At 33.8% G+C, this 57,671-nt stretch carries 52 protein-coding genes (2 of these 52 cut by a window edge); 46 read left to right on the top strand and 6 right to left on the bottom strand.

Translation table 11 applies throughout. The features are described 5' to 3' along the window. The 4 genes from ATE49_RS08500 to ATE49_RS08515 form a co-directional block, all read left to right on the top strand. Positions 1-78: the end of a RagB/SusD family nutrient uptake outer membrane protein gene (locus ATE49_RS08500; RefSeq protein WP_065081823.1), read on the top strand. The gene continues 1,344 nt to the left of window position 1, outside the view; the window shows 78 of its 1,422 coding nt (coding positions 1,345-1,422); its start codon lies beyond the left edge, outside the window; its stop codon occupies positions 76-78. Further along, the gene (locus ATE49_RS08505; protein WP_065081824.1) at positions 78-1,469 is read left to right on the top strand and encodes a glucoamylase family protein; all 1,392 of its coding nucleotides are present in this window, start codon (positions 78-80) and stop codon (positions 1,467-1,469) included. The genes ATE49_RS08500 and ATE49_RS08505 overlap by 1 nt, the downstream gene beginning before the upstream one ends. Before the next feature lie 66 nt (positions 1,470-1,535). Continuing rightward, the gene (gene bglX, locus ATE49_RS08510; protein ID WP_065082006.1) at positions 1,536-3,857 is read left to right on the top strand and encodes a beta-glucosidase BglX; all 2,322 of its coding nucleotides are present in this window, start codon (positions 1,536-1,538) and stop codon (positions 3,855-3,857) included. Positions 3,858-3,900: 43 nt separating this feature from the next. Then, complete coding sequence (locus ATE49_RS08515; RefSeq protein WP_065081825.1) at positions 3,901-4,698, top strand: carboxylesterase family protein; 798 nt, start codon at positions 3,901-3,903, stop codon at positions 4,696-4,698. A 74-nt stretch (positions 4,699-4,772) separates the two neighbouring features. On the opposite strand, the gene ATE49_RS08520 is transcribed toward ATE49_RS08515, so the two are convergent. The 5 genes from ATE49_RS08520 to ATE49_RS08540 all read right to left on the bottom strand — a co-directional run bounded on the left by ATE49_RS08520 (position 4,773) and on the right by ATE49_RS08540 (position 9,782). Beyond that, positions 4,773-5,969, bottom strand: a complete 1,197-nt coding sequence (locus ATE49_RS08520; protein WP_034866546.1) for an efflux RND transporter periplasmic adaptor subunit — start codon at positions 5,967-5,969, stop codon at positions 4,773-4,775. A gap of 91 nt (positions 5,970-6,060) precedes the next feature. Next, positions 6,061-6,414: a four helix bundle protein gene (locus tag ATE49_RS08525; RefSeq protein WP_024565989.1), complete on the bottom strand. Its 354-nt coding sequence runs from the start codon at positions 6,412-6,414 to the stop codon at positions 6,061-6,063. Between the two features lie 57 nt (positions 6,415-6,471). Further along, positions 6,472-7,662 carry an ABC transporter permease gene (locus ATE49_RS08530; RefSeq protein WP_078781557.1) on the bottom strand — a complete coding sequence of 397 codons (1,191 nt, stop codon included), beginning with the start codon at positions 7,660-7,662 and terminating at the stop codon, positions 6,472-6,474. Between the two features lie 93 nt (positions 7,663-7,755). Then, complete coding sequence (locus tag ATE49_RS08535; protein WP_034866540.1) at positions 7,756-8,985, bottom strand: ABC transporter permease; 1,230 nt, start codon at positions 8,983-8,985, stop codon at positions 7,756-7,758. A 104-nt stretch (positions 8,986-9,089) separates the two neighbouring features. Then, positions 9,090-9,782 (bottom strand): ABC transporter ATP-binding protein, encoded by a 693-nt coding sequence (locus ATE49_RS08540; RefSeq protein WP_065081827.1) that lies wholly within the window; start codon positions 9,780-9,782, stop codon positions 9,090-9,092. A gap of 353 nt (positions 9,783-10,135) precedes the next feature. Between ATE49_RS08540 and ATE49_RS08545 the strand changes: the two genes are divergently transcribed. The 3 genes from ATE49_RS08545 to ATE49_RS08555 are packed head-to-tail and all read left to right on the top strand — an operon-like array spanning position 10,136 to position 13,124. Next, positions 10,136-11,110: a ribonucleotide-diphosphate reductase subunit beta gene (locus ATE49_RS08545; RefSeq protein WP_034866536.1), complete on the top strand. Its 975-nt coding sequence runs from the start codon at positions 10,136-10,138 to the stop codon at positions 11,108-11,110. Between the two features lie 15 nt (positions 11,111-11,125). Beyond that, positions 11,126-11,413 carry a hypothetical protein gene (locus tag ATE49_RS08550; RefSeq protein WP_065081828.1) on the top strand — a complete coding sequence of 96 codons (288 nt, stop codon included), beginning with the start codon at positions 11,126-11,128 and terminating at the stop codon, positions 11,411-11,413. A gap of 55 nt (positions 11,414-11,468) precedes the next feature. Beyond that, on the top strand, positions 11,469-13,124 hold the full coding sequence (locus ATE49_RS08555; protein WP_024567722.1) for a ribonucleoside-diphosphate reductase subunit alpha: 1,656 nt from the start codon (positions 11,469-11,471) through the stop codon (positions 13,122-13,124). Between the two features lie 566 nt (positions 13,125-13,690). On the opposite strand, the gene ATE49_RS08560 is transcribed toward ATE49_RS08555, so the two are convergent. Further along, positions 13,691-16,879, bottom strand: coding sequence for a TonB-dependent receptor (locus tag ATE49_RS08560; RefSeq protein WP_065081829.1), 3,189 nt, complete (start codon positions 16,877-16,879; stop codon positions 13,691-13,693). Between the two features lie 988 nt (positions 16,880-17,867). On the opposite strand from ATE49_RS08560, the gene ATE49_RS08565 reads away from it, so the two are divergent. From ATE49_RS08565 to ATE49_RS08755, 39 genes are all read left to right on the top strand, one after another. Beyond that, positions 17,868-18,062 (top strand): hypothetical protein, encoded by a 195-nt coding sequence (locus ATE49_RS08565; RefSeq protein WP_065081830.1) that lies wholly within the window; start codon positions 17,868-17,870, stop codon positions 18,060-18,062. 41 nt (positions 18,063-18,103) lie between these two features. Next, positions 18,104-19,861 (top strand): fibrobacter succinogenes major paralogous domain-containing protein, encoded by a 1,758-nt coding sequence (locus ATE49_RS08570; RefSeq protein WP_065081831.1) that lies wholly within the window; start codon positions 18,104-18,106, stop codon positions 19,859-19,861. A gap of 219 nt (positions 19,862-20,080) precedes the next feature. After that, positions 20,081-20,974: a DUF5106 domain-containing protein gene (locus ATE49_RS08575; protein WP_065081832.1), complete on the top strand. Its 894-nt coding sequence runs from the start codon at positions 20,081-20,083 to the stop codon at positions 20,972-20,974. A 174-nt stretch (positions 20,975-21,148) separates the two neighbouring features. Then, positions 21,149-22,288 (top strand): MraY family glycosyltransferase, encoded by a 1,140-nt coding sequence (locus ATE49_RS08580; RefSeq protein ID WP_065081833.1) that lies wholly within the window; start codon positions 21,149-21,151, stop codon positions 22,286-22,288. Positions 22,289-22,292: 4 nt separating this feature from the next. Then, positions 22,293-23,252 carry an NAD-dependent epimerase/dehydratase family protein gene (locus ATE49_RS08585; RefSeq protein ID WP_065081834.1) on the top strand — a complete coding sequence of 320 codons (960 nt, stop codon included), beginning with the start codon at positions 22,293-22,295 and terminating at the stop codon, positions 23,250-23,252. A gap of 12 nt (positions 23,253-23,264) precedes the next feature. Then, positions 23,265-24,125, top strand: a complete 861-nt coding sequence (locus tag ATE49_RS08590; RefSeq protein ID WP_065081835.1) for an ABC transporter permease — start codon at positions 23,265-23,267, stop codon at positions 24,123-24,125. Between the two features lie 20 nt (positions 24,126-24,145). Then, positions 24,146-25,411: an ABC transporter ATP-binding protein gene (locus ATE49_RS08595; RefSeq protein WP_065081836.1), complete on the top strand. Its 1,266-nt coding sequence runs from the start codon at positions 24,146-24,148 to the stop codon at positions 25,409-25,411. A gap of 2 nt (positions 25,412-25,413) precedes the next feature. Beyond that, positions 25,414-25,833, top strand: a complete 420-nt coding sequence (locus ATE49_RS08600; protein WP_034845602.1) for a sugar 3,4-ketoisomerase — start codon at positions 25,414-25,416, stop codon at positions 25,831-25,833. Then, a complete protein-coding gene (locus ATE49_RS08605; protein ID WP_065081837.1) occupies positions 25,826-26,893 on the top strand; it encodes an ATP-grasp domain-containing protein in 1,068 nt (355 codons plus the stop codon). Before ATE49_RS08600 ends, ATE49_RS08605 begins: the two co-directional genes overlap by 8 nt. Positions 26,894-26,899: 6 nt before the next feature. Then, positions 26,900-27,784, top strand: a complete 885-nt coding sequence (locus ATE49_RS08610; RefSeq protein ID WP_065081838.1) for an NAD-dependent epimerase/dehydratase family protein — start codon at positions 26,900-26,902, stop codon at positions 27,782-27,784. Then, the gene (locus tag ATE49_RS08615; protein ID WP_065081839.1) at positions 27,757-28,401 is read left to right on the top strand and encodes an HAD family hydrolase; all 645 of its coding nucleotides are present in this window, start codon (positions 27,757-27,759) and stop codon (positions 28,399-28,401) included. Before ATE49_RS08610 ends, ATE49_RS08615 begins: the two co-directional genes overlap by 28 nt. Further along, positions 28,394-29,494, top strand: coding sequence for a DegT/DnrJ/EryC1/StrS family aminotransferase (locus tag ATE49_RS08620; RefSeq protein ID WP_065081840.1), 1,101 nt, complete (start codon positions 28,394-28,396; stop codon positions 29,492-29,494). Before ATE49_RS08615 ends, ATE49_RS08620 begins: the two co-directional genes overlap by 8 nt. A gap of 1 nt (position 29,495) precedes the next feature. Further along, entirely contained in the window at positions 29,496-30,407 is a 912-nt protein-coding gene (locus ATE49_RS08625; protein WP_065081841.1) for a glycosyltransferase family 2 protein, read from the top strand. 2 nt (positions 30,408-30,409) lie between these two features. After that, positions 30,410-31,360 (top strand): glycosyltransferase family 2 protein, encoded by a 951-nt coding sequence (locus ATE49_RS08630; RefSeq protein ID WP_065081842.1) that lies wholly within the window; start codon positions 30,410-30,412, stop codon positions 31,358-31,360. A gap of 80 nt (positions 31,361-31,440) precedes the next feature. Next, positions 31,441-31,947: a serine O-acetyltransferase gene (locus ATE49_RS08635; protein WP_260256072.1), complete on the top strand. Its 507-nt coding sequence runs from the start codon at positions 31,441-31,443 to the stop codon at positions 31,945-31,947. A 7-nt stretch (positions 31,948-31,954) separates the two neighbouring features. Further along, positions 31,955-32,875, top strand: coding sequence for a glycosyltransferase family 2 protein (locus ATE49_RS08640; RefSeq protein ID WP_081278443.1), 921 nt, complete (start codon positions 31,955-31,957; stop codon positions 32,873-32,875). A gap of 40 nt (positions 32,876-32,915) precedes the next feature. Further along, entirely contained in the window at positions 32,916-33,854 is a 939-nt protein-coding gene (locus ATE49_RS08645) for a glycosyltransferase family 8 protein (RefSeq protein WP_065081845.1), read from the top strand. Positions 33,855-33,873: 19 nt separating this feature from the next. Then, positions 33,874-34,806 carry a capsular polysaccharide synthesis protein gene (locus tag ATE49_RS08650; protein WP_065081846.1) on the top strand — a complete coding sequence of 311 codons (933 nt, stop codon included), beginning with the start codon at positions 33,874-33,876 and terminating at the stop codon, positions 34,804-34,806. Positions 34,807-34,808: 2 nt separating this feature from the next. Then, positions 34,809-35,669 (top strand): beta-1,6-N-acetylglucosaminyltransferase, encoded by an 861-nt coding sequence (locus ATE49_RS08655; RefSeq protein ID WP_065082007.1) that lies wholly within the window; start codon positions 34,809-34,811, stop codon positions 35,667-35,669. Beyond that, positions 35,666-36,547: a beta-1,6-N-acetylglucosaminyltransferase gene (locus ATE49_RS08660; RefSeq protein WP_065081847.1), complete on the top strand. Its 882-nt coding sequence runs from the start codon at positions 35,666-35,668 to the stop codon at positions 36,545-36,547. The genes ATE49_RS08655 and ATE49_RS08660 overlap by 4 nt, the downstream gene beginning before the upstream one ends. Beyond that, entirely contained in the window at positions 36,531-37,640 is a 1,110-nt protein-coding gene (locus ATE49_RS08665; RefSeq protein ID WP_034845582.1) for an acyltransferase family protein, read from the top strand. The genes ATE49_RS08660 and ATE49_RS08665 overlap by 17 nt, the downstream gene beginning before the upstream one ends. Next, a complete protein-coding gene (locus tag ATE49_RS08670) occupies positions 37,637-38,635 on the top strand; it encodes a glycosyltransferase family 2 protein (RefSeq protein WP_065081848.1) in 999 nt (332 codons plus the stop codon). The genes ATE49_RS08665 and ATE49_RS08670 overlap by 4 nt, the downstream gene beginning before the upstream one ends. Before the next feature lie 24 nt (positions 38,636-38,659). Next, positions 38,660-39,925: a hypothetical protein gene (locus ATE49_RS08675; RefSeq protein WP_065081849.1), complete on the top strand. Its 1,266-nt coding sequence runs from the start codon at positions 38,660-38,662 to the stop codon at positions 39,923-39,925. Continuing rightward, positions 39,909-41,042 carry a glycosyltransferase family 4 protein gene (locus tag ATE49_RS08680; protein WP_065081850.1) on the top strand — a complete coding sequence of 378 codons (1,134 nt, stop codon included), beginning with the start codon at positions 39,909-39,911 and terminating at the stop codon, positions 41,040-41,042. Before ATE49_RS08675 ends, ATE49_RS08680 begins: the two co-directional genes overlap by 17 nt. After that, a complete protein-coding gene (locus ATE49_RS08685) occupies positions 41,042-42,157 on the top strand; it encodes a glycosyltransferase family 4 protein (protein WP_233174423.1) in 1,116 nt (371 codons plus the stop codon). The genes ATE49_RS08680 and ATE49_RS08685 overlap by 1 nt, the downstream gene beginning before the upstream one ends. A gap of 19 nt (positions 42,158-42,176) precedes the next feature. Further along, complete coding sequence (locus ATE49_RS08690; RefSeq protein ID WP_065082008.1) at positions 42,177-43,292, top strand: glycosyltransferase; 1,116 nt, start codon at positions 42,177-42,179, stop codon at positions 43,290-43,292. Positions 43,293-43,487: 195 nt separating this feature from the next. Then, complete coding sequence (locus tag ATE49_RS08695; RefSeq protein WP_065081852.1) at positions 43,488-43,928, top strand: S24/S26 family peptidase; 441 nt, start codon at positions 43,488-43,490, stop codon at positions 43,926-43,928. Positions 43,929-43,932: 4 nt separating this feature from the next. Beyond that, the gene (locus ATE49_RS08700) at positions 43,933-44,202 is read left to right on the top strand and encodes a PqqD family protein (RefSeq protein ID WP_065081853.1); all 270 of its coding nucleotides are present in this window, start codon (positions 43,933-43,935) and stop codon (positions 44,200-44,202) included. 2 nt (positions 44,203-44,204) lie between these two features. Further along, positions 44,205-45,299: a nucleotidyltransferase domain-containing protein gene (locus ATE49_RS08705; protein WP_065081854.1), complete on the top strand. Its 1,095-nt coding sequence runs from the start codon at positions 44,205-44,207 to the stop codon at positions 45,297-45,299. Positions 45,300-45,305: 6 nt separating this feature from the next. Further along, positions 45,306-46,928, top strand: coding sequence for an ABC transporter ATP-binding protein (locus tag ATE49_RS08710; protein WP_065081855.1), 1,623 nt, complete (start codon positions 45,306-45,308; stop codon positions 46,926-46,928). 23 nt (positions 46,929-46,951) lie between these two features. Then, positions 46,952-47,866: a hypothetical protein gene (locus ATE49_RS08715; RefSeq protein ID WP_260256076.1), complete on the top strand. Its 915-nt coding sequence runs from the start codon at positions 46,952-46,954 to the stop codon at positions 47,864-47,866. A gap of 4 nt (positions 47,867-47,870) precedes the next feature. Further along, on the top strand, positions 47,871-48,668 hold the full coding sequence (locus tag ATE49_RS08720; RefSeq protein ID WP_034845568.1) for a polysaccharide biosynthesis/export family protein: 798 nt from the start codon (positions 47,871-47,873) through the stop codon (positions 48,666-48,668). A gap of 10 nt (positions 48,669-48,678) precedes the next feature. Then, positions 48,679-51,048: a GumC family protein gene (locus tag ATE49_RS08725; protein ID WP_065081856.1), complete on the top strand. Its 2,370-nt coding sequence runs from the start codon at positions 48,679-48,681 to the stop codon at positions 51,046-51,048. Positions 51,049-51,181: 133 nt separating this feature from the next. Next, entirely contained in the window at positions 51,182-52,069 is an 888-nt protein-coding gene (locus tag ATE49_RS08730) for a DUF72 domain-containing protein (protein ID WP_065081857.1), read from the top strand. Between the two features lie 55 nt (positions 52,070-52,124). Then, positions 52,125-53,393, top strand: a complete 1,269-nt coding sequence (glyA, locus tag ATE49_RS08735) for a serine hydroxymethyltransferase (RefSeq protein WP_065081858.1) — start codon at positions 52,125-52,127, stop codon at positions 53,391-53,393. A gap of 78 nt (positions 53,394-53,471) precedes the next feature. Then, positions 53,472-53,939: a regulatory protein RecX gene (locus ATE49_RS08740; protein WP_065081859.1), complete on the top strand. Its 468-nt coding sequence runs from the start codon at positions 53,472-53,474 to the stop codon at positions 53,937-53,939. A gap of 186 nt (positions 53,940-54,125) precedes the next feature. After that, entirely contained in the window at positions 54,126-56,060 is a 1,935-nt protein-coding gene (locus ATE49_RS08745; protein ID WP_065081860.1) for a polysaccharide biosynthesis protein, read from the top strand. A gap of 44 nt (positions 56,061-56,104) precedes the next feature. Next, positions 56,105-56,902 (top strand): polysaccharide biosynthesis/export family protein, encoded by a 798-nt coding sequence (locus ATE49_RS08750; protein ID WP_065081861.1) that lies wholly within the window; start codon positions 56,105-56,107, stop codon positions 56,900-56,902. A gap of 12 nt (positions 56,903-56,914) precedes the next feature. After that, positions 56,915-57,671, top strand: the 5' end (the start) of a protein-coding gene (locus tag ATE49_RS08755; RefSeq protein WP_065081862.1) for a GumC family protein. The gene runs 1,625 nt beyond the window's last position; 757 of the gene's 2,382 nt are visible here — the first part of the coding sequence; it begins with the start codon at positions 56,915-56,917; its stop codon lies beyond the right edge, outside the window.

A 57,671-nucleotide genomic window follows, 5' to 3' on the forward strand; every position in this document is an offset into this window, starting at 1 on the left:
AAAAATGAATTGTTCCCAATACCATTTAATGCGATTACACAAAGTCAGAATGTTCTGACTCAAAACCCAGGTTACTAATGAGGTTTAAAAACATATTAATATTCACTTTGGCTATTGCAGGGATTACCTGCAGTAGCCAAAGTCCTGTTAAGGGGAATAAGAAACCAGATGTTAAAAAGCTAACGGATGATCAGCTACTGGATAAAGTTCAGAGACAGACTTTCCGGTATTTCTGGGATTTTGCCGAGCCACATTCAGGCATGGCAAGGGAACGCTATCATCCTGACGGTAATTATCCGGATCGTGATGCGAATATTGTTACTACTGGAGGCTCAGGATTTGGGCTAATGTCTATTATTTCTGCTGCAAACAGAGGCTATATTAAGAGAAAAGAAGCTGTAGAACGTCTAAATAAAATAGCAGATTTTCTGACAAAAGCAGATCGCTTTCATGGAGCCTGGTCTCATTGGATAGATGGTGAAACAGGAAAAGTAAAACCATTCGGAACCAAAGATAATGGTGGAGATCTTGTAGAAACATCATTCCTGGCACAAGGCTTCCTTGTTGTACGGGAGTATTTTAAAAATGGTACAGCTGAAGAAAAAGCTTTGGCAGGGAAGTATGATAAATTATGGAAAGGTATAGAATGGAATTGGTACACAAAGGGTGGTGAAAATGCCCTGTACTGGCACTGGTCTCCAAATTATGCATGGGATATGAACTTCAAATTGGAAGGTTATAATGAATGTTTAATTACATATGTAATGGGCGCTTCATCTCCAACTCATACGATAAGCAGAGAAGCCTATGATAAAGGTTGGGCACGCAGTGGTAAGATTATTTCAGATAAAGTAGCTTATGGTTTTCCGTTAATATTAAAACATAACGGAGCGGAAAATTATGGAGGACCTTTATTTTGGGCACATTACTCCTATCTTGGTTTGGATCCTAACGGGTTGAAAGATCAGTATGCAGATTATCAGAAACTGAATTATGATCACTCTATGATCAATTATTCCTATGCTGTTGAAAATCCCAAAGCTTATAAGGCTTATGGAAAAGATTTCTGGGGATTGACAGCATCTTATTCCAGAAATGAGGATGGAAGTACAGGTTATAATGCGCATATGCCGGGAAATGATGTAGGTGTTGTTTCTCCTACTGCAGCTATTAGCTCCATTGTATATACACCCAAAGAGTCTATAGCTTTCATACGTAATCTGTATGAAAATTATCCTGATTCATGGGGGCTAGCGGGGTTCTATGATGCATTGAGCCCTCAGTACAATTGGACTGCTAAATGGTATCTGGCGATAGATCAGGGACCAGAAGTTGTAATGTTGGAGAACTATCGTTCCGGATTAATCTGGCAATTGTTTATGAATGCTCCGGAGGTTCAGCAAGGTTTGAAAAAACTTGGATTTACTACTTCAAAATACCCTTCGAAAGGGAGAAAAGTAGTAAAATAAAATTTTGTATATTAGTCTTAATTTTTAATGTCTTTATTTGAGACAATAAATAAACTAAAAAATAATATGAAGAAACTATCAATTATAGCCGGGCTTATTCTTGCGCCTCTGTTTTCAGCACAGTTGGTACATCAGCCGGTACAAAGCTTTCAAACAGAAGCTTATACTTCTAAAAAGAAGGCATTTGTAGATCAGTTAATCGCAAAAATGACTTTGGATGAGAAAATCGGACAGCTTAATCTGCCGTCATCCGGAGATTTTACAACAGGACAGGCTCAAAGTTCTGATATAGGTAAAAAAATTGAACAGGGATTAGTAGGAGGATTATTCAACATAAAAGGTGTTGGTAAAATAAGGGATGTACAGAAAGTGGCTGTAGAAAAAAGCCGTCTTAAGATTCCAATGATTTTCGGAATGGACGTTATTCATGGTTATGAAACTACATTCCCGATTCCTTTAGGACTTTCTGCTTCATGGGATATGGATCTTATTCAGAGATCTGCACAGATTGCAGCACAGGAAGCTTCTGCAGATGGCATTAACTGGACGTTCTCACCGATGGTAGATGTCTCCAGAGAGCCAAGATGGGGAAGGGTTTCTGAAGGATCGGGAGAAGATCCATACCTTGGAAGTCAGATTGCAAAAGCCATGGTTTATGGTTATCAGGGAAAAGACTTATCTCTTAAAAATACCATACTGGCATGTGTAAAACATTTTGCACTGTATGGCGCACCGGAAGGAGGACGTGACTATAATACGGTTGACATGAGTCATATAAGAATGTTCAACGAGTATTTTCCACCATATAAAGCTGCTGTAGATGCCGGAGTAGGATCTGTAATGGCTTCCTTTAACGAGGTTGATGGTATTCCCGCAACAGGTAATAAATGGCTGATGGATGATGTGTTGCGTAAGCAATGGGGCTTTAATGGTTTTATTGTAACGGACTACACCGGAATCAATGAAATGATTCAGCATGGAATGGGAGATCTGCAGCAAGTATCAGCTTTAGCAATGAACGCAGGTATTGATATGGATATGGTTGGTGAAGGATTTTTAACAACACTGAAAAAATCCATAAGTGAAGGAAAAGTAACAGAACAGCAAATTACTACTGCAGCCAGAAGAATTCTGGAAGCTAAGTATGATCTGGGACTTTTTGATGATCCGTATCGATATACTGATGAAAAAAGATCTAAAGCTGAGGTTTTCAATAAAGCCAATCGCGAAGAAGCCAGAAATATTGCAGCGCAGTCAATGGTTCTGCTTAAGAATGATAAACAGATTCTGCCTCTGAAAGCATCAGGAACAGTTGCTGTTATTGGACCTTTAGCCAATAATAACGAGAATATGACCGGAACCTGGAGTGTAGCTTCCCGCACAAAAGACGCTGTTTCTATAATGACAGGTCTTAAAGAAACTGTAAAAGGGGTCAATTTCATTTATGCAAAAGGAAGCAACGTCTTCTATGATGCTAAAATGGAAGAAAAGGCGACAATGTTTGGTAAAGTATCCAACAGAGACAGCCGGTCTAAAGAAGCACTGCTGAAAGAAGCTGTGGAAACGGCTAAAAAAGCAGATGTTGTGGTATTGGCTATTGGTGAAACAGCCGAACTAAGTGGAGAATCGAGTTCCAGAGCGAATATAGAGATTCCTCAGGCTCAGAAAGATTTATTGGCAGAGCTTAAAAAGACAGGTAAACCAATTGTGATGGTGCTCTTTACAGGACGCCCGTTGGTCTTAAATGATGAAAATAAGCAGGCTGATGCTATCGTTAATGCTTGGTTTGCAGGAAGTGAAGCAGGTTATGCAATTGCAGATGTATTGTATGGTAAAGTCAATCCGTCCGGAAAGCTACCAATGACATTCCCAAGGAGTGTAGGACAGGTTCCAATCTATTATAATGCTAAAAATACAGGCCGCCCATTAAGTGATGACAAATCGGATAAATGTGAATTTGAGAAATTCAGATCTAACTATATAGATGAATGTAATACACCGCTTTTCCCTTTTGGCTATGGCTTAAGCTATACTTCATTTGGATATTCAGATGTACAGTTGAATAAAACGCAACTGAGTGGTAACGATCAGTTAACAGCAAGTATAACATTGACGAATAATGGTAAATACGACGGAAATGAAGTGGTACAATTATATATTCGTGATATTGTAGGATCCGTGACTCGTCCGGTAAAAGAGCTGAAAGGTTTCCAAAAAGTGTTTTTAAAGGCTGGTGAATCTAAAAAAGTAAGCTTTACAATTACGCCGGAAGATCTGAAGTTTTATAACTCGGAACTGAAGTATGATTGGGAGGCCGGAGAATTCGATATTATGATAGGCACAAATTCTCATGATGTAAAACATGCGAAAATAAACTGGAATAAATAATAACAAAAGCAGCTGAAAAGCTGCTTTTTTATATTTTTGAAATATGATAAAAAAGTTAGGTTTCGTTTTAGCATTAATGTGGGTAAGTTTTCTTTTTGCTCAGGATTTTTCATTGTTCAAGAAATTCAGATTTTCACAAGGAGAACAGACCTTACCTTACAGGGTATTATTACCTGAAAATTTCGATCCGGGGGAAAAATATCCGTTGGTTATTTTTCTGCATGGGAGAGGGGAAAGTGGGAATGATAATGAGAAGCAGCTGACTCATGGAGGAAAGTTATTTTTGAATGATAGTAATCGGAAAAATTTCCCGGCAATTGTAGTTTTTCCACAATGCCCTGAGGATTCTTATTGGAGCAACGTACAAATAGTGTCCGATGATGTAGGGCAAAGAAAATTTTATTTCACCAATAACGATGTTCCAACAAAAGCGATGTCACTATTATCCGGTCTTTTTGGAAATCTACAAAAACAGTATAATATAAAACAGGATCAGATTTATATTATGGGGCTTAGTATGGGAGGAATGGGAACTTTTGAACTGGTGAACCGCAAGCCGGGAGTATTTGCAGGAGCTATTGCAATCTGTGGCGGGGCGGAACCATCCACAGCTTCTAATCTGAAAGCTACAAACTGGTGGGTTTTTCATGGTGGAAAAGATGATGTAGTACCTTCAGGGTTTTCAGATGCTATGGTAAAAGCAATGAAACTGAACGGAGTAAAGGTAAAATATACTTTATACCCCGAAGCAAACCATAACAGCTGGGATTCGGCATTTGCAGAACCTGATTTATTGAAATGGCTGTTTAGCCAGAAGATTCAAAGAACTATAAGTAAGTAATTATCTGATTATATAATTCAGAAGCGCCGCAGACAAAGTCCACGGCGCTTCTTTTAACAATATCTAATTTAAACTTATTTAGCGTTTTTCTGCTTTAATTCCTCCTTATCCTTTTCAGAAGGATTCCATACTTTGATTTCAGAATCTTTAGTAATACCAGAAAGTACCTGTACGTTGATACCATCACTAGCACCAAGAGTTATATATACTTTTTTAAACTTACCGTCTTTTTGTTTTACCTCTACGAAAGCTTTGTCTTTGTTGTTCTGTTTTTCATACTGGATAAGAGATTCATCCAAAAGAAGAGCATTTTTCTGGCTGTTCATAATGATTTCGCCATTGGCAGAGAATCCTGCGCGGATATACTCGTTGTTAGGATTGAATACATCTGCTTCCAGAGGGAATTTAATACTTCCTGTTTCATCCTTTCCTTTAGGAGCAATTAACGTTAGCTTTCCAGGAAAAGTCTTATTTTGTAAAGCCCCGATAATGATATTCATATTCATTCCTTCTTTTAGTCTTCCGGCCTGCGCTTCATCGATAGTACCTTTAAAAATAAGTGAATTAAGGTCAGCAACAGTACAAATAGTTGTTCCGGCATTGAAGTTATTTGCTTCGATAACCTGGCTTCCTTCTTTTACAGGAATTTCCAGAATAGTACCATTAAGCTTGGAACGAACCTGGGTTGTTGCCAGACTTTGTAATTCTGGTGTAGATCCGGTTCTGGCAATCTGAAGGCGCTTTTCAGCTGTTCTTAACTGTTGCTCTGCAATTGATACAGATTGTGCAGCACCTTTATATTGTTGTTCAGCATTGTAATATTCTTGTTTGGAAATTACACCCTGTGCAAAAAGCCTTTTTTGCATATCGTACTGCTTTTGCTGATTGTTTAAAGTAATTTTAGCATTGCCAATCTGCAATTCAGCGTCCTTTATAGACTGTTGTGCAGCATTCATCTCAGAAATACTAGGTACAACATTAATTGTAGCGATTAATTGTCCTGCTGTTACTTTATCTCCTTGTTTTACGTGGATAGATTTTATAATCCCGGGAATATTTGGTTTTATCTCAACCTCCCTGCGTGGCACAATTGTCCCAGTTGCAAGCACCTTATCCTCCAGTGTTTGTATAGTAGGTTTACGTGTTAAGAAGGCCTCTTCCTTCGCAGAATTGGACGAGATCATATAACTGATACCTTTAAAAAGAACCAGCAATAGGATAATTCCTAAGATGATATAAATGATTTTTTTGAAGTTGAGCTTCTTTTTCATATAATTATTATTTTTTTATTAATAGAAATTAATGGGTAATGAATCAGTCGTTTGTGAATGTGTCAATGAGTGAATTGTGAATAATTAATTTTTATGATTTTAAAAGATTACTTAGTAAAATGAATGTTGATACGATATAATTTCCTAATTCTGTCAATTCTTCTGGTTTTATATAATTTCTTTCAATAATAACCTCGCAGCAGGTATCGATTTCTACTATTGAGCCTCTTGCGATTTCATAAAATCTGTTTCTTTCTGTTTTTGATTTTCTGGATGACCCTTCGGATATATTTAATAGTACTGATGTTGATGCTCGTTTCAGTTGGCTTTTTAAATTAAAATTTTCAGAATCAGGTAATTTTTCAAGAATATCATAAGATGCATTAAGTAGCTTCTTTGCTGATTTATAAACTTCCAGATTTTGATGATTCAATTTTAAAAACATAACATACTATTTTATTGATATATTCACCTCAATTCACTTATTCACCTATTCATTGTTTTATTCTGTTCTTAATGCTTCAATAGGTTTTATTCTTACTGCTCTTTGTGCCGGAATAAGTCCGATAATCAATCCCAGGAATACCATCACAAACATGGCAGAGAATACGTTGGAATAATTAACACTCGGATTATAAAACGGGAATGCATCATTGTTTTCTGTGAGGGCATTAATCCCCATAAGTAGGAATATACCCAGGAAGAAACCAATAAGGCCTGAACTAAGTGTGATAACGACACTCTCCAAAAGGATCTGGTTACGAACCTCCGAAGGTTTGGCTCCCAGTGCACGACGAATACCAATCTCTTTAGTACGTTCTTTTACTGTAATCAGAAGAATATTGGAAATGGCAATAACTCCCGCAATAATAGTAAGTGTTCCTACAATAATGGTAAGAAACTGCATTCCGGTAAGAAAACCTGTTAGCTTTTTGAATTCCTTCCCCAGGTTAAAACTTCCGTAGGCATTTTCATCTTCAGGAGATACATGGTATTTTTCTTTTAATACTCTTTTTGCATTATCTTCTATCTGAGCAAGATCTGCATTGTCTTTCCCTACAACAGCAAACATTTCGGCAACATCTCCGTTATTAAACATTTTGTTGTATGTTGTAAAAGGAATAAAAACCATATCATTGCTTTCCATTCTGGGACCATTGGTAGCCACTTTAAAAACTCCGATAACAGTAAAATATATTCCTTTTATTGTTACTGTTTTACCAACAGGGTTTTCTCTTTTTTTTGCATCGAAAAAAGATTCATATACCTCATTTCCGATTACTACAACATTCTTGTTGCCGGATATATCGGCATCGTTGATATATCGCCCGAATGTTAATTTCTTTTTACTGATAGCGTCTCCGATGGGATAATCTCCGGTGATTCCGTAATTGCCTTTTTTTCCGTTGCGTACCAATGGTTCGGGTTTTCCAAAACGCGCTCCACGACTGTTTTGTGGTGAAATGTACTTAATGCCCGGAACTTTATTTTTCAACATTTCTATGTCGTTGGTGTGCAACTTCATTAATTTTCCTTTTGGGAATCCTCCATAGGGGATAGAAGTGCTCTGCGCCCACATAAATATAGAGTTGGTAGCAAAGCCATTAAAGGCCTTATTAAATCCGTTTTCCACACCTTTGGCAGCTCCCAGAAGACTTACGTACAGGAACATACCCCAGCCTACACCAATCATGGTAAGGAAAGTCCTGAGTTTGTTATTGCGCAGTGAGTAATAAATCTCCTGCCATGTATCTAAACTAAATAATAATTTCACTTTGTCAGGTTTTTATTCTGTTCGTAATGCTTCAATTGGTTTTATCTTGGAGGCACGGTAAGCCGGAACAAATCCTGCAATAGCACCTGCAATTACAAGGCATAAAAAGGCGAAAATTACCATTCCTGTGCCTACTTTTGGTTCTTTTATAAAATATGGTTCCAAGCTATTTCCTAACAGATTAAGTGTTAGTAAACCGAATAGTACACCGACAAGTCCGGAGATTACTGTGATAACCACACTTTCCTGTAATATAAGAGCCACAATACTGTTTGGTCTGGCGCCAATAGCTTTCCTTACACCTATTTCCTTTGTTCGCTCTTTGATAATATACACCATAATATTACTGATCCCGATGATTCCGGCGATTAGTGTTCCGCCACCAATAACCCCTACAATAACAGTTAATACAAGCATGAACTGTAAGGTGTCTTTCATATTTTCAGCATTATTTCTTACAATAATACCATTGTCATCTGTCGGATCTATACGGTGCTTACTCTTCATATCCTTTTTTATGTCATTTCCCAGATCAATAGCTTGCTGAGTAGACATTTTTTTATCGTAGGTAACGAAAATAGTGTTCAGTGTATCCGAACTTTTTTTCATCATCTGCAAAGTACTTACCGGAACGGTAATCATACGCTCGTCCCAGTCGCCACCGTTATCGGAGAATACCCCGACTACAGTAAAGCTGGTTCCGTTAATATTGATTCTTTTACCAATTGGACTTCCATTTTTGATAAGGTCTTTCTGAACCAGTCGACCAATTACTGCAACATTTTGCTGGCGTGTTACATCCGATGCATTAATATATCTGCCATCTGTAACGAGTCTGTTTTCTATTTTTATTTCGTCGCTATTGGTACCGGAAATCTGATAATTACCACTTTCTTTGCCATACTTTACCATCATATTGGCACTATAACGTGGGGCAGCAGATTCAATCTGAGTTTTATTTTTATCAGTAATTTCTTTATAATCGCTGTTCCGCATGATAATTTTACGATTGGACTGCATCCCTGCATAAGGCTTGGAAGTCTGTGTACTGAATATCGTAATAAGGTTTGCAGCATCTCCATTAAATTCATTTTGAAATGAATTCTGTAATCCGTTACCAATACCAAAAAGGACAATAAAAATAAAAAGTCCTAAAGCGACAGTTACTCCCGACAAAATTGTCCGGAGTATATTACTTCGGATAGAACTGAATATTTCGTGCCAGCGGTCTATATCGAACATATTTTGTTATATTTTGTATGTTAATAGTGAATAAAGCTTATTAATTAAAAGTGGTCAGTAATCGTTTTTGTTATCAGAATCACTTATCCACATTTATATATTCATTATTCTAATACTAATTGTTTGATAAATTCGTCACTTTCAATAACGCCATCTTTCAGGACAACATTACGTTTGGTCTGTGCGGCAACATCAGGTTCATGGGTTACAACTACAATTGTTTTTCCTTCGCTATTAATCTCCTGCAGCAGCTTCATAATATCGTATGTTGTTTTGGAATCCAGTGCACCTGTAGGTTCATCCGCCAGAATTACTTTTGGATTGGTGATAAGGGCTCTGGCAATAGCTACCCTTTGTTTTTGTCCTCCGGAAAGTTCGCTGGGTAAGTGATCTGCCCACTGAGCAAGACCTACTTTCTCCAGATATTCCAGTGCTTTTTTATTTCTTTCTTTTCTGGAAACGTTTTGATAATAGAGTGGTAGTGCTACATTTTCCAATGCTGTTTTATAGGAGATCAGGTTGAATGACTGAAAAATAAAACCTAAGAACTTACTTCTGTAATCTGCTGCTTTTACCTCGTTAAGATTTTTAATCGGAACTCCTGCCAATTCATAAACTCCTGAATCAGCTTCATCTAATATTCCTATAATATTAAGTAAAGTAGATTTTCCTGAGCCGGATGATCCCATAATAGATACAAACTCGCCTTCTTTAATATTAAGGTTGATCCCTTTCAGAACATGAAGTTTGCTTTTTCCGGTGTCATAAGATTTTTCAAGATTCTCAATTGTAATCATTTCACGATTTTTACTAATTGGTAGTATAGAAAGTCAGTTTGTTACACGAAAAATGTTTTTGAGGATAATTTTAAATTGTTTAACCGATAAGTGCTTTAATTCAGGCAAAAAAAAATAAGTGTTTAATATATAGTACGTAATTAGGCATTTTATAATAATATCCACCTCTTAATTAGCGTAAACATAGGTACTTAGGTATAAATGTGGATAACTTTTTTACGAGAAATAAGGCTTTGACGGGGATGACGGCTTTTTCCACTTTTTATTGTAACGACCTTTTGATAAATTTGTAATCTAACTTCACAGTTAAAGAAAAGTTTTTGGTTGAACTCAGTTAAAATACACAAATCATTATGGGAATTTTCGATAAACGAATCAGTTACAAGCCTTTTGAGTACCCAGAGGTCTTACAATTTATAGAAGCAATTAACAAATCATTTTGGGTACATTCCGAGGTAGATTTTACAGCAGATGTGCAGGATTTCCACTCACAGTTGGAACCTCACGAGAAACATGCGGTAAAAAATGCATTGTTGGCAATTGCACAAATTGAAGTATCGGTAAAGACATTTTGGGGGAATTTATATAATCACCTGCCGAAGCCTGAGTTAAATGGTTTAGGAGCTACTTTTGCAGAGTGTGAATTCCGCCATTCAGAAGCTTACTCGCGTTTATTGGAGGTATTAGGCTACAATGATGAGTTTATGAATGTAGTGGAAATTCCTGCGGTAAAGAAAAGAATCGATTTCCTTTCTAATGTTCTAAAGCATGCGAATTCTGCAACACCTAAAGAGTATGTTTCTTCTCTATTGTTGTTTAGTATTTTAATTGAAAACGTTTCATTATTCTCTCAGTTTGCCATTATTCTTTCGTTTACAAGATTCAAAGGTTACATGAAAAATGTATCCAACATTATTGCATGGACATCTGTTGATGAGCAAATACATGCTAATGCCGGAATCTATTTAATTAACAAAATCAGAGAAGAACAGCCTGAGCTGCTTACAGATTCTGATATCGAAGATATTTATACATTAGTAGACCAGTCTGTAGAACTGGAAGCTGAGATCCTTGACTGGATATTCGAACTGGGTGAGCTAAGTAATTTCTCTAAAGAAGATTTGCTGAACTTTATGAAGTACCGTGTAGATGACAGTTTGAAAAAAATCAACATGGCAACACGCTACAATGTTTCTCCAGAGCAGTATCGTCCAATGATGTGGTTTGAAGAAGAAGTGTTTGCTAATTCTATGGATGACTTCTTTGCGAAGAGACCAGTAGACTATACTAAACACGATAAGAGTATTACCGCAAACGATTTGTTTTAATTAATCCTAGAAACTATGATTAATGTATTGGTTAGCTATACAGTAAGGCCTGAATATGTTGAAGAAAATAAAACCAATATTAAAAAGTTTCTGGAGGATTTTAAACAACTTGATCAGTCTAAGTTTGAATATAAAGTTTATTTAAAGGAAGACGGAATAACATTTTTGCATTATTCCAACTATGTAAGTGAAGAAATACAGTACGAAGTGCTGAATGTTCCTTCTTTTAAAGAGTTTCAAAGGCTGAGAGATGAGAGTGGATTAAATGGCTCGCATCAGGTTAATTTTTTACAATCAATATAACAAAAACAGAATTTCGGCGGGGTTGTGATTAACCGAAATTCGTAAAAATAAAAATATTATGGAAGAACAAAACATATGGTGGCTGAATGAAGAGTCCGAGCAAATGCTGAACAGAGGATATTTGCTGAAAGGGGAAACTGTAAAAGGTGCCATCGAAAGAATTACAACTGCTGCGGCAAAAAGACTGTATAAGCCAGAATTACAACCGGCTTTTGAAGAAATGATTACAAAAGGCTGGATAAGCTTTTCTTCTCCGGTATGGGCTAATATGGGAACGCAGAGAGGTTTGCCTATTTCTTGTTTTAATGTTCATATTCCTGACAGCATAGAAGGTATTACTCACAAGATGGGAGAGGTTATTATGCAGACTAAGATTGGTGGGGGTACATCTGGATATTTTGGAGAACTTCGTCACCGTGGTACTGCCGTAACTGATAATGGAAAATCTTCAGGGGCTGTTTCTTTTATGAAGCTTTTCGATACTGCTATGGACGTGGTTTCTCAGGGTGGAGTTCGCCGTGGGGCTTTCGCCGCATATCTGGATATTGACCATGGTGATATTGAAGAATTCCTTTCTATTAAGGATATCGGAAGCCCAATCCAGAATTTATTTACAGGTGTTTGCGTACCAGACTACTGGATGCAGGATATGATTGATGGTGATATTGAGAAGCGTAAAATCTGGGCAAGAGTATTAGAAAGCCGCCAACAGAAAGGATTACCATATATTTTCTTCAGTGATAACGTAAACAGAAACAAGCCTCAGGTATATAAAGATTTAGGATTGACGGTTAATGCAAGTAATCTTTGCTCTGAAATTATGCTGCCTTCTTCTATGGAAGAGTCATTTATCTGTTGTTTGTCTTCTATGAATCTTGAGTTATATGATGAATGGAAAGATACAGATGCTGTAAAGCTTGCAATTTACTTCCTGGATGCTGTTTTATCCGAGTTTATTGATAAAACGGAAGGCAACTACTATCTACAGGGTGCAAGAAACTTTGCAATGCGTCACAGAGCTTTAGGTTTAGGTGTATTAGGATACCATTCTTATCTGCAGAAGAATATGATTCCATTCGAAAGTTTCGAGGCTACTCAGTTCAATGCAAGAGCATTCAGGCATATTAAAGAACAAGCAGAACAAGCTTCGAGAGAATTGGCTAATATTTATGGCGAGCCTGAATTACTAAAAGGTTACGGTGTAAGAAATACGACCACTATGGCTATTGCTCCGACAACCTCCAGTTCTGCAATTTTAGGACAAACGTCTCCTGGAATTGAGCCATTTGCTTCTAACTATTATAAGGCTGGTCTTGCAAAAGGTAACTTTATGCGTAAGAACAAATATCTAGCAAAGTTACTGGAAGAAAAAGGTATTGATAATGAAGAAACATGGAGAACAATTATGTTAAACCATGGTTCTGTTCAGCATCTTGCAGAACTTACTGAGGACGAAAAAGCAGTATTTAAAACCTTTAAAGAAATTTCTCCAATGGAGATTATTTCTCAGGCTGCACAAAGACAACAATATATTGATCAGGCGCAATCACTTAACTTACAGATACCATCTACAATGCCTGTGAAGGATGTTAATTATCTTTATATAGAGGCATGGAAGAAAGGGGTGAAAACATTATACTACCAGAGAAGTTCTTCAGTTTCTAAAGAATTAATGGTAAACTTTGTTTCTTGTTCTTCATGTGAAGCGTAAATAAGCGTTTAGTTTAATTATACTATATAAAGCACGGAAATTATTTCCGTGCTTTTTTATTTGATGCAGAAATAGATTTGTGAATTTTCTGTTTTTTTATCCTTTTAGAATGACTTATAAAATCAGGATTTAGTATGATGAATTATATCATGTCCAATATTGAAAAACTGCATATTTGTGTTTAAAGTGCTTGCTGGTAAGGTGTTGCTTTATTTTCATTTTAAAAGATTATTTTTGTTAATTGTTCATGTATTTCAATTGTTTTATCGTGATATTGTTATGTTAATGGGTTGAAAAATATATTATTTCTATTGTATTGTACTGCGATAGCTAATTAAATTGATTTGCAATTTTTAGAAAATGATAATAATCACATTTTTATTTAGATAAGCTTTAAATAAATTTGCAGTGTTAATTAGTTTTTCATATCAAGTTAGAGCATCCTTTACAGGATTGCTGTACTAAAGGCTCCCATCGGGAGCCTTTAGTATTTTGACTAAAAATCCCTACAACAAATTGTTGTAGGGATTTTCTCTGTAAAATAAAATGAAAAATTATTTTGAAACCTAGAAGTTATATCTGATTCCTAACTGTCCCTGGAATCTGGACGCGAACTGATCTATTGTATATGGAGTTCCAGGAGTTTTAAAGTTGTAAGTTGGGTCTCCGGCTTCCGGAACATTACCTGTAACGTTACCTACTTTAGTTAAACCTACACTTGCTGTAGAGTTAAATGTGTTTGGTACAAAGTAAACTTTACCCCAATCTTTGTTAAGTAAATTGGTAATATTCATAATACTGAATGAGATCTGAATCGTGTTTTTATTCTTATTGCTCAGTTTTATCTCGTCCATTATTCTGAAGTCAGCCTGAACGTTCCAAGGTGTGAAATCACCATTACGCTCAGTAAATTTACCTCTTCTGCTGCTTAGGTATTTGTTGCTGTTGATGAAGTTTTCATAGTCAGATACCTGTTGTTGTACACTTACTGTATTACCTGCTCCGTCTTTGTAGGAAACAAGGTATTTGGCAGCTTCTGCAGCATCTTTGAAAATATAAGCTAAACCAGCTGCTTGTCCTGTGTTGGCAATGGTACTGTTAACAAATCCCCAAGAGAATGGATTACCAGACTGTGCATTGAAGTAAACGTTAGCAGAAAGTCTGTTTGTCTCAGATAAATTGATACCATAACCTAAGTTAGCAACGATTCTGTTTTTGATAGCAAAGTTAGATGTTGCCAATGCTGGGTTGTTAGGTGTCAGAGATTGGTTCATCTGCCAGTTACTCTCCATTGAGTTTCTGATACCGTTGGTAATATCCTTAGCGTCACCATAAGTATAGGCTGCAAAGAAATTGAAACCAAAATTATATGATTTAGCTAACTGTACTGTCAGGTTGTAACGGTATCCTTCTTTAGTATTGGACAGCATATATGCATTAGAGAAGTTACTGTTGATGTTAGTTGTGTAAATCGGCATCTCATGATTGGTATCATAACTGAAGTAAGTAACCTTGTCTGTTTTGTTTACCTGCTGGAACATTAGATCATATATTACTTTTGTATAGATACCTTCTAATGTTAGCTTATATCCTGCAAGTGTGTAATCTAAAGCTAGTGAACTTCTCCATACACGCGGCATTTTGAAGTTATTGTCAATTAAGTCTACCTGAACTTTAGATGAGTTTTGCCATTTTGCAAAGTTTCCGCTTACTAAAGGATCTCCGTTTGTCGTTAATTGAGCAGGTGCAGGTGGATTGTAATCGTAACTTCCAAATCCTACGCCATCATTGTAATATGCATATCCAAGCCATGCAAATGGAATTCTTCCTACAAAAATACCAGAGCCACCTCTTAGTACAACAGATTTATTTTCTGTAATATCTAAATTGAAGCCAAGTCTTGGAGATAAAGTTGGTTTGCTAAGGTATTTGTTGGTAAGTTGGCTAAGTGGTGTATAGGTATAAGTATTGCCATAGTTTGGATCGTTCGGAGAAGCGTTTACCAATGAACTTAGCTGTGGCTTGTTTGGAAGATCTGTATAGTCAACTCTGATACCAGGTGATAATCTCAGTCTTCCTAAATTGATTTCATCCTGAAGGTATAGGGAGAACATATTAACCTTGTAATGTGCATAAGGATTGTTGAATAATGTTTCTCTGTTATCACCATTAAAGGGGTATGTTCCTCTTATTCTGGCAGGCTTTGATGCAAAGAAATCATCTAGATTCTTATAAGATATTCTTCCGTTTAATGCATTTACAAAACCATAATCGATATTGTATAATTCGTTATGGGTTCCTAATAGGAAATTGTGTATGCCTGTTTTATATGTTAAGTTATTCGTGATTTCGAAGGTTTTCTGTTTCATGTTGAATACAGTTGCTTCTCTATCGTTTCCGAATAATATTGTTCCGCCATTGTAAGATACTTCAACCTGAGGGAACATTTTGTTCTGAGAAGATGGATCTCTGTAATCATGGATTGATGAATACCCTACGATTAAATTGTTGCTCCATTTGCTGTTGAAACGGCTTTTTAATTCTAATGTTGTTGTAGAAGCTGTATTTCTTTGTGTGAAATCTATGCTTGAAAAACGGAAGTTTGCACCGTCTCTTTCAAGGTTTGATGCTTGAGAGAATACAGTGTTGTTTTTGATGGAAAGGGAATGTTTGTCATTTAATTTCCAGTCCAATTTTGTGAAAAGCTTTCCACTTTCAGAAAAGTTATTGTACTGATTGTAGCTTCCGATATCGAATCCATAACGATTTTGTACGTCTCTGGCTATTCTTGCTGCTGTGGCATTGTCAACTAAAGATCCGGGATCACCTGCATTGTAAAAAACAGGGTCCGTTCTCTTGGTGTATTCGAAATTGGTAAATAAAAATACCTTGTCTTTTACAACTGGGAGTCCAATTCTTCCACCTGCAATATAATCTTCAAAAGAACTTGGCATTTTAGAATTATCACCTACTCTGTTTTTACCAGTAATAGCTGCATTTCGTCCGTAGAAATAAATAGATCCGTCAACATTGTTGCTTCCGCTTCGGGTTACAGCATTTATACTACCACCTAAGAAGTTTCCTAGTTTTACATCGTAAGGAGCGATATATACCTGTACATCCTGAATAGCGTCCAAGCTAATGGAGTTGGAACGTGTGCTGCTTCCAGGCATTCCGGAAGTTCCTGTCTGTCCTCCTAATGATGGGCTGAATCCGATTGCGTCATTGTTTATAGATCCATCTATGGTAACGTTGTTATAACGGAAGTTGGTTCCATTAAAAGAGTTATTTGCACTCTGGGGGATTAATTTTGTAACATCCTGTATACCTCTGTTAATATTTGGAAGTCCTGATATTTGAGACTGGCTAATTCCTACTCCATATTTTACTGCTGTTTTTTTATTAGCAGTCAGTTTTACTTCGTCAATTGTTTTTTCTTTAGAAGAATTTACTTCTACTACAGGTAAATCATTGTTTCCTAATGAAAGCTGAAGGTTGCTGTTGGAGTAGATAAGATTGGAGCCTTCGGTGATTTCAATCTTGTACGGTCCACCAGGCTGAAGGTTGTCCAGGCTGTATATTCCTTTGTTGTTGCTTTTTGTTTCGAAAGTACTGTTAGTAGGTAAGTGTGTTACTCTTACTGTTACTTCCGAACCGGAACCTTTTAGTCTTCCAAGAATTTTGGAAGTAGTTTCCTGTGAGAATGCTATGCCAAAAGATAAAAGGGCAATAGCGTAAATAATTCTTTTCTTCATATCGAATAGTTCAAATTCTAGCGCAAAAATAAATGGCTGTATTAAAGAATCAGGAAACTAAAAATTAACATTGTGTAAATGATAATTTAACTTTTTCTTAAAAAAAACTTAATTATTATGAAAACTGATAAGCCAGGAATGTCTGATGATATTGTACTTATAATAGTATATAGATAGTTGTAATAGATTTATTGATTTCGCAATCTGATTTTACGAATTGGTTAATGAATTTTCTATTTGATTTTTTGTATTGTGTATAACTTTTATTTTGCTTGTATCTATTGTTAATAAGGGTGTTTTTAATGTATTACTTATTTTGTTTAAATAGATGCTGCGCTTTTTATGAACTCTTTAGTTTTCTTGTTTTTATCTTGAAAAGTGCCTGTTGTAGAGGTTTTATGATTATTTATAATTTAATAATATTTATTTATATACATTGTTATTTATAAATATATCTATAATTAATTATTAAATATTTAAAATAAATATTTTATGTATTGTTTTTTTTATTAATTTTATTGAGAATTCATTGTAAGTACTTTATTAGTTAATAATATTTATAAATAAGAATATATGTTTAATAATGTTTCATTATAGAAACGTCGTAATTTAGACTGCTTATGGGGGATACTATATTTTAAGATTTCTGAAAACTGTTTGACAATTTCATATTATTTCTGTCAAACTTATAGAGTTAAAGAAAAAAAATGACATGCGTTTCGTGTATGTTTTGTTTCTGATTTGATTTTTACGCTGGTGATTGTGTTTCCGTGGTAAGTTTTGTTGTCCCGGAGTCGGATAGTTGCCAGATCGATTTTTTAGAGGTTTATCCTATGCTGTTTTATTGAATGCTTTAAAAAAAAGATTATTGCATGGATGTTATTACCAATTGATGAATGAGAGTGAAAGATGATGAATCGCATCTTGTATAAGTATTTTATTTATTGCATATAATAATTGTCAACACCTTTTTACAAATAAATAATAAATGAAAGAAATGAATAATAATACTAAAAGAGAATACATTGCTCCTGAGCTAAATTGTGTTCTCATAGAAATTGAACAAGGAATTGCAGCAGGTTCAGCAACGCTTAGAATTGGAGCGTCCGGATCTGAAGACACCCCTCAAGTAGATGACTGGAATAATGGAGGTTCGTGGGGAAGTGGAGATTCTGATTTGTAAAGTTTTAGGAACTAAATTTTATTAATTAAAAATGAATTGAAATGAAATCTATATCTGAAAACTTTACAAAAATAATAAAAGGAATGGCACTTGGAAGTGTTGTTTTTATAAGTGTTAACTCGTGTTCTTCCAGAGATGATAAAGCTGAAGAACTTACCCCTACTGCTAAAGCTACTTTGAATTTTAATATCGTAGGTATCGAAGGGGGTGATATATCTGCAAATGCTTCTGTTGGTAAACAGGGGAGTGTTTTGGCAGGTTCTTCTGTTATTGCAAAGGAAAATATGGTTTCCCTTAAAGATTTTGATGTACTAACCAGTATGGAGAAGGTTGGTGGTATAGGCGCAGTAGCTTCATCAAATGGAGTGAATGGTGCTCTGGCAGCAACTCAGCCAATGGCTGCAGGTGTTAAATATCTTATCCAGGTTTATGTTGCAGGAACGACTACGAATCCCGTTGTTAGCCAGGTAGCTACGGCTGGGACAACGCCAAGTCCTGCAATTACTGTACCTGCAGGGCAGTCTTATGACTGGTATGTGTTTTCCACGAATGACGCTACAGCACCTGTTATTAATAATGGGGTTATAAGCAGTTCAACGATTGCTAATAAAGATGTATTATATGCTAAAAGTGCTGCTCCTGTGAGTGTTCAGAACGGGCAAAATGATTTAGCTGTTTCCTTTCACCGTAATACGGTTAGGGTAGATGTAAATGTAGATACCCGGGGGCTTTTTGGTAAAGTCGATAATTCGACAACTGTAGAGCTTGGTACTGGTACTGGTGGGTCGTTTGCAAGTGTTGTAAAATCCGGAGACCTGAATATATTTACGGGTGCTTATACTAATGTACAGGCTGTAGCTGCATTGATACCGGGTAGTAGTCTGGTAAATACTGTAGGGGCACAAGGCGATGCAGGTGCAACAAAAACAGCTTCTTTTTATACGGTGGATGCCAGTACTAATGCTATACCTGCTAGTCTTAGTGTGAGGCTCGGTACATTAGGGGTGAATATGGACGATAGTACTCTCAGAACTTTTACTGGAGCATCAGTTGTCTATAGTAATAGTGCAATAACACCAGTAATTGGAACTCAATATTCATTAAGTGCCCGAATGATAGAATCAGGGATCCAACAGGGGACAGCTACGTGGGCACGTACAAATTTGCAGTACATGAATAGTGCTGTTGATAAGTACCGTTTTCTTCCCACTAATGATATTCCAATAAATGCATTACTTAATATTCTTGATCTGGTGCAGTTGGGATTGAATGGAAATACTTTTAACAATCAGATTACAAATCTATATTGGAACTGGAATGCTACAACGCCTACGGGGGCGGCAGGAAGTGGTGATCCGTGTGCTTTAGTGTATCCGGCAGGTAAGTGGAGGACTCCTACACAGGCAGAATTTACTTCTTTAGGGTCGGATAATACTGCAGCAGGACGATATGTCGATGTAGGGAATGGGGTAATAGCCAATGCTCTTTTTGGAGGTTTATGGCCAATTCCAGGGACTGTTGATTCTGCTTTTCCGGTGCATTCTCAACGATTGTTTCTGCCGATGTATGGTTACCGTGCAGCAAGTGGTACTATTATGGATTCTCCAAGTAGTCTTCTTCCGCTTGTTACAGCTTCGGTAACCTCTAATTACTGGTCTTCAGGCTCAACAGGAAATGGGGTGAAATTTTTCAGAAGTTTGACTACATTATTGGCTGCTGTAGCGCTAGATACAGGGTATTCTACGCCTGTTGAAGGAGCGCCTGGTAAGGGAATGAGTGTCCGCTGCGTAAGAAGTTAATAATTTATTTACAATCACTTCACAATATATATATCATAAATGGGGTAATTTGGAGTTTCCAATTACTCCATTTATTGTTAATTGGAAGTGTGTTTTGAATAAATAATAAATAATTGTGGGAAAAAGGTTAAAAATTGATAATATTTTTTCTAGTCAGGGAAATAATATGTAGTTTTGCGCCAAACAAAAATATGATGAAAGAAAATATGAAAAAAAATAATGAAATTAAAACTTAGTAGTTTTTCAGTTTTTTATTGCTCCTGTGTGCTTCTTTTTTCATGTGCTAAGAAGGAAGAACAAAAAATAACACAACAGCAGGAAGCGGTAGGAAATGAGGCTGATAAAGTAGGCCGTTCGGTTACCAATTACTGGGATCATTACAATTTTACGAATATAAATGCTATTAAAGATCCTGCTCAGGCAGAACAGGATCTGGTAGATTTTATTGCCCTGTTTCCGGACGCAGACCAGAAACAGATTTCTCAGTCCATTAATGCAATGTTTGAAAAAGCTTCAGTAAATAAAGAAGTATTCACTTTCTTTAAGGATGGATATGAGAAGTATCTTTATGATCCTAACTCACCACTGCATAACGATGTGTATTATTTGCCTGTATTAGAATATCTGGTGAACACAAAACATCTTAATGATACCGAAAAAATAAGATACAGAATGTTGCTGAAACTGGTCAATAAGAATATGCCGGGATCAGTAGCAACTGATTTTGAATTTATAGATTCTTCAGGGAAAAACCAGAATCTGCACCAGATTAAAGCGCCGGAAAAATTACTTGTTTTTTATGATCCGGAATGTTCGCATTGTGCAGAAGCTATTAAGCAAATGAGTCAGGATGTGAGGATTAATACACTTATTAATCAGGCAAAGCTGAAAGTTGTTGCGGTGAGCCCCGTTGAAGATATTAATAAATGGAAGGCTTATCAGGTTAACATACCTGAGAAGTGGATTAATGGTTTTGATAAAAAAGGCGATTTGAAGCAAAAAGAGCTTTACGATATCAAAGCTTTTCCTACTATTTATCTACTTGATGAAAATAATGAAGTTGTTCTAAAGGATACTAGTCTGGAACAGGTTTTGAGTTTGTTGAAGATCTGAAAATGATTTTATAATAAACGATTATTTTTTTTAATTATTCATTTTAATTTTATAAATTTCTGTTGCTTCTTCAGTTAAGTAACTTTACTAACATTTTAATGCTCTGAAAATGCAGAAGATTGGTATACAGGGTGATTATTCAGCACTTTTTTGTTAGTAGTTTATCTTTAAGATATGAAATTATTAATTGTCTTTATTCCTTTTTTAATTGCTGTGTTCTTAAGCAGAGCAATGATTCCGTATATTCTTCTGATTTCATATAAGAAGAGACTATTTGATCCTATCGATTCAAGAAAATTGCATAAGCGTATAGTACCAAGGCTGGGAGGTGTTGCTTTTGCACCAATACAGTGCTGTTTACTGGTTATTACTATGGTAGCGGTTTTTAAACTCAACATAGTTAATCTGCAAGTTCAGTCGTGGGCAATTATTCCCAGTTTAATGTTGTTGGTTTGCGGGTTGGTTATTTTATTTATTGTGGGCATAGGAGATGATTTGATAGGTGTGAACTATAAAGCGAAATTTATAGCACAAATATTTGTTGCGTGCCTTTTTCCGTTGAGTGGTTTGTGGATAAATGATTTATACGGAGTTGGACTTATAGTTTCATTGTCGCCATGGATAGGAATGCCTTTAACTGTTTTTGTTGTCGTTCTTATCGTTAATGCTATAAATTTAATGGATGGCTTAGATGGATTATGCTCGGGAGTAGTAGGCTTGGGCTGTGTTGTCTTGGGCGGATTATTTATGTATTATGACGCTTGGTTGCATGCTTTATTTGCTTTTATTACAGCGGGTGTATTGATTCCGTTCTTTTATTATAATGTTTTTGGAACAATTCGCCGCCGCCGTCAGATATTTATGGGGGATACCGGAAGTATGACATTAGGATATTCAATTGCTTTTTTAGCTATTAGCTTCGCAATGAATAATCATTATATTAAACCTTTTTCAGAGGGGGCTATTGTAGTAGCTTTTTCTACATTAATTGTACCTATTTTGGATGTGGCGCGGGTAATGTATGTACGTTGGAGATCAGGGAAATCTATGTTTTCTGCTGACCGTAATCATTTACATCATAAATTTTTGCGTTCCGGAATGTCTCATAGAACAGCAATGCTGGCTATTTTAGGATTAGCATTATTTTTTTGTATTTTTAATATAGTAATGGTGGAAATTATCAGTAATAATGTTGTTGTCGTTTGTGATATATTATTATGGGTAATATTTCACTATATATTTGATAAAGTATTCGAAAGGAAAATGAAAGAATACAAAAAGAAAGTTGAGGTAATTAATTTGACTGAAAATTAAGATTATGAAAATTGCTGTTATAGGAGGATCGGGTTTTGTAGGGACACGTTTGATAGATATATTGATATCAGCTGGTCAATATAATTTACTAAATATAGATAAAAATGTAAGCGAAAAATTTCCTGACATTAGTGTAATTGGTAATGTTATGGATAAGGATACATTAATTTCTCAGTTGCAGGGAACTGATGTCGTTGTATTGCTTGCTGCAGAGCATAGAGATGATGTGGCACCAGTTTCTTTGTATTATGATGTTAATGTTGAAGGAATGCGCAATACATTAGAGGCAATGGAAGCAAATAATGTAAAACGCATAATTTTTACCAGTTCAGTGGCAATATATGGGCTGGATAAAAATAATCCGGATGAATCTTTTCCGGCTGATCCATTTAATCATTATGGTAAAAGTAAATGGGATGCTGAGCAGCTTTTACAAGAATGGTATAAAAAACATGAGGATTGGAATATTAATATAATCCGTCCAACAGTAATATTTGGAGAAGGAAACAGAGGAAATGTTTATAACTTACTTAATCAGATAGCTAATGGTAAGTTTATGATGATAGGAAAAGGTAATAACCAGAAGTCTATGTCATATATAAGGAATGTTATAGCATTTATAAAATTCTTAATAGAAGAAAAGAGAACTGGTTATAATATTTATAACTATGTTGATAAGCCAGATTTTACAACCAACGATTTGGTTCATCATACAAGTGAGATTTTAAATAAAAATATTCCTACAACTCATATTCCATATTGGATAGGTATGCTGGGGGGATATGGTTTTGATATACTGGCATGGCTTTCCCGTAAGAAATTAAATATAAGTTCAGTTAGGGTAAAGAAGTTTTGCGCTGTTACACAATATGATTCTACTAAGGCAATGGCTTCAGGTTTTGAACCTCCTTATACAATGGAAGAGGGATTGAAAAACATGTTGAATCAAGAGTTTGGAAAGTAGTATTATTTAATAATGAATAATTTGGAAAATAATAAAGAAAATAAATGGACTGAAATTATAGAGCCACAGTCCAGCCTTCTTAACCTTAATCTGAAAGAAGTTTGGCGCTATAGAGATTTATTACTGCTCTTAGTTAAAAGAGATTTTGTAACCTATTTTAAGCAAACCATATTGGGACCGATTTGGTTTTTTGTAAATCCGATTCTTACCACATTAATTTATACATTGGTTTTTGGAAATATCGCAGGAATTTCAACAAATGGAACTCCTAAAATAGCTTTCTATTTGTCTGGGGTGGTAATGTGGAATTATTTCTCGACCAGTTTGACTCAGACTTCAACTGTGTTTACAGTGAATGCTCCTATTTTTGGTAAAGTTTATTTTCCCAGACTTATTATGCCTTTATCCATTGTTGTGTCCAATTTAATGCAATTCGGTATTCAATTTTTACTTTTCCTGATTATTGTAGTTTATTATACATTTCAAGGCCAGTTACACCCCAATATTTTTGTATTACTTACTCCGGTTTTAATTATATTAATGGCTGCTTTTGCATTGGGAGTGGGTATGATTTTTTCCAGTATGACAACCAAGTATAAAGATATGGCAATGTTACTGACTTTTGGGGTTCAGTTATTTATGTATGCAACGCCAATTGTGTATCCATTATCAACAATTAATGATAAATATAAATATTTGATAGAATTAAATCCCCTAACGGCAATTATTGAAAATTTCCGATATGCGTTTTTAGGATCTGGCAGTTTAAATATTGAAGCATTGGGTTATTCTTGTATAATGATAGGAATATTATTGGCAATAGGGACAATTATTTTTAACCGTATCCAAAAAGGATTTATGGATACAATTTAATATATGATCGGATAGGATAAATGAAAGATATAGCATTAGAAATAGAAAGTTTATCTAAACAATATAGATTAGGACAGGTTGGTACAGGTACACTAAGTCATGATCTGAATAGATGGTGGCATAAGATTAGGGGCAAAGAAGATCCTTATCTGAAAATTGGTGAAGCTAATGATCGTACTAAATCGGGAAATTCAGATTATGTATGGGCTCTTCAGGATGTTAATTTTAAAATTGGACAAGGGGATGCCGTGGGGATTATTGGACGTAATGGAGCTGGTAAATCGACATTACTGAAATTACTCTCAAAAGTAACTAAACCTACAACTGGCAGCATAAAAGTAAAAGGCAGAATAGCCTCTTTGCTAGAAGTGGGAACAGGTTTTCATCCTGAAATGACAGGTAGAGAAAATATTTTTCTTAATGGTGCAATTCTCGGGATGACCAGGAGAGAAATAAAATCTAAGTTTGATGAAATTGTTGATTTTGCCGGTGTAGAACGCTATATTGATACACCAGTGAAGCGATATTCCTCAGGAATGTATGTGAGATTAGCGTTTGCTGTAGCAGCTCATTTGGAATCTGAAATATTAATTGTAGATGAAGTATTAGCAGTAGGAGATGCTGATTTTCAAAAAAAATGTTTGGGAAAAATGGGAGATGTTAGTAAGGGAGAAGGAAGAACTGTTCTTTTTGTAAGTCATAATATGGCATCTGTAAGAGAGTTATGTAATTATGGTATCTTATTGAGAAATGGTACTCTGGATTTTCAAGGAATGGTTAATGAGACTATTCTGGAATATCAGAAAGATAGTGCTAAAATATCAACATATTTACATGAAGGTCCTGTGGATGAGGCTTATGGAAACCATAAAATAAAAATTATAGAATTCTCATCAACTCCATTAGGTAGAGATACATTGGATATTGAGACCCCGATACGGGTGAAATTGAGATTTTTTAATTATACACCAGATATTAATTTGGATGTTACTTTTGAATTACGTACAACAGAAGAATTAATTATTTTTCATACAGGTGCGTTTGTAACTACAAATAAAAATTCAGAGGTTGGGGAATATACTGTAGAATTTGATATCCCGGGAAATCTTTTGAATGCTGGGAATTATTACTTTAAACTACTTTTTGGAAGAGATCAAACTGAATTATTATTAGGAGTTGATAATTTGATCGGATTTGAGGTAGAGAATGTAAAGCTAGGGGTTAAAACACATATTTACCCAGGAATATTGCGTCCTCTTTTTGATTATAATATAAATGTAAAGTAAATATGGATAAAACTACGTTTTCATTTCCTCAGATAATTACTTTTGATAAAATTGGTTCTTCAGAATTAGGATATATAACTATTGCTGAGGCTCAAAAAAATATACCATTTGATATTAAACGTGTATACTGGACCTATTATACTCCTCAAGATGTTGTACGGGGAGGGCATGCACACAAGAATCTTCAGCAGGTTATTTTTGCAGTGTCTGGTATTATTACATTTAATACTGAAGATAAGCAGGGAAATAAAGAAAAATTTGTATTAGACCATCCAACAAAAGGTTTATATATTCCTAATTTGATATGGCGTGATATTCATTTTACACATAATGCTGTTTTATTATGCTTAGCATCTGAGCATTATACTGAAGAAGATTATTTTAGAGATTATAAAGAATTTAAAGTTTTTGGAAATGACTAAAATTTTAATTGCAGGAGCTGGAGGAGCTCCTTCTGAAGGGGTGATAAATTCTTTGTTATTGTCGCCGGAGAATGAAACGGTTTTAGGGATGGGCAGTGAAGTATCAGACTTGGTATTATCAAATGCACATGAAAAATATTTTATTCCATATGCAGATTCTGTAGAGTATAAAGATAAACTGATGAGTTTATTGGAATATTCGAAGCCTGATTTAATTCATTTTCAAAATGATTTAGAAATTTTTCATGCTTCATTATTAAGAGATGATATCCACGCTATGGGTGTGAAAACTTTTATGCCTACTCATGAGGTAATAGATACCTGTGTACATAAATATAAGTCATATCAGAAATTTGTTGAAGCAGACATAAAAGTGCCTTCAAATATGTTAATTAATGATGAAGAAGATTTAAAAAGAGCTTTTTCAGATTTAACAATAAAATCGGATAAGGTATGGCTTAGAGCAGCCTCGATAGGAGGAGGAGGAAAAGGTGCCTTGCCTACAAACGATTTTTTATTTGCCAAGAAGTGGATTGATAATTATAATGGCTGGGGTGATTTCGTAGCAGCATCTTTATTGACACCAGATACGGTAACATGGCTCTCAATATGGTATGAAGGAGAGCTTGTTGTTGCTCAAACAAGAATCCGAAAGGGATGGACTCATGGAAACAGAACCTTATCTGGGGTAACGGGCGTTACTAAAGTAGGTCAAACTTACTCTTCAGAATTAGTAGATAAGATTGCTATTGATAGTATTAAAGCGGTAGATAAGAAACCTCATGGTATATATGGTGTAGATATGGCATATGATCTTGAAGGAATTCCAAATCCTACAGAAATTAATATTTCAAGATTTTTTACTACGGTCCTATTCTTTACAATGGCAGGTTTAAATATGCCATGTATTTTCAAAGACCTGGCACTGTATAGTAAATTTCCGGAGCTAGACAAAAAGATTAATCCTTTAGAAGATGGACTGTTGTGGTTAAGAGGAATGGATACTGTACCCAGACTCTTCACCAAAGAAAATATCGAAAAGGAAATTAAAAACATATAAGCTAAAATGATATTAATAACGGGTGCTAATGGGTTTATTGGACGACAATTCATTGCAGAATTGTTGAAAGTATATCAGGCAAATGATATTATATTATTTAGCTCATCTAAACATGAGTTTTTAGAAACAATTGTATATAATAATGGTCGGTATTCAGAGTGTTTAGAGAATGAAAGTTTTAAACAGGTAGAAGTTATTATTCATATGGGAGCCTTTACTCCGAAAAATAGTCGGATGGCAAACGATATGAAAAATACACAGCTAAATATTGATAATGTATATGATTTAATTAGTCTCCCTTTTCCAAACCTTAAAAAAATAGTTTTTTTAAGCACTTTGGATGTCTATCAAATTACGGGAACCGTTGATGAAGATACACCTCAAAAGCCAATGTCTTTATATGGATGGTCAAAGCTTTATGGTGAGCAAATAATTAAATTTTTTGCTCAAAATAGAAATATTGATTACCAAATTTTTCGGATTGGACATGTATATGGTCCTGGAGAGGAATTGTACGAGAAAATTATTCCGATCACGATGAACCGCATTTTGAATAAACAAAATGTAGTTATTTATGGAACAGGAAAAGAGTTGAGAAATTTTGTTTTTGTTGAAGATGTAGTTAAGATAATTTCTCAGTCAATAACAGAAACGTCGACTGAGAAAGTAATTAATGTAGTTGGGGAAAAATCTATATCAATTATTGATTTGATTAATAAAATTGTTAGTGTTTCTGAAGAAAAAATTGATATAGAATATTTTGATACAGATTTTAAAGGCCTAGATTATGTGTTTGATAATACTCGGCTTATTAAAAATTTTAAAATAAATTATACTTCACTTGATAAAGGATTAACAGCTGAATGGGAACATTTGAAAAAGATAAATTAAATATTTTTTTAGATTTAGACGGTACCTTGATTGATTCCAGGTATAGGATGTATAAACTCTTTTCGGATTTAGTTTTGAAGTGTAATTTGACATTTGAAGAATATTGGAACAAGAAATTTGATGGGAAAGCTCATAAAAATATTCTCAATGAAGATTTCCATTACACAGATTCAGAGTTTCAGGTTTTTGAAACAAACTGGATGAACAGTATTGAAAAGAATAAGTACTTAGAACTGGATACTGTAATTAATGGAGTTCCAGACTGGCTGGAAAGAATATCTGAAAAAGCAAATTTATATATAGTAACAGCCAGACAAAATTCAGTATATACTGAACTGCAATTAGAAAGACTGGGGTTATTAAAATTTTTTACTAAAGTTTTTGTAACAGAGCAATTAAAGACTAAAACTCAGCTGATATTAGAAAGTGGAATTCCATTAAAAGCTGTAGACTTATTTGTTGGAGATACAGGACATGATATTAAAACAGGAAAAGAATTAGAGATTTATACCGTAGCAGTTTTAACGGGATTTATGAATAAAGAATCTCTTAGTAAATATAACCCCGATCTATTATTAAATAGTATTGTTGATTTAAATATAAAAAAGTATGATTAAATTTTTGGATCTACAAAAGATAAATCTATTATATCAAAAGGAAATAGAGCAGAGACTTATTGATGTTTTCCGCTCAGGATGGTACCTGATGGGTAAAGAAGTTGAGAACTTTGAAAATAACCTGGCTAAGTATGTTGGTGCTCAGTATGCTATTGGAGTAGCTAATGGTTTAGATGCATTGCGTCTGATTTTCAGAGCCTATATTGAAATGGGAATAATGAAAGCAGGAGACGAGGTTTTGGTCCCTGCCAATACTTATATAGCTTCTATTTTAGCTTTGTCTGATAATGGATTAGTTCCGGTATTCGTAGAACCAGATTTAAATACATATAATATTGATTTATCAAAAATTGAAGAAAAGATAACTGATAAGACAAAGGCTATATTAATTGTTCATTTGTATGGTAGAGTGGTCTTTTCAGAAGGACTATATGCGTTGTCAGAGAAATATAATTTAAAAATTGTTGAAGACAATGCACAGGCAATAGGAGCTTTATGGAAAGATAAAAAGACAGGTAACTTAGGTGATGCAGCTGGTTTTAGTTTTTACCCGGGGAAAAATCTTGGCGCTTTAGGAGATGGAGGAGCGATAACAACCAATAATGAAGAATTAGCAGCTACGATAAGAGCATTGGCTAATTATGGCTCTAATCAGAAATATATTAATATATACAAAGGATTAAATTCAAGATTAGATGAAATACAGGCAGCTATATTAGATGTGAAATTGCCACATATTGATGTAGAAAATGCGTCCAGAAGAAAAGTAGCTTTACAGTATAATGCTAAAATTAAAAATCCAAAATTAACTCTACCGGAAATTCCGGAAAATAATACAGAACACGTATGGCATCTATACGTTATTCGATGTGTAGACCGTAATGAATTGCAGTCTTATTTAACAGAAAACGGAGTACAAACCATAATTCATTATCCGATTCCTCCTCACCAGCAAAAGGCATATAAAGAAATGAATCATTTATCTTTTCCTATTTCTGAACAAATACATGAAGAAGTTTTAAGCTTGCCAATAAGCTCAATATTAACAGAGCAAGAAGTTGAGAGAGTCATAGAATTGCTAAATAAATTTTAGTATGGATAACAACCCTTTGATAAGTATTATTGTTGTCAGCTTCAATCATGAAAAATACTTAGAGGAAAATCTAAATAGTATAAAAGCCCAAACTTATACTAATATAGAACTGATTGTTGCAGACGATGCATCATCGGATAATAGTGTAACTGTTATTAACCGTTGGCTAACTGAAAATAATTATACTGCAAAGTTAAATTTTCATTCTCAGAATACGGGGGTATCTACAGTATTAAATGAGTGTATAAGTCTGGCTGAGGGTAAATATATTAAGATTATCGCAGCAGATGATTTTTTGCATGATGAAGCTATAGAGAAGAGCATTGCTAAACTTGAAGAACTAGGAGATCAGTATGGAATGGTCTATACAGATACATACTCGATTAATGAAAATTCTGATATTGTTGAAGATATTGCAGATTATAACTCTTTATATTTCCAAGAGTCAGAGACATTTTATAATTGGTTAGTTATAAGCAACAGAATAGCAGCATTAACAGTTGTAATTCGCAAATCAGTACTTGTGAAAACGGGCGCATATGATGAACGATTTATTGTGGATGATTATTACAGATGGCTTAAGGTTAGCCAGTTATATAAAATAGCGTATATACCTGAAAAGTTATCATATTATCGTTTACATAGTTCTAATATTTCAAAATTAAAAGCTGAGAGAATAAAACGAGAAGATATAGTTTTGAAAATAATGTTTGATAAAAATGGAGTGGCAAAAGATATTATTCGTTATTATATCATCATGGAATTAATAAAGAATAATAAATTAAATGAAGAAGTTTTAGAAGAGTATAAAAAGTATCCTTTTAAAAATAAGATACTGGAATCTCGTTATATCTCTTATTTGCCCCCTTTAGGGCTTAAAGTTTTAAATAAATTATTAAAATTCAGTGACTAAATATGGGAATAATGAGTAATCCCTTGATATCTGTAATAGTACCTGTTTATAAGGTTGAGGAATTTATTCATGAGTGTATAGATTCTATAATTGCTCAGTCATTTAATAATTTAGAAATTATTTTAGTTAATGATGGATCTCTTGATCGTAGTGGAGAAATCTGCGATGAGTATGCCCAAAAAGATAAACGTATTAAGGTTATTCATAAAGCTAACGGAGGTTTGTCAGATGCTAGAAATATGGGACTTTCAGTAGCTACAGGTGAATTTATATCTTTTGTTGATAGTGATGATATTATTGATCCTGATTTTATACAAATTCTATACGCAAATATAGGAGACGCAGATCTTTCTTTCTGCCTGTTTAAAGAATTTTCTGATAATGAAATTATTACTTATAATCCGGTTGAGATAAAGAGTCTGGATATTATTTCATCTCAAAGAATGTTGTCGGAATTACTTCAGTATCACTATCCGGCATCTGTTATTGCTTGTAGTAAATTATATAAAAGCAGTTTATGGAATAACGTAAGGTTTCCAAAAGCAAAAGTTCACGAAGATGAATTTGTAATCCATGAGATTTTGGATCAATGTGATTTTATATCTTTTGTAGAAGCAGAGTTATATTATTACAGAAAAAGGGAAGAAAGCATCATGTCTTCGGCTAGTAAGGAAAAGGCCATGCTTAATAAATTAGAAGCTTTTTCTTTGAGAAGAAAATATTTTTTAGAAAAAAAAATGACTAAAGCTGTTTATGAAATAAACGGGGAAATTCTTTACCGCTGCCTTATGCAGGCTGTTAAGAATGATAATCCCTATTGGAAGGAAATGGGTATAAGAACTATTTTAATTAAAAACTCATTGCCAATTCATGCAAAATTGCTTTTGCTTATGAAAAAAATAAATTATAATTTCTATACAATGCTTCAAAAGAGAAGAAATGATTTTGGTTAAAATAGAATTTATAAAGCTTAAACTTAATCGCTGTTAATATTTTAAAAATGAATATAAAAAGTTATATCAAATTAGATCGTATGGATTACTATCCAAAGTTCTCAAAAGGATTTTTGGTAGATTTTTTATTGAAAACAGAGCAATATTGGCTGCGAAAATTTGTGAAAACTTTGAGAAAGGAAGAATATTATACCTTTCATAATCCTAATAAAATATTAAAATATTATTATCAAAGGAGAAAAAATATTTTAGGCCGCCAACTTGGTTTTTTTATTCCCGCAGGCTGTTTTGGACCAGGATTAAAAATATACCACTATGGGTCTATTATAGTTAATCCTAAATCTAAGATTGGGAAAAATTGTACGATACATGGAAATTGTTGTATAGGTAGCAAAGGAATATTGCCGGATGATTCGCCAATTATTGGTGATAATGTGGATATTGGACAAGGAGCACAGATTCTGGGAGGAATAACAATAGCTGACGGTGTTAGGATAGGAGCAGGATCTATTGTGACAAAATCTGTGTTTGAGGAAAATGTAACTATTGTAGGTATTCCTGCTAAAATTATATCAAAAAATAAATAGCCCAGTAATGATGGTATCTTTTATATTGCCGGCCTATAAAGCTAGGTTTCTAAGCCAGGCCATAGATAGTATATTGAAACAGAGTTATTCTGATTTTGAATTAGTTATTGTTGATGATGCTTCTCCTGAAAATATATTGGAAGTGGTTTCAAGTTTTGATGATTCAAGAATTAGTTATTATCGCAATGAAAAAAACTTGGGCGGAGACAGCCTTGTTAAACAATGGAATCATTCTATAAAATATGCCAAAGGTGAATATTTAATCCTAGCGGCAGATGATGACCTGTATCATCCGGACTTTTTGAAAAATTGTGTTGCGCTTGCAAATAAATATCCACAGGTAGATCTTATAAGATCAGGAGCAGAACAGATAGATGAAAACAATGTTTTAATTGGTATAGATGGAATATTACCTGAATATTGCAGTAAATATCAATATGTTTATTATTGGTTAAACTCAACGGCATTTACTTGTATTGGAAATTACATGTTTAAAGCAAGTGTATTGGAGAAAAAACAATTTATTGATTTTCCGTTTGCATTTGGATCTGATACAGCTTCTACTATTGATATGGCAGAAAATGGAATAGCCAACACGGCAGATATGTTGTTTAAATTTCGGATATCTTCTATTCATTTGTCTAGTAATAAAGGAAGGCTTAAGGAAAAGCTGGAAGCTATAACCTTATTGTTTACATGGTTGAAAAATTTAAATTATAATGTTCCATCCAATGCAATAGATAAGTTTTGTTATGATAGAATTCAGTGGGATTCGTTATATCCAAAATGTAAATACGATTATTATAACTTAGTTATTAAATATTTGCCTTTTTCGGAGCTGTCTGCTATAAAAAAATGTGAACTTATAAGTAAAAAAGATAGGTTTATAATGATTTTCAGATATATAAAAGATAAAGTCATGCGCTAATTCGCCATTATAAGATATTATATATAATTTTTTGATTTCAATGTTATTATCAGAAGTTCCTATTGTTTTAGCTTTTACTCCGAACTATTTTGTTCCGGCAGCAACCTGTTTATATTCAATTTTAAAACATTCTGCTGAAACAGAAAATTTCCATGTAATTTGTTTATTGACTGAGGAATTGCCTCAGCAGATGAAAGATAAATTACAACGACTGGGAAATGGTCGTATTCGATATTCTTATATTGATCTGAATGGTAAACTTCAGGGAATTTATATTGATGATCGGTATACTATTGCTGCTTCATATCGTTTATTACTTCCAGATTTATTACCTGAATACGATAAAGTAATGTATATAGATTGTGATGTTATTGTCAGAAATAATTTATACAAGCTTTATCAGGAAACAGATTTAGGAAACAATTACCTGGCGGCTGTATTTGAGGCCAGCCTGGATTTTCAGATTCCTTATATAATGTCTATAGGCTGTGAACCCGGACAATATATTAATTCCGGATTTCTAATTATGAATTTAGAAAAACTAAGAAAAGAAAATATGGTAGCCAAATTTTTAGAGGGTGCCAGAGTTGAAGGTCTTCAGTTTCCGGATCAGGATGTCCTTAATCAATTATGTAAGGGGTACATCTTAGGTCTCCCCCCTTACTATAATGGTATACGTACTTTTTTTTTACCACAGTATAAAGAATATTTTCTTAAATACTATTCAGAAGAAAACTGGCGGGAAGTTCAGCAGCATGGAACAATACATTATACAGGAACTAAACCCTGGAATAGCTTTACTATAGGATTTAACGTTTGGTGGGAATATTACGAACATTTGCCAGAGGAAATAAAAAGTGAATGGGTTATTAATAGAAAAATATTTGTTTTACATAAATTATCCAATACTGTTTTAGGTAATTTATTTATAACATCTCTACAATCAGTTTATCGTAAATTAAAAAGGAATACTCAATAGTGTCAAAACCATAAATACCATGAGAAAAATATCGCAATTTCCTTTACTAAAGCAACTTTGGGCGTTTTGGCGAGAGAAGAAAATTTTGGATAAGCATCAACAGGTAGCTGACTATTGGGATGTTGTTATTGATGATTATAAGCACGGTAAAATAGCGAAATATAATATAACAGCTAAACAGGAGTTTCGCGATAGCAAAATTATATGGCAATATTGGGGACAAGGAACAAACTCACCCGAGCTTCCCGAGGTTGTGAAAATCTGTTTTGATTCTGTGGATCAATATAAAGGAGATTATATTGTAATTAGATTAAATGACGAAAACTTTAGTGAGTATATCGATTTACCTGAATTTGTTTTAGAAAAAAAGAATGGACCTGTTTTTAACCGAACTTTTTTTTCGGATGTATTAAGGCTGGCATTATTAAAAACTTATGGAGGTGTATGGCTTGATGCTACAGTGATGCTTACCGGAAGTCTACCCGGACAATTTAGTTCGTTAGATTATTTTGTTTACCAAAGAGATCCAAATGAGCAGCATAAAGATTATTGGGAAAATGTATATGCCTATTATTGGGGGTGGAATAAGGGGTTTAAAGTATGTATGCTAAACAGCATTTTCTTTGCTAAAAAAGGAAGTGTTATGGTATCTGCATTGTTAGATCTAATGTTATATTACTGGAAAACCCAAAACGATATATTGGATTATTTTTTCTTCCAGATACTATATAAACAATTGACGGCAAGAGAATATATCAATGAAGTCTGTCCTGTGGTTAGTGACACTATTCCTCATATTATTCAAACGAAATTGAGTGGAGGCTGTAAATATATTACTTATGAAGAAGCATTAAAACAAAGTAACATACATAAACTAACCTACAAAGATATAAACATAGAAGAGTTTATGACTTTTGTACAAGATAAGACCAATATTAATCTAGTTAAGTGAAAATGAAGCATGCTTATTTAATTATTGTTCATCATGAGTTTGAAGTATTGAAGCTTTTGTTGCAGGCTTTAGATGATCCATGCAACGATATCTATATACATTTTGATAAAAAAATTGTAGAGAAAATTCCTGTTTTAAATTGTAAATACTCCGGGTTGTATATTTTAGATAAGAGAATTGATGTACGATGGGGGCATGTATCGCAAATAGAAACAGAATATGAACTATTTGAAAAAGCATATAAAAAAGATGTTTATTCTAGATATCACCTTATCTCGGGAACACATATGCCTTTAAAAAGTCAAAAAGCAATTCATGAATTCTTTGAAGAGTATAATGATAGAGAGATTTTAAGCTTTATTTATACTAATAATTATGAAGTAACCATGAAGCTAGGGCGTTATCATTTTTTTCTGAAGAATTATAAGAGTAGTTCTACTATTAAAAGGACATTGTCTCAGTTTTTTTGGCGGGCATCATTAAAATTTGAATCTGTTTTTCAGATAATTAAAAAGCCAATACCGAAAGCTAGTATTAAGGCTAATAATTGGGTAAGTCTTACACCAAAGGCTGTTAAATATATAATTGAAGAGAAAAAAAGAATATTAAATGAATTTAAGTGGTCTTTTTGTGGAGATGAATATTTTGTGCCTTACTTACTTGAGAATAAAACAGCTGAATATAAAATGATAGATGATAAGAGGCTATTATTTAATGAATTTTTAGACAGCAGTCCAAGAGTATTAAAAGATACAGATTATGAATTTTTAATACATTCGGAATATTTGTTTGCAAGAAAATTCAGCCAAACAGATCTTAAAGTTGTACAGAGAATTTTACAATATATAAAGACGGAATCATGAAGCATGCTTACCTTATTTTAGCACACAATGAATATCCGATATTAGAACGTTTAATAAAGGCTATTGATGATCCCAGGAATGATATTTATATACATTTTGACGAGAAAGTTAAGGATTTACCCAAGCTGGAAGCTGTTTACTCTGATTTGTACATAGTAGAAAATAGAATAGATGTCCGCTGGGGAGATGTATCAGTTATAGAAGCAGAATATTTATTGTTCGAGGAAGCTTTAAAGAAAGGTGGGTATGATTATTACCATCTATTATCCGGAGTTGATATGCCTTTAAAGTCTCAAAACAGAATTCATGCATTTTTTGATATGCATAGAGGAAAAGAATTTATTGGATTTTATCAATATCCTATAAATGAAGAATTAGATAGAAAAATAAATAGGATTCATTTATTTCCGAAAGATTTCAGACCTGTTTCAGGAGTTTTATCTTTTACTAAAAAATTGATAAGATTTGGAGGGTTAAAAATACAGTACATCATCGGTTACAGAAGAAATAAATCGATTACATTTAAAAAAGGTACCCAATGGGTAAGCCTTACAGAAGATTTTATAAAATATGTAGTAGAGAGAAAAACAAAAGTATTAAACATTTATAAAAATACATTTTGCAGTGATGAGGTGTTTCTGCAAACTTTATGTTGGAGCTCAGATTTTAAAAATAATCTTTTTAATTCTGAAAATGAGGGCTTAGGGTGTATGCGGATGATTGGTTGGAGAGATGGTGTATTATATGATTGGGAAAATAAGGACTACGAAAGTTTAATGCAATCAGAATTTCTATTTGCAAGAAAATTTAATAGTAAAAATTTAGAAGTGGTGGATAAGATACTAAGTACGATTTGTCAGGATGAAACATATAAATAGTATAAAGAATAAAGAACAGCTTAAGGCTATTGATGTTTTGAGATTTCCATTGATTGTCTTGGTTATTTTTATTCATTCAGCAGCTCCTGAAATTCAGAAAGTGCATTTAGGTGCAGACAGCAAAAGTCTGTATATCTTATTTAGTGAGATGATTTCGCATAATTTAGGGCGTATTGCTGTGCCTTGTTTTTTTCTCTTTTCAGGCTATTTCTTTTTTCTTAGCCTAAGTGATTTTTCCAGAAACAATTATTTAAATCAACTGAAAAAAAGAGTACGGACATTAGTGATTCCCTATTTTTTGTGGAATACATTATTTATTGTAATAATATTAATTAAAAATTATCTTTTTCATAAGATAGGTCTGTCATATGATGAATTCTGGATTTATCTGAACAGCACTTCTTGCTACGAGTGGTTTTGGGGTGGTCCCATTAATTTTCCGCTATGGTATATGCGGGATTTAATTTGTATGACAATCCTGGCTCCCTTATTTTATTATTTATTTTATTATTTAAAAACTATTGGACTCTTTATTTTAGTCTTGATTTACTTATCCTGCTACGAATTGGGTTTTTCAGGATTTAGTATGACCGCGATATTCTTTTTTGGTGCAGGTGCCTTTTTTGGAATTTATAAATATAATATTGTTGATTTAAGTCAGAAGAATGGGAAAATAATAATGTTTTTTGCCTTAATTCTATTCGGTTATGTTATTACATATAATGGAGAAGATTTATATGAAATATGGATTAGGATATTTGTGATATTTGGAGTGAGTTCTGCTTTGTTTTGCGGTTATCTCATACTTAAAAAAAGTTTTTTGAAAAGTATTTTTACCAGACTAGCCCCCACTGTATTTTTTATTTATGTAATTCATGAATTATACCTTATGAATTGGATTAATGGTTTTTTTATACGAATGATGTGGAAAAGCTCTGATAAATCGATACTGATAAGTTATTTTATTATTCCGATAGTTTGTCTTATGCTTTCTTTGTTATTATATATTATTATAAAAAGGCTTTTCCCCGCTTTTCTACAATGGAGCACAGGCAACAGAGTTATTAATAAACCAATTATGAAAACGCTATGAGGTCAAAAATAATATCTGTTATTATACCTGTTTATAATGCAGAAAAAACATTATATAAGTCAATAGATTCATTGATAAGCCAAAGTTATCCACATTTGGAGTTAATTTTCATTAATGATTGCAGCCAGGATAATACACTAAATATTCTTTATCAGTATGAGAAAAAGATTACTGACAATAGTAAAGGGCTTGTAATGAAGATTATTTCACATGAAGAAAACAAAGGGGTTGCGGCAGCTCGTAATACTGGATTACAAAATGCCACAGGTGAATTAATCTACTTTGTAGACGCAGATGATTTTATTGATGAAAGAGCAATAGAATTACTCGTTAAAAAACAACAGGAGAATGATGCCGATATAGTGGGATGCAGCTGGTATCTGTCCTTTAATCAAAATAAGAGAAGAATGAATCAGCCTCCATTTAATAACTCCTTGGAAGCAATTCAACAGATGTTACATGGAAAAATGCGTTGGAATTTGTGGCTTTTTATGGTAAAGCGATCCTTATATGAAGACTATAATATTCGCTTTATTCCGGGGATGAATATGGGGGAAGACCTAATGGTGATAATGAAATTATTTGTTCATGCTAACAAAGTAGCTTTTGTTAATGATGCCTTATATCATTACGGTCAGTCAAATGAAGATTCTCTGACCAAAACCTATTCAGAAAAACACCGTCGGGAAGTAACTGCCAATTTATATGAAGTAGAGGAGTATTTGCATAAAAGCTCCTTTTTTAAAAGTATCGGAGATGGAATTAGTTTTTTGAAATTAAATATTAAACTACCGTTACTGATTTCAGACAAGAAAGAAAATTATGAATGTTGGATAAATTGGTTTCCTGAAGCAAATAAATTTATAATGAAAAACAAAGATCTCCCATTGCGAACAAGGGTTTTACAATGGTTAGCCTTAAGGAAACAATACTGGATTTTAAAACTCTATTATAATCTGGTGATTCGTTATATTTATGGTGTTTTATATAAATAGAAAGAAAATTATAATTATAATTATATGTTGCGTTTCATTCCTTATTTTATAGTTGGAATTATTACCAGTTTTTATTTTTTTCCCGTTAGCTTCACATTCCTGCCGGATAATGTCAATACTAAAATGATCTTAGCGGTAATAGGAGTTGCTTTAGCCGGATATAATAGTATAAAAGAAGAAAAGATTTCAATGCCTAAAGGGATTATAATTCCGGCTTGCATTGCTGTTATATTTTCAATAATATGTCTTATTTCAATAGATATTAATCATTCTGATGATTACTCCTATGCAAGTTATATTGTCAGTTTTTTTGTATGGCTAGGAGGTGCTTATGCTGTATGTATGACTATAAAAAGAGTACATGGGGTAGTTGATTTTAAACTTTTGACCTATTATCTGGCTGGTGTATGTCTTTCTCAATGTATATTGGCACTAATGATTGATAATATTCCTGTTCTGCAGCGATTGGTAGACAGTGTTGTAAGACAGGGACAGGAATTTCTTCAGGAGGTAGATCGTTTGTATGGTATCGGTGCATCCTTAGATCCTGCTGGAGTACGCTTCTCACTGGTTTTGATAATGATTGCCGGGCTATTAGGGAATGACGAAGAAACTCGACGAAATAATCTTGCAATAACCTTGTTACTTATTGCTTTTTTTACAATTGCAGTAGTTGGAAATATGATTTCACGAACAACCATAATAGGACTGGGTTGTGCTGTAGTATATTTTGTAATTTCTTCAGGTTTGTTTAAAGTATTAATTAAATATGATGCTATTAAATTGGGAGTGTTATTTGCAATATTATTATTGTCAGCAATTGTAATTTCTGTTTATCTGTATAATTCCAGTGATGCATTTTATAACTATTCACGATTTGCTTTTGAAGGCTTTTTTAACTGGGCAGAAAAGGGGGAGTGGCGAACTAGTTCTACAGATAAATTGAATAGAGAAATGTGGATATGGCCTCAGGATCAGAGAACATGGATTATTGGTTCAGGGTTGTTTGATGATTTTATATACAGTACAGACGTAGGCTATTGCCGTTTTATATTATATTGTGGATTGGTGGGCTTTTCTGTATTTGCATTCTTATTTGTTTATTTAGGAGCTTTTTTCGCTGCCAAGATTCCCAAATACAGAATAATGTTTCTGATTTTTATAGGGCTTACTTTCGTTGTTTGGCTTAAAGTGGCAACAGATATTTTCTTCATTTATGCATTATTCTTTTGTTTAGATCAATTTATTACTCCAACACAAGAGGAGATTTCTTATGAAGATAGTATATAGTATTCTGGGGACATTTAATTCCGGAGGAATGGAGCGTGTTTTGGCTAATAAAGCAAATTATCTGGCAGATGAAGGATATGATGTTACCATTATAACCACCGATCAGAAAGGGAGAAGTCCTTATTTTGTGATGAATCCGAAAATTAAGCATATTGATCTGGGGATCAACTATCGTGATGATCTTAATAAAAGCGTCTTTAAAAAGATTTTCTCCTACATCTCAAAACAAAAAAAGCACAAGCAAAAACTAAAAGAAGTATTACATGATCTTAAAGCTGATGTTGTGATCTCGATGTTTGATAACGATGTAAATCTTATACACAATATAAAAGACGGAAGCAAAAAGATTCTGGAGATCCACTTCTCACGATTTAAACGTATTCAATATGATCGCGGTGGGATATGGGGGATTATAGATAAGATCAGGAGTGAAAAAGATGAAAAATCTGTGCAGCAGTATGACCGTTTTGTAGTATTAACAGAAGAAGATAAAGGCTATTGGGGAAATTTTTCAAATATTAATGTTATTCCTAATGCAAATAGTTTCATCCCCTCAAAACAATCTTCTTTGGAATACAAAAGGGCAATTGCTGTTGGACGTTATGATTATCAGAAGGGATTTGATGAATTAATAAAAATATGGAGAGATGTATACCTGAAAAACCCAGAATGGAGATTGGATATTTTTGGTCATGGACCACTAAAAGAAGATTTACAGAATTTAATTGATGACCTGAATCTTACAGAAGTAATAAAGCTGTGCGAACCTGTGAAAAATATAGAACAGGAATATTTAAGCAGTTCGATTCTGGTGATGACTTCCAGATATGAAGGCTTACCTATGACTTTACTGGAGGCACAGGCTTGTGGTTTACCAATGGTGGCTTATGCATGTAAATGTGGTCCTAAAGATATTATTCATGATGGAATTAATGGTTACCTGATACCAGAGAGGGATTCACAATTGATGACTGAAAAGATATTGAAGCTTATTGAAGATGACGAGCTTCGCAAAAAAATGGGAGATATAAATGTGGAGTTGTCCGATAATTTTTCCGAAGATAAGATTATGAAGCGTTGGGTTAATTTATTTGAAGAGATAGTAAAAGAAAAATAATGAAAACAATAGTTGTTTCAGCTGTAAATTTAAATGTGGGAGGAACTCTTACTATATTGAGGGATTGTTTAAGTTTTCTCTCTGAATTTTCTGTGAAAAAGAATTACAGAGTGGTTGCTATTGTTTATAAAAAAGAACTGGCAGATTTTCCAAATATTGAGTATATCGAGGATCAATGGCCTAAAAAAAGATGGGTTAACCGTTTATGGTACGAATATGTCAGTATGAAAAAAATATCCAAAGAACTGGCTCCCGTGGATTTGTGGCTATCATTGCATGACACAACACCTAATGTACTTGCTGAAAAACAAGCTGTATATTGTCATAATCCATTTCCATTTTATGAATGGAAGTGGCGGGAATGCTTATTTGCTCCTCAAATAGTACTGTTATCTTTATTCTCAAAGTTCATTTATAAAAAGAATATTAATAAAAATACTTTCGTTATTGTTCAGCAGCAATGGCTGAAAGATGAGTTTAAAAAATTGTTTAAACTGAAATCTGATAAGATAATTGTGGCATTACCTGATGCTCCAAAGAGTGAAGATATGAATGTCAGTATTAAAAAAAATACAGATTCTGTTTATGAATTTATATATGCAGCTTCACCAAATAGCCATAAAAATTTTGAATGTCTTTGCCATGCTGCTAAAATTTTGGAAAATGAGGGAATTAATAATTTTAAAGTTAATATAACACTTTCCGGAAATGAGAATAAATATGCAATCTGGCTTTATAAGAGATATGGTAAAGTTGTAAACTCCATACAATGGATTGGTTTTCAAAATAGAAAATCTCTTTTTCAGCAATACGAAAAATGTGATTGCCTGGTTTTTCCATCTAAAGTAGAAACATGGGGGTTACCTATTTCGGAATTCTCAAAATTTAATAAACCAATGTTGCTGGCAGATCTTTCTTATGCTCAGGAAACAGCGGCAGGAAGCGAGCAGGTTGCTTTTTTTAACCCAAATGATCCCAAAGAGTTAGCTGGGCAAATGAAATTGTTAATACAGGGAGAGACTTCATCTTTGAATATAATACCTAAGAAAGTTCTGGAAGAGCCAGTAACTCATTCTTGGGGCGAACTATTCCAAATACTTTTATCTGAAGACTAATATGGGAGGTAATAATCAAATGAAAATATTACAATTAGGTAAATTTTATCCTATTCGCGGAGGAGTAGAAAAAGTAATGTATGATCTGATGTTGGGGCTTTCGGAAGAAGGAATACATTGTGATATGCTTTGTGCTTCAACAGAAGATTATCCGGCAGGTATGATTAATGTAAATTCATATGCAGGGTTAATAGTTGAAGCTACAAAAATAAAACTTGCAGCTACAATGCTGGCACCAGGTGTAATTACCAGATTACGGAAGATAGCCAAGAGTTATGATATTATCCATGTTCATCACCCTGATCCTATGGCTAGTCTTGCATTATTTATGTCAGGTTTTAAAGGAAAAGTAGTGCTTCATTGGCATAGTGATATTCTGAAACAAAAAACCTTGTTGCGGCTTTATAAGCCTTTACAAAGCTGGTTGATAAAAAGAGCAGACGTCATTGTGGGGACAACACCCGTATATGTTAAAGAATCTCCTTTTCTAAGTAAAGTACAGTATAAAATAGATTATATCCCGATTGGAGTAGAACCTTTAGTTGGGAATAGAGAAAAAACAGAGGCGTTAAAACAGAAGTATAAAAATAAACATGTAATATTTTCATTAGGTAGACTTGTAGAGTATAAAGGATATGAATACCTTATTAGAGCTGCTCAGCATCTTGATGAGAATTACCAGATTATAATAGGTGGGAAAGGTCCGTTAATGAACTCCCTGACTGAACTAATTGCTGAGCTTGGAGTTCAGGAAAAAGTAACGCTCTTAGGATTTGTAGAAGATGATGATATACCTTATTATTTTGACGCATGTGATATGTTCTGCCTGAGTTCCATATGGAAGACAGAGGCTTTTGCTATTGTACAGATTGAAGCTATGTCTTGCGGGAAACCTGTTATATCTGCACATATACCAGGATCAGGCGTGAGTTGGGTTAATAAAGATGGGGTTTCTGGTCTGGTAGTAGAATCTGAAAATGAAATGGCACTAGCAGATGCAATTAAACGTATAAGTATAGATGTAAATCTTAAAAATGAATTGTCAGAAGGGAGTAAGAATCGTTATGAGGAGTATTTTACCCGAAAAAAAATGACAGAAAAATGCTTAAATATTTATAGAGAAATATTAGAATAAGCACTTATGTGTTGATAAATATTTACAAAATATAATAATTGTATTAAATGTAATAAATATAAATTATTATTGAATTATTTTTTTAATTTTAGGAAAGTTTTGTTTTTTAGTTGCTGAATAGTGATGGCTTTTATCGATTTATATTAAATTGTATATTTGATCAACAAATGATTCAGTTTTTAATATATAGTAAGTATGGAGAAAAAGATCCTTAGTAAAAGAATAATTCCAAATGATCTTTTCTTTGAACAGGTAAAAGAAAGATTAAATGCCGGTCAGAAGGTGAAGATTCCTGTAGCAGGGAAAAGTATGGAACCATTTTTGCAAAACGGGGATTTGGTTGTATTAAAGAAGTTTGAAGAAAAAGATTTAATTAACGGGAAAATTGTATTGGCATATTTTAATAATGCATATGTATTACATAGGGTTGTTAAAATTAAAAAAGAAAACGTCACACTTGCAGGTGATGGTAATATACAACAGGTAGAAATAATCACTGATAAGGATATATTGGCCGTTGTTGTCAGTGCATACAGGGGCGAAAAGGAATTAAGTATTAATACATTATTAGGTCAGATCTGGTATAAATTGCGTATAATCAGATCTGTTTATAATAAAATATTTGGAATAAAATAAAATTATGAAATTAAGGGAGGATTTAATGTTGCGACATTTAGGTGATGAATACGTTATCATCGATCCGGAACAGGATATGGTAGATATGTCTAAAGTATATACTTTGAATGAGACAGCTGCATTTTTATGGAAAGAACTTCAGGGTAAAGAGTTTAATGTTGAAACTGTAACAGAAGTATTATTAAATTATTATAATGTTGAATATGTTGTAGCTGAAAAGGATGCTCAAAGACTTGTTCATGATTTTGAAAAACAGGGATTGTTAACTGATTAATAATGATGTTAGAGGATAAAGTTGCTAAGGCTTTCTTCACGCTTTTGCGTGCAGGGCTCTGGAATAAATCTATAGATACTATAGATTGTTTTCCTTTGTCTAAAGCCGAATGGGATGCTTTATTCCGTATTTCTGTACAACAAACAGTAGAAGGTATTGTGTTTGACGGGATACAAATGCTGAGTTTGGATTCTCTGCCACCTCGCGAGTTGCATATTAAATGGTTGGTACGGGTAGAGAAAATTGAACAAAGAAACCGGTGGATGAATAATATTCTTGCCGAGCAGGTCGCCTTCTTTTCAAAAGAAAATATAAAACCAACATTATTGAAAGGACAAGGTCTGGCCATTTGTTATGAAAATCCTGGCAGAAGAGTCTGTGGAGATATTGACTGGTATTTCCGGACAATTGATGAGTTTTATAAAGCAGATAAGCTGCTTGCAAAATATGGTATTGTAACAGATGCTACCGCAGGATATAGTAGTTTCTATTTCTGGAGAGATTGCGAAATAGATCATCATCAGAAATTATTTGACATACATAATCCATTTTTGTCAGGGTATTTACAGCATTTACAACAACAGGAAAAAGATCTTAGTATCAGAATTAATATACAAAAAGAGGAGGTGATATTGCCTTCACCGTTGTTACAGATGTTGCAGGTAAATGCACATATTCTGAAGCATTTATTATCATTCGGGATCGGAATAAGGCAGTTATGTGATGTTGCAAGATTATATAAAACATATTATGGTCAGGTTGATGGCAATACTTTGAAAGCAATATATACAAAGCTGAAAATAATAAAATGGATTAATTTGCTACATGTCGTTCTGGTAAAATATACAGGTTTACCCGAGGAATATTTACCTTTTCCGACAGAAATAAGTAAATCTGCAGACTGGATGATGGAAGAAATATGGAAATCCGGGAATTTTGGATTTCATGACGAAAGGTATCAGAAAGAAAGCTCAGGGAAGAGAGAGGGAACCAAAAGAAGGCTATGGAGTAGCTTTATAAAATATGTTCCTTATGCACCGATGGAGGCATTAAGCTTTCCCTTGGTTCATTTTTATTCAGGGTTAGTAAAAAAATAGAATTTATTGAATACAAATTTATCATATCAATTAAAATGGGCATGGCTTCTCACTAAGAATAGTCGCGGAGAGTTATTGCTATATTTTATACTAGAATTAGCAGCCATTGCATTTTCTTTATTGTTTGTATTCTGGTCTAAAAAGGCTGTGGATTTTGCAGTGAGTAGCAGTACATCGGACTTACAGAAAGCTTTAATATTATCTGTCTGCAGTGTACTTATAGCTCTTTTCATGAGAAGCTATTCCGGATGGTTAAATGAAAGAACGAGAATGAAAATGATGATTTCTCTACAAAATTCACTGGTTAAATCCCAAATGTTATCCACTTGGAAAGTTGGAAAGCATTGGCATACGGGAGATGTACAGGTAAGAATAAATAATGACTGTCAGGAGATTGTACAGATGGTAGGCTTTTCTTCTATATCTTTTGTATTGACTACAATAAGGCTTTTGGCATCTTTTGGTTTCTTATGGCTGATGGATCCTATGTTGGCAATTTTAATTGTAGCAATATCTCCATTATTTCTTTTCTCCAAAATATACTTTAAGAAATTAAGGACATTAAATAAAGATTTAAAAACAGCAGAAAGTAATTTTGGAAATGTAGTACAGGAAAATCTTAGATTCAGGATGTCTATAAGGGCATTAGGAGTACAATATGCACGTTGGCAAAAAGTGGAAAATAGTCAGAATGATATATTTAGATTAAAACTAGGACTACTAAATTTTTCTACGGTTTCTCAGGGAATAATGAAACTGACTATAAATGCAGGCTTCCTCTTAACCTTTAGCTGGGGAGTATACCGTTTACATGCAAACGAGATATCTTTCGGTACAATGACTGCGTTCTTGCAGCTGGTAGGACGTATTCAGGCTCCTATATTACTCATGATGGGATTTGTGCCTTTGTTTATTCGTTTCAGAACAGCTGTAGACCGCGTGCAGGAGTTAGAAAATGTGGAAGTAGAGGCAGATATTGAGCAGGAATATATTACTGAACCTCAGGATATAGAAATTAATCAGTTAAGTTTTCGTTATGATGATAAACTAGTGATTAAAGATTTGAGTGCTAAATTTATTAAAGGACAACCAGTTGCAGTAATAGGATCTAGTGGAAAAGGAAAAACAACACTCATAAGGCTATTGCTGGCTCTGGTAAAACCAGATAAAGGAGAAATATATATTAATACCCCTACAGAACACTTAGTTTTATCCAATAAGTATCGTATCAATATTGCATATGTGCCGCAGGGAGACAAATTGTTTAGCGGAAGTATAAAAGAAAATTTACAATTAGGAGAGCATGAGGTCTCTGAAAGTAAACTTAGAGAAGTTTTGTATCTGGCTTGTGCAGAGTTTGTATATGATTTGCCGGATGGATTAGATACTATTGTCGGAGAATCGGGGTACGGACTTTCTGAAGGCCAGGCGCAACGTATTGCAGTAGCAAGAGCCTTAATGCGCGAATGTAATATCTGGCTTTTTGATGAGGTAACTTCTGCTCTTGATCCGGATACCGGAGAAAAACTAATACAACGATTATTAGAAGCCGGAAAGAATAAAATATTAGTATTTGTAACACATGATATGAAGTTGGCAGGAAAATGCAGACAGACTATTTATATATAATGAGAAAAATGCAGAATGATAAAATGAAATATCGCAGTGATTTAAAATCTGTCTATTTCCAGATAGCAGATCATATTATGGAAGTGCTTCTGCCTGTGCAAATTGAAATTGATCGATGTTTACCGTCGTTTGTTGATTTTATTACACAGGAGCCTTTTGAGACTGCGAAAATCAGCATTCAACTGGAATTAGATTCTGCTCCGAAGAGTATAGGGGAAACTAAATTGTTGAGTGATGTTTCCATTGTGTGGGGGGACAGATTCCGTTTTGAAGAATCTTCAGAAAATTATATAACTTCTGTTCAGAGCGAGCAGAAGAGCAGAGAATGGAAAATGTTTAGTACCAAAGATTTTAGTGAATCTAAAATCTATATACTAGAAGAAGAACTGTATACTACTTCAATTCTCAGTTGGCTGCTAATGGTCGCTTTTGGGCAGGCTATGCTGAAATACAACACTGTATTATTCCATGCGTCTGTGATAGAAAAGGATGGAAAAGGCTATGCTTTTTTAGGAAAGAGTGGGACAGGAAAAAGTACACATAGCCGGCTGTGGCTGAAATATATACCAGATACAAAGCTGTTAAATGATGATAATCCAGCTGTACGCATTATGGATAATAACCTCATTATGATTTACGGAACGCCATGGAGCGGAAAAACTCCGTGTTATAAGAATGTAGGTGTTTTATTAGAAGGATTGGTACGTCTTCGTCAGGCGCCGGAAAATCATTGGAAAAAAGTATCAGGAAAAGAAGCTTTGCTTTCAGTTCTTCCAAGTTGTACTGCCATTCGCTGGAATAGAAATTTGTTTGACCAGATGCTTAACAGTCTGGAAAAAATAATAGCAAGTGTTTACATAGGTCAGCTATCTTGTCTGCCAGATGAAGATGCTGCACGTTTGTGCAGTCATGAATTAACGAAAAATAATAAATTATAACGTGATGAATAAATTTATCTTAGGATTAACCTTGTTTAGTATTGTTCTGCTAAACTCCTGTGTTTCCAAAAAAGTGGTATACCTTCAGGATATGCAGCCGGATTCTGAGTACCCAATTGCTGAAGCTCCGGCACTACGCTTACAAAAAAATGATCGCATTAGTATTCAGGTTAGTGCTAAATCATTGGAATTGGCAGCTCCTTTTAATACTGTTGCTGGCGCTTACAAAGTGGGAGTTGACGGAAATGTAACAACAGGGGTTGATCAATCAGCTAATGCTCAGGGGTATCTGATTGATGGTCAGGGAGATGTTTCGTTTCCGGTATTAGGGAATCTGCATGTAGAAGGTTTAACTCTAGAAGAAGTGAGGGATTTGGTACGAAACCGATTAATTAATGACAGACTTATTAGTGAACCCATTGTAAAAGTTGAAATTCTAAATTTTAAAATTAGCGTTACAGGTGCTATAAGTAGTAGAGTATTTGATGTGCCAGATGGTAGGATATCAGTTTTGGAGGCTATCACAAAAGCGGGAGGACTTACTCCAAACTCTTCTCCGGATAAAATTACTGTTATTAGAGAAGAAAATGGAGTTAGGCGGAAAATCATCGCTAACATACAGTCGCAGGAGATTTTTAATTCTCCAGCTTATTATCTTAAACAAAATGATATTGTATATGTAGAGCCACGCAGTGCGGAAGTAACACCTAAAGAAGACAGATTTTGGAGAATATTTGGTTTAGGTATGGGGGCTACGGGTATTATTATCTCAGTATTAACCTTACTAAAAGTAAGCAAATAATTTAAAAGTGATGAATCAATATAGTAAAAATAGCGTACAAAAAGAGAACACTATAAATGTTCTGGATATTTTTAAATATCTTTTGTTTCATTGGAAATGGTTTGCATTATCAATTTTAATATTTGGTGGTTACTTTTATTATCAGTACAGTAAATCTCCATTTATTTATAATCGTTCAGAGGTGGTTATGATTAAGACACCTTCAAATACACCAACGACAGCAAGGATTACGAGATCATTTAGTGGTGGTGGAGTAAGTGTAAAAGATGAAATTTTGCAGCTGAAATCTAAAGAGCTGATGAGGCAGGTAGTAGATAAAGTAGGGGCAGATAAAAGTTATAAAATTCATTCCGGGTTAAGAGATTATGAGTTATATAAAAAGTCTCCTGTTCAGGTGAAAGTGGAAGGCAAGACTCAGGCAGATAGTTATGGATTTACAGTAACACCAATAGATACGAGGTACGTGCTTTTGAAAAAATGGAATGAAACGAGTGAAGAAGAGCTTAAAATAGAATTGAATCGATGGGTTGTTACGCCAGCAGGTAAAGTTTTTATTACACCTACTAAATTCTATAATAAAGACTATTATGGAAAGGATATTCAGGTAACTAAATCACCGAGGGAAGCTGTTATGGGGTATTTTATAGCCAATTTGAAAATCAAGCAAATGGATGAGGATACTTCTTTATTACAAGTTTCTATTGAAGATGTATCTTCCGATAGGGCAGACGATATGTTGACAACATTAATTAATGTTTATAATGAAGTTTACCTGCAGGACAAAAATAAAATTGCTGTTAATACTGCAGATTTTATTAAAGAAAGATTAGCTATTATTGAAGGAGAGCTGGGGGCAGTAGAATCAAATATTGAAAATCTAAAAATAGCAAACCAAGGAATAGATATCGCAACAGCTGGAGGAATGTATTTGTCTGAGAGTAGTCAGTATAAAACTGAAGGAACAAAAATTGAAACTGACATACGTTTAGCGGAAATGATGCATTCATATCTTAACAATAAAAATAAAAGAAATGCATTGATACCTAATAATACGGGATTAGTAGATACCGGTGTAGAAAGTCAGATCGCAGATTATAATACAGCTTTATTAAAGAGGAACCGTTTAGCGGAAGGAGGGAACTCTGCTAACCCAGTGGTATTAGATATGGATGAAGCATTAAACTCAATGCGAAATAATATTAGCCGTGCGGTTGATAATGCCCTTAAAGGACTCAACATAAAGCTAAATAATGCTAGACAGGAAGGACGAACTGCACAAGCAAAGGTTCTGCAAATGCCTCAGAAAGAAAGAACAATGCTTTCTATTGAAAGACAGCATAAGGTAAAAGAGGAACTGTATTTATTTTTACTAAATAAGAGAGAAGAAAATGCATTAAATGAGGCAATAACTGAAGCAAATCTACGTATAGTAGATCCTCCAGTTGGTGATGCATACCCTATATACCCTAATCGTTTAAAGAAAGTATTTACAGGAGTTGCAATAGGAACTGTTTTACCAATGATAGTTTTATTATCTCTTCTTCTTCTAAATACTGCGGTAAGAGGACGACAAGATTTGGAAAATGTATTAAGTGTTCCGTTCCTGGGAGAAATACCTTTGGCCAGAAGCCGAAGACAGGGGAAAGGTGATATATTGGTAAGCAAAACGGGACGTGATCCATTGACTGAAGCGTTCAGGATTTTGAGAACTAATATAAACTTTATGACAAAAGACGAGCACCCACCGAAAGTAATAACATTTACTTCTTTTAGTGCTGGTGTAGGTAAAACTTTTAGTGTATTAAACCTTGCTGCAACATTGTCTTACCTTGATAAAAAAGTAGTTGTTATAGATTTAGATTTAAGAAAGGGAACACTAAGTTCGCGAGTGGATCTTTTGCATGAAAAGGGGACTAGTCATTATCTTTCAAATTCTTCAATTTCTGTTGATGAAATTTTACAAAAAAGTGAACTTTTAGAAAATGTTGATGTTATACCTATTGGAGCAATCGCACCAAATCCGGTAGAATTGTTATTAAGTAAACGTCTGGACGAACTAATTAATGAATTGAAAAATCGTTATGATTATATTATTATTGACGGTGTGCCAACTGGAGTTGTTGCAGACGCAAGTATAATAGACAGAGTTGCTGATTTAACATTATTCATAATCAGAATAGGAAAGATGGATCGTAGACAGCTTCCGGAAATTGAAAAAATTTACCAAGAGAAAAAACTTTCGAATCTGGCAATCGTATTAAATGGACTTAAGTTAAATGGCTATGGTTATGGCTATGGTGGCTATGGTTATGGAAGTTATGGCTATGGTTATGGTGAAGAAAAAAGGAAATCTATTTTCAGCTGGTTTAAAAGATCTTAGAGAATAATTTTAAATACATATACAAAAAGGACAATCTTAAGATTGTCCTTTTTGTATATTATAATATCTTATCTATATAGAATGTCTATAACAAAATTCATATCTTTAAACTTTAAATTTTAAGATCAAAAAAATGAAATTCGGGCAGGTAGAAGATCCTTCTTTAATAGATTTTAGCATTCCAAAAGATCATATCAGTACTTCCATGGTATTAGAGAGAAACAAAGAAGGTCTTAAGGATATTTTTGTGGGATGCGCAAAATGGAATAAAACAGATCTTAAAGGATTTTATCCTAAAGGGACAAAAGATGAACTGACTTATTATGCTACTCAGTTCAATTCTATAGAAATGAATGCTACTTTTTACGGAATGCCTACTCCGGATCAGGTCACGGTTTGGAAAAATAAGACTCCGGATTTATTTAAATTTTTCCCGAAAATAACCAATACGGTTTCTCACTTCAGGCGACTGAATGATGTAACAGAAGTTGTTACACAATTCGCTTCAGCTATCATGAATTTTGAAGAAAAACTGGGAATGGTATTTCTGCAGTTACATGACAATTTTAAACCCAAAGACTTTGATCGTCTAAAGAAATTTATAAAAGATTGGCCTGTTGAGGTTCCTTTGGCAATAGAGTTGCGAAATACAGAATGGTTCACAGACGAAAATGTTTTCAATGAAACCTGCGAATTATTTGAACAGCATAATATCACAAATATTATTGTTGACACAGCTGGACGCAGAGATATGATGCATATGAGGTTAACAACTCCGACTGCTTTTGTTCGTTATGTTGGTGCTAATGCAGAAAGTGATTATACCCGTCTTGATGAATGGGTGCAAAAGATTGTAAAATGGAAAGAAGAAGGTTTACGCAATTTATATTTCTTTATTCATCAGAATATAGAAAAAGCATCTCCTCTTTTGTCGGCGCATTTTATAGATAACCTAAATAAGGCCATTGGATCTGAGCTGTTAATCCCCAAAATGGCAGATTCACAACCGACTTTATTTTAATGAAAATAATCAGTAATTTTGAAATATTAAAACTTAAAATACCTAAAATTAAATTATGAGTGATATCATTTTTGACCTGATAGAAAAAGAAAGAGAGAGACAAAGCCATGGATTGGAGCTTATTGCTTCTGAAAATTTTGTTTCGGATAATGTAATGAGAGCAATGGGAAGTGTCTTAACAAATAAATATGCAGAAGGCTATCCCGGAAAAAGATATTACGGTGGTTGTGAAGTAGTAGATGAGGTTGAAACTTTGGCAATTGATAGAGCGAAAGAACTTTTTGGTGTAGAATATGTGAATGTTCAGCCTCATTCTGGCTCACAAGCGAATGCGGCAATTTATCTGGCGGTTCTGAAGCCTGGTGATAAGATTATGGGAATGGATCTATCCATGGGGGGACACTTAACTCATGGTTCTTCAGTAAACTTTTCAGGAATACAGTATGAAGTTGTTTCTTATGGCGTAGAAAAAGAAACAGGTCTTATTGATTACAACCAGATGAGAGAAGTTGCCCTTAGAGAAAGACCAAAAATGATGATTGCTGGTTTCTCGGCTTACTCAAGAGATTTAGATTATGTGAAATTCAGAGAAATCGCAGATGAAATCGGAGCTACACTGTGGGCTGATATTGCTCACCCTGCTGGTTTAGTTGCAAAAGGTTTATTGAATAATCCATTTGAACATTGTCATGTTGTAACCACGACTACTCATAAAACACTAAGAGGTCCAAGAGGGGGTATGATTATGATGGGGAAAGATTTTGAAAATACTTATGGACATAAGACTCCAAAAGGTGAGGTTAAAATGATGAGCCAGGTTCTGGACGGAGCTGTATTTCCGGGAATCCAAGGGGGGCCACTAGAGCATGTTATTGCAGGTAAAGCTGTTGCTTTTGGAGAAGCTCTTGATCATAAATTTGAAGTGTATGCAAAGCAGGTAAAAGCAAATGCGCAGGCTCTGGCAAAAGCTATGATAGATAATGGCTTTGATATTGTAAGTGGAGGTACGGATAATCATTTAATGCTAATTGATCTTCGTAATAAAAATGTTAATGGTAAAGAAACTGAAAAAGCTTTAGTAAAGGCTGATATTACCTGTAACAAAAACATGGTTCCTTTTGATGATAAGTCACCATTTACTACTTCCGGAATCCGTTTGGGAACCGCTGCTATTACGACAAGAGGATTAAAAGAAAATGATATGGAAACTATTGCAGGATTGATTTCAGAGGTTGTAGATAACATCAAGAACGATGAGGTGTTAAATGCTGTAAAAGTAAAAGTAAATAAATTAATGGAAGGAAAAGCTTTATTTAATTATTAATAAAGCTTAATATATCTGTCTAATAATAAAAGAATAGCTTTGCGGGCTGTTCTTTTATTTTTATTGATAAATTAAAGAATGCATAACGAGCACAAGAACTTTACATTCCAGGAAATAAAACAGAAGCTGATAAATTATTGTGTTTATCAGGATAGATGTCATAAAGAAGTTGAAGAAAAAATGAAAGATTTTCTATTAATCCCGGAAGCTAAAGATGAAATATTATTATATCTGATAAATGAGAATTACCTTAATGAAGAACGCTTTACACGAAGTTATATACGAGGTAAATTTTATATAAAACATTGGGGAAGACAAAAAATCAAATTACAACTTAAAATGAAAGGTATTTCTGAAAGATTAATTCAGAATTGCATGGATGAAATTTATGAAGGCGACTATATAAAACAGATACAAATCTTCGCGGAAAAACTCTTACCGAGCTATAAAGGGCTTAATGATTTTCAAAAGAAAAATAAATTAATTCGCTTCTTGGTGACAAAAGGTTATGAGTATGAGTTGATTATAGAAAATATTACTGAATAAAAAAAAACACCAAATTATATGTATCTTTACACGCTAATAAACCAAAGTATTAGATACTTATAAAAAGAACACAAATTATCTTGAGAATAATGTTTTTTTGGCTTAAATATTGTTAATTTAAATTTTAAATGTCAGAAAATATATTTGATAATTTAGCGTTAAGACACACAAACACTAAACAAATTAATGAATAAAATAAAAAATGTACAACGTAGGATTTACTCTGGGAATAATTTAGTAAATCTTACGGATATACGCTATCTGCCAAGGTGGATTGTTCTCTTTATTGATGTTCTTATCCTCATCTTTTCACTTGCACTTTCCTTCTTTATTGTTGAGGCATTAAATGTTAAGCCATATCCTTCAATAAGTGTCTTTCAGAAATTCTTGATGGTTATCTCTGTGAATGTAATGTTTATGTATATGTTTAAAACATATTCAGGAATTATAAGGCATTCTACTTTCATGGATCTTTTTAAGCTATTTACAGCGAGCGTTTGTACAACAATAGTCGTAATTGTTATTAATTATAGTTATTTTACAATTACTGGAAGGCATTTAATTCTTATTCCGCTTTTAGGATTTTATTTTGCAACATCTTTTGCTTTTCTGTTTTTATTTAGACTAGTGGTTAAAGAGTCATTTCATATGCTAAGGGAGTATAAAAGAAGCTCTCTTAAAAAAAGAATATTAGTGTTGGGAATTGGAGAGGAATCTATTGCAATGGCTGGTGCTATTTTGGATAATCCTAGCCTGCCTTATTATGTAGAAGGTTTTTTAACACAACGCTATGATACAACTAATGCCAAAATATTAGGCAAGCCTATATATACCAAAGATAAGTTAGAATCATTATCTATAGAAGAGCTGGATGTTGAAGGGGTTCTTATTATTAAGGAAAATCTTACCCGTGATGAAATGAATATGTGGGTTAATCTATTTTTGGAAAAAGGATTATTGATTCTTAAGGCGCCATCTGTCCAAAAAATGAGAGAGAACGATTTGGGGACAAATATAAAAAGTCTACAAATTGAAGACCTCCTAAACAGAAAGCCTATAAAACTTGATAATGAAGAGGTGAAGAAGAGACATTTTAATAAAAGTGTATTAGTTACCGGAGGAGCAGGATCTATAGGAAGTGAAATTGTCCGTCAGGTTGCACAGTTTAATCCTTCTTTGATCGTTGTATTGGATCAGGCAGAAACACCATTGTATGAGATAGAGCTGGAGATGAAAGAAAAATTTCCACATGTTCAGTTTAGGTTTGTATTAGCAGATATTTCAAATAGACACAGACTTGAAAGATTATTCCAGAAGTATGAATTTTCTATGGTGTATCATGCTGCGGCCTATAAGCATGTGCCTCTTATTGAAGAAAATCCACATGAAGCTATCTTGGTAAATGTTTTAGGTTCTAAGAATTTAGCATGTCTGTCAAGTAAGTATAAAGTTAATCGTTTTGTAATGGTTTCTACTGATAAGGCGGTAAATCCTACAAATGTAATGGGAGCGTCTAAAAGAGCAGCAGAACTTTTTGTACAAGCATTACAGCATACGGAAGGAAATACAACAAAATTTATTACAACCCGTTTTGGTAACGTATTAGGGTCCAATGGATCTGTTATTCCACATTTTAAAAAACAGATTGAGAAAGGAGGCCCTATAACTATTACGCATCCTGAAATTGTACGTTACTTTATGACAATTCCTGAAGCTTGTGAGTTAGTACTTCAAGCAGGAACTATGGGACAAGGTGGAGAGATTTTTGTTTTTGATATGGGGGAACCGGTTAAAATTTTAGATCTTGCAAAACGAATGATTAAGCTTTCTGGTTTTGAACCAGATACAGATATTAAAATTGTATTTACAGGGTTAAGACCAGGTGAAAAACTATATGAAGAGCTACTTAGCGATAATACCAGAACTCTTCCTACACATAATGAGAAAATTATGGTTTCCAAAGATCCAAATATGAAGTATATAGAGATTGAAGCATTAGCTAATCAGGTTACTAAAGCTGCCGTGAGAAGGGATAAATTGGAAGTAGTGCGTCAACTGAAAATGATAGTGCCAGAGTTTAAAAGCAACAATTCTATGTTTGAGGTTCTGGATAAACAATAGACCAAAAATTGTATATTTGCAAATGTTCGATTTTAAAAACAAATATGAAGATTAGAAGTATTTTAATGCTGTTGTTAGTTACTTTAGCAATAGTTTCATGTCGCACTCGGAATGACATTAATTATTTACAAGATATAGATAAAATGGCAACTGAAACGGCTCTCAGAATGGAGAAAAATACACTGCAGTCTGGAGATCAGTTAGTTATTAATATTATGGCAAAAGATCTAGATGTCGTAAAACCATTTAATCAGAATTATTCTTCAGGTCAGACATTACAAAATCCACAAATATCCGGAAATGTAAACCCTTCTATACCTACCTCTTCGGGACCTACTTTTACAATAGATCAAAATGGGTTAATTGATTTTCCGGTCTTAGGTAAATTAGAAGCTAAAGGATTAACTTTAGAACAATTTAAACAAACATTATACAGTAAAGTTAGTCGCTATATTAAAGAGCCTACTATTAGTGTTAAACTTAATAATTTTAGGATTTCTGTAATGGGAGAGGTTAGTCGTCCCGGAGAATATGTTATTGCAGAAGGCCAAACAAACCTGATGAAGGCCTTAGCTTTAGCGGGGGATTTGACAATATACGGTAAAAGAAATGATGTTTTATTGGTGAGAACTGTAGATGATAAAATAGAAAAAGTTCGTATTGATTTAATGCGTTCAGATTTTATAAACTCACCATATTATAACCTGAAGCAAGGTGATGTGATATATGTATCTGCAAATAAGACAAGAGAAAAGACATCTCGATTAGATCCAAATATGCCAATATATATATCTGTTGCGGGAATTGTTGTAACCATTTTAGCTTTAGTTTTTAAGAAATAATTTTATCAAAGAATGAATATTACACCACAGGAAAATCAAAATATAAAGGAAGAGATTAATATCAATGAGATAATTAAACCTTATATACTTAAATGGCCCTGGTTTGTTATTTGTGCGATTCTAGCGTTATTCATTGCTTTTTTTGCATTGAAGTTTATGACGCCCGTTTATAAGATTCAATCAACAGTATTAATTAAAGATGCTAAGAATAGTAGTACCTCTGGAGGAGGAGATGCAAGTGTACTTCAAGATTTATCTGGTTTTGGTGGTATGAAAACCAATAGTGTTGATAATGAAATAGAAATTTTTAAATCTAAGAAATTAATGCGGGATGTTGTTAATCATCTCAATATACAAACAGATATTTATACAAAACTTGGATTAAGAAAGATAGAGCTTTACAAAGAAACATCTCCAATTGATGTAAGAATAGTTAATGAGAAAAAAAATGCAGCTTTTCCTAGCCAAGGACTTCACTTACAATTAAATAATGATAAAGTTATAATTTCTTCTGAGGGTTTAAATAAAACAATAACAGGTTCTTTAGGGAAAACCATAAGTTTACCCTTTGCAAATATTATTATTACAAAAAATAATAATTATGATATATCAACTGCAAAGAGTGTTGATAATATTAATGAATTGGAGGTTTATATTTCTCCTATAGAGGCAAAGGTAAATAACTTGCAGGGGTTATTACAGGTTGAACTTACTGGAAAAGAGACTACAGTAATAAGACTCTCAATGAATTATCCTCAAAAGCAAAAAG

The sequence above is a fragment of the Elizabethkingia miricola genome (assembly GCF_001675285.1).
Taxonomy (GTDB): Bacteria; Bacteroidota; Bacteroidia; order Flavobacteriales; family Weeksellaceae; genus Elizabethkingia; species Elizabethkingia miricola.

Bases quoted from the DNA above. Each gene is read 5' to 3' on its own strand.
- ATE49_RS08505 (WP_065081824.1), top strand. From the start codon at position 78: ATGAGGTTTAAAAACATATTAATATTCACTTTGGCTATTGCAGGGATT.
- bglX (WP_065082006.1), top strand. From the start codon at position 1,536: ATGAAGAAACTATCAATTATAGCCGGGCTTATTCTTGCGCCTCTGTTT.
- ATE49_RS08515 (WP_065081825.1), top strand. From the start codon at position 3,901: ATGATAAAAAAGTTAGGTTTCGTTTTAGCATTAATGTGGGTAAGTTTT.
- ATE49_RS08520 (WP_034866546.1), bottom strand. From the start codon at position 5,969: ATGAAAAAGAAGCTCAACTTCAAAAAAATCATTTATATCATCTTAGGA.
- ATE49_RS08525 (WP_024565989.1), bottom strand. From the start codon at position 6,414: ATGTTTTTAAAATTGAATCATCAAAATCTGGAAGTTTATAAATCAGCA.
- ATE49_RS08530 (WP_078781557.1), bottom strand. From the start codon at position 7,662: ATGATTGGTGTAGGCTGGGGTATGTTCCTGTACGTAAGTCTTCTGGGA.
- ATE49_RS08535 (WP_034866540.1), bottom strand. From the start codon at position 8,985: ATGTTCGATATAGACCGCTGGCACGAAATATTCAGTTCTATCCGAAGT.
- ATE49_RS08540 (WP_065081827.1), bottom strand. From the start codon at position 9,782: ATGATTACAATTGAGAATCTTGAAAAATCTTATGACACCGGAAAAAGC.
- ATE49_RS08545 (WP_034866536.1), top strand. From the start codon at position 10,136: ATGGGAATTTTCGATAAACGAATCAGTTACAAGCCTTTTGAGTACCCA.
- ATE49_RS08550 (WP_065081828.1), top strand. From the start codon at position 11,126: ATGATTAATGTATTGGTTAGCTATACAGTAAGGCCTGAATATGTTGAA.
- ATE49_RS08560 (WP_065081829.1), bottom strand. From the start codon at position 16,879: ATGAAGAAAAGAATTATTTACGCTATTGCCCTTTTATCTTTTGGCATA.
- ATE49_RS08565 (WP_065081830.1), top strand. From the start codon at position 17,868: ATGAAAGAAATGAATAATAATACTAAAAGAGAATACATTGCTCCTGAG.
- ATE49_RS08570 (WP_065081831.1), top strand. From the start codon at position 18,104: ATGAAATCTATATCTGAAAACTTTACAAAAATAATAAAAGGAATGGCA.
- ATE49_RS08575 (WP_065081832.1), top strand. From the start codon at position 20,081: ATGAAATTAAAACTTAGTAGTTTTTCAGTTTTTTATTGCTCCTGTGTG.
- ATE49_RS08580 (WP_065081833.1), top strand. From the start codon at position 21,149: ATGAAATTATTAATTGTCTTTATTCCTTTTTTAATTGCTGTGTTCTTA.
- ATE49_RS08585 (WP_065081834.1), top strand. From the start codon at position 22,293: ATGAAAATTGCTGTTATAGGAGGATCGGGTTTTGTAGGGACACGTTTG.
- ATE49_RS08590 (WP_065081835.1), top strand. From the start codon at position 23,265: ATGAATAATTTGGAAAATAATAAAGAAAATAAATGGACTGAAATTATA.
- ATE49_RS08595 (WP_065081836.1), top strand. From the start codon at position 24,146: ATGAAAGATATAGCATTAGAAATAGAAAGTTTATCTAAACAATATAGA.
- ATE49_RS08600 (WP_034845602.1), top strand. From the start codon at position 25,414: ATGGATAAAACTACGTTTTCATTTCCTCAGATAATTACTTTTGATAAA.
- ATE49_RS08605 (WP_065081837.1), top strand. From the start codon at position 25,826: ATGACTAAAATTTTAATTGCAGGAGCTGGAGGAGCTCCTTCTGAAGGG.
- ATE49_RS08610 (WP_065081838.1), top strand. From the start codon at position 26,900: ATGATATTAATAACGGGTGCTAATGGGTTTATTGGACGACAATTCATT.
- ATE49_RS08615 (WP_065081839.1), top strand. From the start codon at position 27,757: ATGGGAACATTTGAAAAAGATAAATTAAATATTTTTTTAGATTTAGAC.
- ATE49_RS08620 (WP_065081840.1), top strand. From the start codon at position 28,394: ATGATTAAATTTTTGGATCTACAAAAGATAAATCTATTATATCAAAAG.
- ATE49_RS08625 (WP_065081841.1), top strand. From the start codon at position 29,496: ATGGATAACAACCCTTTGATAAGTATTATTGTTGTCAGCTTCAATCAT.
- ATE49_RS08630 (WP_065081842.1), top strand. From the start codon at position 30,410: ATGGGAATAATGAGTAATCCCTTGATATCTGTAATAGTACCTGTTTAT.
- ATE49_RS08635 (WP_260256072.1), top strand. From the start codon at position 31,441: ATGGATTACTATCCAAAGTTCTCAAAAGGATTTTTGGTAGATTTTTTA.
- ATE49_RS08640 (WP_081278443.1), top strand. From the start codon at position 31,955: ATGATGGTATCTTTTATATTGCCGGCCTATAAAGCTAGGTTTCTAAGC.
- ATE49_RS08645 (WP_065081845.1), top strand. From the start codon at position 32,916: ATGTTATTATCAGAAGTTCCTATTGTTTTAGCTTTTACTCCGAACTAT.
- ATE49_RS08650 (WP_065081846.1), top strand. From the start codon at position 33,874: ATGAGAAAAATATCGCAATTTCCTTTACTAAAGCAACTTTGGGCGTTT.
- ATE49_RS08655 (WP_065082007.1), top strand. From the start codon at position 34,809: ATGAAGCATGCTTATTTAATTATTGTTCATCATGAGTTTGAAGTATTG.
- ATE49_RS08660 (WP_065081847.1), top strand. From the start codon at position 35,666: ATGAAGCATGCTTACCTTATTTTAGCACACAATGAATATCCGATATTA.
- ATE49_RS08665 (WP_034845582.1), top strand. From the start codon at position 36,531: ATGAAACATATAAATAGTATAAAGAATAAAGAACAGCTTAAGGCTATT.
- ATE49_RS08670 (WP_065081848.1), top strand. From the start codon at position 37,637: ATGAGGTCAAAAATAATATCTGTTATTATACCTGTTTATAATGCAGAA.
- ATE49_RS08675 (WP_065081849.1), top strand. From the start codon at position 38,660: ATGTTGCGTTTCATTCCTTATTTTATAGTTGGAATTATTACCAGTTTT.
- ATE49_RS08680 (WP_065081850.1), top strand. From the start codon at position 39,909: ATGAAGATAGTATATAGTATTCTGGGGACATTTAATTCCGGAGGAATG.
- ATE49_RS08685 (WP_233174423.1), top strand. From the start codon at position 41,042: ATGAAAACAATAGTTGTTTCAGCTGTAAATTTAAATGTGGGAGGAACT.
- ATE49_RS08690 (WP_065082008.1), top strand. From the start codon at position 42,177: ATGAAAATATTACAATTAGGTAAATTTTATCCTATTCGCGGAGGAGTA.
- ATE49_RS08695 (WP_065081852.1), top strand. From the start codon at position 43,488: ATGGAGAAAAAGATCCTTAGTAAAAGAATAATTCCAAATGATCTTTTC.
- ATE49_RS08700 (WP_065081853.1), top strand. From the start codon at position 43,933: ATGAAATTAAGGGAGGATTTAATGTTGCGACATTTAGGTGATGAATAC.
- ATE49_RS08705 (WP_065081854.1), top strand. From the start codon at position 44,205: ATGATGTTAGAGGATAAAGTTGCTAAGGCTTTCTTCACGCTTTTGCGT.
- ATE49_RS08715 (WP_260256076.1), top strand. From the start codon at position 46,952: ATGAAATATCGCAGTGATTTAAAATCTGTCTATTTCCAGATAGCAGAT.
- ATE49_RS08720 (WP_034845568.1), top strand. From the start codon at position 47,871: ATGAATAAATTTATCTTAGGATTAACCTTGTTTAGTATTGTTCTGCTA.
- ATE49_RS08725 (WP_065081856.1), top strand. From the start codon at position 48,679: ATGAATCAATATAGTAAAAATAGCGTACAAAAAGAGAACACTATAAAT.
- ATE49_RS08730 (WP_065081857.1), top strand. From the start codon at position 51,182: ATGAAATTCGGGCAGGTAGAAGATCCTTCTTTAATAGATTTTAGCATT.
- glyA (WP_065081858.1), top strand. From the start codon at position 52,125: ATGAGTGATATCATTTTTGACCTGATAGAAAAAGAAAGAGAGAGACAA.
- ATE49_RS08740 (WP_065081859.1), top strand. From the start codon at position 53,472: ATGCATAACGAGCACAAGAACTTTACATTCCAGGAAATAAAACAGAAG.
- ATE49_RS08745 (WP_065081860.1), top strand. From the start codon at position 54,126: ATGAATAAAATAAAAAATGTACAACGTAGGATTTACTCTGGGAATAAT.
- ATE49_RS08750 (WP_065081861.1), top strand. From the start codon at position 56,105: ATGAAGATTAGAAGTATTTTAATGCTGTTGTTAGTTACTTTAGCAATA.